Source organism: Mucilaginibacter sp. dw_454, assembly GCF_018449775.1.
Taxonomy (GTDB): Bacteria; Bacteroidota; Bacteroidia; order Sphingobacteriales; family Sphingobacteriaceae; genus Mucilaginibacter.
On the sequence record NZ_JAAVVB010000002.1, the window covers coordinates 344,963 to 402,633 of the forward strand.

The window sequence follows — 57,671 nt, forward strand, 5'->3', positions numbered from 1 at the left end:
ATGTAGAAATGCCTTCAAAAGCGTACAAGGTTAACCCAAGTGATGATTTGATGGCTGATATTTTTAATTTGACGAATGCGCAGCCGGTGCTGAATTGATTTAATTTACTTGTCATCTCGAGCTATAGCGAGAGATCTATACACACGCTAAGTAGCTCGGAATAGCTCGTGTATAGATTTCTCCCTTTGGTCGAAATGACAAAATAGGTGAGTGTTTTAGCCACTTCATCACCAAAGTGTATAAATGGCCTATTGTTAGTAATTTCTTTGTCAGAATGTCAGGTAAGCAGTTGTGGCAAGCCTTTTGAATAGTCTATATTTGTAACACAAATTTTTAATTTAAAAAATCATGGCTTTAGAAATAACAGACGCAAACTTTGAGGAGCTTGTGCTAAAATCAGATAAACCGGTATTAGTTGACTTTTGGGCAGAATGGTGTGGCCCTTGTCGTATGGTTGGTCCGGTAGTTGAAGAAATATCGAAAGAATACGCAGATACAGCAGTTGTAGGTAAAGTTAACGTTGATAACAACCCGGGTATCTCTGTAAAATATGGTATCCGCAACATCCCCGCCTTATTGTACTTCAAAAACGGCGAGATCGTTGATAAACAAATTGGCGCCGTTCCAAAATCTGTATTAGCAGGTAAATTAGATAAGCAATTAGCTTAATCTTTATATATTAAAGTATAAAAAAGCGTTACAAGTATTGTGACGCTTTTTTTATGCAATTTAGGCGGGTATAACTACATTAGTTTATTATGTCTCAGTTAAACGACGATCAGCAAATACGGCAGTTAGCCAATCTTGAACTCCTGGCCCGCCAGGTGGTTGAAGGTTTTATAACCGGCCTGCACCAAAGCCCGTTTCACGGTTTTTCGGTGGAGTTTGCAGAACATCGGCTGTACAACAACGGCGAGTCGGTAAAAAACATCGACTGGAAACTGATGGCCCGCACCGATAAGCTGTTTGTAAAGCAGTTTGAAGAGGAGACTAACCTGCGCTGTTATTTATTGCTGGATACCTCATCATCTATGAATTTCCCTGAAAAAGGGACCGATAAACTACAGTTTTCTATTAATGCTATCGCGTCGCTGATGTACCTGTTCAAAAAACAGCGCGATGCTTTTTCCTTGGGTCTTTTTTCAGATCAGCTGGATTGGCTTAGTCCCGTAAAATCGACTTCAGCACATTTATTTTACTTGTATGCCGAGCTACAGAAATTATACAATAATCCAAAGAAAAACACTACGACAAATATTACCAAAGTACTGCACCAGGTGGCCGACCAGGTTCACAAACGCTCGCTCGTGATTATTTTTAGCGACATGTTGGAGAATAACCTCGATTCAGAAAAAATGAATGACTTGTTTGCCGCTATTCAGCACCTAAAATACAATAAGCACGAGGTGGTGATCTTTAACGTTACCGACAAACCCAAGGAGCACGATTTTAATTTTGATAATCGCCCGCATCATTTTATAGATATAGAGAGTGGCGAAGAGGTTAAGGTTCATCCAGGCAAAATCCGCGAAGCTTATCAATCTGCCCTGCATAACTATAAGCATCAATTAGAGCTGAAGTGCGCGCAATACCATATTGACCTGGTAGATGCCGCTATAAGTGATGGTTATTATAATATCCTTAAATCATATTTGATCAAGCGAAACAGCATGGTATAAAACCATTTATGCCTGAGCCTGATAAATAAACCTGTTTTTCGCGCTAAAAAAGCAAATTAGCCAAATCAATTTGAGCATGCGTGTGTTAAAACATTGAACCCACTTAATACAATTTATGAAGTTATCTGTTGAACGAAAGCCGGTAAGAGTTAATCCAGATCCCAAACGTGTTATTGCAAGATTCTTTTTCAACGGTAATGACCGCGCCAAAGAAGTCCTTGAGCGCGTTATCAGCATCAGCGAAGAAGAGGCGTTCAGCATCATATCGCCGTTGTTACAGGAGTACTCTAAACGGCACCGTAATATTACCCGCGTACTCAATCGCCACTGCAGCAAACTAAAGCCTTTCTTTTCAGAATTGAATATAGATTACGATACACTTACTGTTTATCGCAAACTATTGATAGGCTCTTATTTCACGCACGAGTATTCTATCGAGTCGGCGGCATTTTTTAACCCGTCGATAGTACAGGACCCGGATCAAACCGAGCTAACCGAAGGCGAACGCCGCGTGATCATGAGCTTCAGGGCAGTGGGCGAGGGGCACATTTCTTCAATTACCTTCCGCCGCGCGCTCATCGACAAAAATAATAATATCACCGTTTTACCGGCCGGTAATTATATTGACGAAGCCGAAATTGTGCGTAACGCGGTGTATAATAAGAAGTTGTTTTTTGACAAAGCAGCCATCACGCAGATCAATATTGATGTGCTGCATGAGCTGGAATCAAAATTAGATCATCACTTTGAATACTCTAACCTGCGCCGCATCATTCTTGATTCGCAGAAGCTGCAGGAAAGTGATATGAAGAAACTGGAGTACGATAAAGTACTTTGGCTGGCCGATTCTTACTACGAGATCGTTTTCTCGCTGGATACTGATATATCTGACCGGGTGATCTTCCCGATATCAGAATATGAGCGCAAAGGTATTGAGGACGCGCGTTTTGTGGAGTTTATAAATGAGGATGGCAGCTGCGTTTATTACGCCACCTATACCGCTTACGATGGTGCATTGATTATGCCAAAACTATTGCAGACCAACGATTTTTATAACTTCAAGATCATGCCATTATACGGCGACGGTGCGCAGAATAAAAACCTGGCGCTCTTCCCTCGCAAAGTTAACGGCAAATATGTTATGATATCGCGTATTGATGGTTGCAACAACTACATCATGTACTCGGACAAGATCAATATCTGGGAGAAACCAATCTTGCTGCAAAAACCCAAATTTAGCTGGGAATTTGTACAAATAGGTAACTGCGGCTCACCAATTGAAACCAAACATGGCTGGATAGTGATTACACATGGTGTGGGCCCAATGCGTCGTTATGTGTTAGGCGCAAGCTTGCTGAAGCTAGATGACCCGGAAGTGGAAATCGGTCGCCTAAAAGAGCCTATCCTGATCCCAAACAGCGACGAGCGCGAAGGTTATGTACCAAACGTAATTTATTCATGTGGATCAATCATCAACAATAATAAACTGATCATTCCTTACGGATTGTCTGATTACTCGACCTCGTTTGCCGAGATTGATCTTGATGAGCTGATTGCCAAATTTAAAGAGGATGGTGCTGTAGTGATCGAAGACCGAAAAGAGATGAAGAAAGTAAACAAAGAAAAAGCCGCTAAAGAAAAAGCGGATGCTCTGCTAAATAATAAAGCCATTTACTAAGCAAAAAGCCGAAGCATTTATTTTGCTTCGGCTTTTTTGTTTGTTGTGAGTTTCTAAAGTGGGTGTCATCCTGAGCCCGTCGAAGGATGAGCGTTGGGCCTTACCCGCTATGCTTCGACGGGCTCAGCATGACAACGCTTCTTGGTTTATTTTTCCAATATCTGTTGATACAATCTAAAATAATCACCAGCCATTTTCTCTGTCGAAAATTGTGAAGACGCCCAATCGAGGCAAGTTTTGCGATTAATGTTTTTTAATTCGTCTACTACTTCAACCGCTTCATCAACGGTGTTGACCAGAAAGCCTGTTTCGTTATCTTTGATCAATTCCGGCATAGAGCCTTTATTAAAAGCGATAACCGGCGTACCGCAAAGCATCGATTCGGCTACACTTAAACCAAATGGCTCGGCGAAGTTGATAGGATGTAAAAGGGCGATGGCATTGCCCAAAAGCGCATTGCGTTTTTCTGGCCCGGCGCTACCAACGTAGGCTATATCCTCATCAAGCTGCGGTTCTATTTTCTCTTTAAAATAATTCTCGTCCTGGATAATACCTGCAATTAGCAGTTTACGCTTGCTTTTCCTGGCTATTTCAATCGCTTCGGCAGTGCCTTTGTCAGGATGGATGCGGCCGAAGTACAAAAGGTAATCTTGCGGCCTATCGTTAAATTCAAAGTCAGCAGTATTTAGGCCATTGTATACAGTGGCCAGGTAGTTTAGATCCGGGCTACGGTCGCTATTGCTTATCGATACATAATTATTGATATCGTTATATTTCTTATAAACCGGGATGATCTGCTTGGATGAAAAACCATGTATGGTAGTAATCATCGGCGTCTTGATTAACCGCGAATAAGTAAGCGGTAAAAAGTCGAAATTGTTATGAATGATATCGAACTGGCCGGCCTTTTCCATCAGGTTACTAATGTGCAGGCATTCCAGTACCTTGGCGTCGCGCCCGCGATCTTCCTCATAACCTTTTTCGCAGATCGATTCCAGTTTGCCGGCAGTAATAGAATCGCCGGTAGCGAACAGTGTAACCTCAACGCCTAGCTTAATCAGTCCTTCAGCAATATTTGACGATACCTGCTCCCACGGCCCGTAATGCCTGGGCGGTGTGCGCCAGGCAACAGGTGATAAAACAGCAGCCTTCATTATTTTGCGCCCACTAATTTTTGCGGAAAACGGTTGTATTCGTATTCCAGCTCAAATGCTTCTAACACAGTCAAGTGCGATATCAGGTAGGCCAGTGTACTTTCGGCGCCCTGGTTACGGTTAATGCCGGTTGGCAGTAAGCCATCGCAGCCACCTTTGGTTTCGTGATCATATAATGGGGCACGCAGGCTGTTTTCGCCCAGGAACCATTTATAGCACAAGAACATTTTTTCGATATGCTCCGGTTTTCTGAAAATTTGATAAGCCTGGAAGTGCATCAGCACCATCGCCATCGTTTCAATAGCCTGCTGGTCATACAGCGGGAATTTGCCACCGCGGGTATACCAACCTTCATTACCAACCGGCGTTAAATAGCCGGCTGATAAGGTAAGATTATCCAAAAAGTTCATGGTTTTTAAAGCCACTTCCTTAACACGCTCGTTGCCGGTTATTTGTGATGAGTGCAATAAAGCCAATGGCAGGATAGCGTTGTCGTAAGTCATGGTTTCTTCAAACCAATGCCAGTCGTCGGCGTGATTTGCATCGTAGGCGTCTATCAGCGGTGTAGTTAGCCTGATCATCTCGTTGGTCATGCCCTCATCAGTTGGATGCACTTCCAGGTACAAAGCTATACCGATAATAGTGTTGGCCATACCTCTTAAGTGTACCAATCGTTTGAAGTGAGGGAACGAAGCCTGAAAAATTTCGGTAGCAAACTCTTTGTATGAATTGCTGGAAGCTTTTGCTATCAAATAACCTAAACTCCAAACCGTACGGCCGAATGAATCCTCAGAACCAACGTCGTCCAGATACTGGCGACTAAAGCTCATAAAGTTGCGGAAGTTACCGTCGTCGGTTTGCATGTAGTGAATGTAACTCAGGTAAATTGGCAGCAATTCAAATGCTTCGCGACTGCCGCTACGTTTATGAGCCATTAAGGCCATGATCAACGCACGGGCATTGTCATCTAAACAATAGCCTTCTTTCAGATTAGGGATACCGTATTTAGCATGTTGTACAATACCAGTGTCATCAGTTAAACGCAGCACGTGTGCCAGGCTGAACTTAGGCATGATTTCCGGATCGACGATGCTGTTTTTCAGGATCTTATCTCTAAAATCGTGCTCGTAGCTGGCCTCCTGCGCAACTCTGATAAACTCTGCACCAACAACCGGCCACCGTAAATGTAATCCATATTCGTATGCATTTTGGCGCATTTCATTGATAACTCTTTCCTGATCTAACAGCTCGATAACTATATCGGCTAAAGCGTCAGAATTTTTGAAATCGAAAAGTCGACCACGGTTATGGTCCAGTAATTCTTGTGCATGCCAATATGGGGTTGATACCACTGCGGCACCCGAACCAACTGCATAAGATAAAGTTCCGCTGGTAATCTGGGCCTCGTTCAGATATGGCGTAACATAGATCTCGCAGGCAGATAGATATTGAATCAATTCTTCCTCGACTACAAACTTATTGATAAACGCCAGGTTTTGCGCTACGCCCAATTGGTTAGCTAAAGTTTTTAAGTGATCGCGATATTCCTCGCCCGAGTTTTTGATAACGCCCGGGTGGGTATTACCCAATACCACATACATAACATCCGGATGGTCTTTAACAATCCGCGGCAACGCACGTACTACGGTTTCTAAACCTTTGTTACGGCTTATCAAACCGAAGGTCAATAATACGCGACGATTTTTAAACGGCGTTAAGTTTTTAACCGGGTTGTCTTCCGGTGCTTCCACGTCAGGTACGCCATGCTCAATGATCTGTATTTTGTCGGCAGGTATATCATATATGTTGATCAAGAATTCTACCGCACGCTGGCTCATTACAATGATCTTGGATGATTGCTCAGCTATCTCGCGAATAATAACGCGTTGTACGTAACTCGGATCTTTTAAAATAGTATGTAATATAGAGATCAATGGTTTTTCTAAACGATTGATCAATGGCAGAATGTAGATGCCGCTTTCGCCACCATAAATACCAAACTCATGCTCCAATATTACTGCATCGGCCGTACTGGTATTGATATAATTTGCTGCGCGGATATAGTCTTTTTGGTGATTTTGACGGATGATATATTTAACTTCTTCAGGATATTCGTATTGATGTACATCTTCAGAATCATTCAGTGCAACTACAAAATCGCCTTTTAGCAAGCCGCTGCGCTCCGGAAAATTTGAGCCAATGGCCCGCATCAGGTTTTGATTAAAAGTAGCAATTCCGCATTCTCGGGGTGGGTAGGTTGATATATAAGCTATTTTCATGTTTTTTGGTAGTATTGTAGATCTGGTCATGGGTCAGTATGTTTTTCCTGCGAAATATTTCTATAGTGACTAAAAAAGAGTGCACTTGTGCCGTTAAAAACGGCTTTTTATTAGTTTAAATGCACTTTTCGGTAGTATGCCCTATATTTGCATAAACCATACCAAGAATTGTGGAAAACAGCTGTAATTATAGCTGGCAGGAAAATTTAACGCAGGCTTAACAATAGAAGCTAACAGCGTCAATAATTACACCACAAGCTTTTTTAATCTCATCGGTAGTGATGATGAGGGGAGGAGCAATACGCATGGCGTTGTCGCAATGCAAAAACCAGTCGGTAATAACCCCATTGGCAATGCATCGGTCAATAATTTTTTTGTTGATGTCGAAGTTTTCGAGTTCAACGGCCAGCATCAGGCCTTTGCCTCTTACTTCTTTTATGGCTGGATGAACAAGCAAGCTGCGCATCAACGCTTCTTTTTCGGCTACGGTATCTATCAGCTTTTCATCCAACAAAACCTCTAAAGCTGTCAGGCCCGCAGCGCAACAAACCGGGTGACCGCCAAACGTAGTGATATGGCCCAGAATAGGATTTTCCTTTAAAGCGCTCATAATTTTGTTGGACGACACGAAAGCACCTACCGGCATACCGCCGCCCAGCGCTTTAGCCAATAATAATATATCAGGAACAATATCAAAATGCTCAAAAGCGAAGAGCTTACCCGTACGGCCCATAGCGGCCTGAATCTCGTCCAGGATCAGTAAGGTGCCGGTTTCGTCGCAGCGTTTGCGCAGGGCTTGCATATAGGCGTAATCAGGTACGCGGATACCGGCCTCGCCTTGTACTGTTTCGATGATTACACAAGCGGTTTGGTCGGTGATTAAACTTAAATCATCAATGTTATTGAATTGGATAAAGCCAACGCCGGGCAACAAAGGGCGATACGCTTGTTTAAAATCCTCATTACCCATTACACTTAAAGCGCCGTGGGTGCTGCCATGATAAGAGTTTTTACAAGCGATAATTTGTTGGCGACCGGTGTAACGTTTGGCCAGTTTTAATGCTCCCTCAACTGCTTCGGCGCCTGAATTTACAAAGTATACCGATTGCAGGTTACCGGGTAATATAGACGTCAATTTCTCGGCAAAGCGCACTTGTGGGGTTTGCACATATTCGCCATAAACCATCAGGTGCATGTATTTGTCTACCTGGTCTTTGATTGCCCGGATAACTTTTGGATTACTGTGCCCCAGGTTACTTACACCGATACCAGAGATCAGGTCGATATAGCCTTTACCGGCCGAGTCATACAAATGCACACCTTCGGCCCGCTCAAATTCAAGCAGCAGCGGGAAATCGGTCGTTTGCGCGTTGTTGGCTAAAAATAACTGGCGAAGGGTTAACATATCGCCCAAAAATACGAAATGAAAGTAGCTTGGTTTGATAAATAAACAGAAATGTCATATCGAGCATAGCGAGATATCTATACGCGAGTTCGATCGACGCTTAGCGTGTGTATAGATCTCTCACTCGTACCTCGTTTCGAGATGACATTTTTATTAAAAGACAGGTGTATTAAAGACGGCGGTTGCCGAATTATCTCGGTTTATTAGGATTTTGTTCGTGTAACTTACGTACCAGTTCATCGTTAAACTCGCGCTCGGCTTTTAAAAGCTGGCCCACCTTCTCCGGTGGCAGTACTTTCATAAACTCTTCGTTGTAATGTTTGCGGATCTCTACGAGTTGACTATCGTAATCCAAATCTTTTTTTACTTGTTCGGCACCATTAGCCTGCGAGTCGGTAGTGTTCAAACGTTTTAAGCGTCTAACCTCAATCAGGTCATTTTGATATTGGCGATATAGCGGCCAAAACCTGGTAGCCTGATCGCGCGTTAAATTTAATTGCTGACTGATGAATGACTCTTTAACTACCTGTATGCGGCGCATACCCGGATTGGCCGGCCGGGCTGCTCTGAAGAGTTGGTTTTGCTGACGCATTTCCGCGTGTATGCCTTGCGAATAACCTGTATAGCTAACGACTGAAAGTAATAATATAACAAAAATGTGCTTACACAAGATATTCATTGCTTATTATTATTGGTCGGTATAATCTTGTAAGGCAGCTTTCAGATCATCTGTATTAACAGATAGATCTTCGGTAGCCACGGTATGTTGCGTATCAGAACCATCCATGTTTTGTTCAAGATAGTTTTGAATATCGCTTACCGGAATAGTTGACAACTCTTTATGTAAAAAAGAACGATCGTGAATAGCTTCTGGCGATTCTACTTTTAAAAATACGCCACCGCCCACCATTAAAACTAAGCAAGCAGCAGTAGCATATTTAAACGCGTTTGTTGATAGCATGCGGATAACCGCGCCTTTGCGTTTTACAACGTCTTTGTTAACTGTTTGATTTAAGATCTCTTTATTTAAACGATTGAAATACCCTTCCGGAACAGTGAATGTATCTGTTGTACCAGCCATTACTTCTTCCACTGCAATACGGCTTTGAATGCTGTTGCTCAGGTTCTCAAAATAACCTTCGGGAATGGTAAGGCCACTATCAGCCATCATCAATTCAGCTACGGTTAGCTGGGCCTGGATATTATCGTTTAAGGTTTCAAAGTAACCTTCAGGAACGGTTAAGCCTTCATCTGAGTTCAATAACGCTTCTTCAACAGCTATGCGGCTTTGAATATTGCTGCTTAACTCATTAAAATAATCTTCAGGAACGGTTAAGCCGGTATTTTCAAGATTCAATAGCTCCTCAACCACAATACGGCTTTGGATGTTATCTGCTAAATTTTCGAAGTAATTTTGGGGCACGGTGAAGTGATCAGGCGAAATAGTGTTTTTCATTTCGTCCAGCTTAATTGCCATATTGATACGATCTGAAAGCTCATTAAAATAGCCCTCAGGTACCTTAAACGGATTTGTTGTGCTTATCCGTTTAAGCTGCTCATAGTCATTTAGCCACTCTTTATTTTCCATATCCCTTGCCATGATTACCTATAGATGAAATTTTGATGAAAAGGTTTAATCATGTTTTTAAATTAATCTGCTGCAAGTAAAATGTTTTCTATTTTTTTTACCGCCAAATGGAACGATGCCTTTAACGCACCCACACTGGTGCCCAAAACCTGCGACATTTCTTCGTATTTCATGTCCTCGTAGTATTTCATGTTGAACACCAAACGCTGTTTTTCGGGCAGGGTTAATATGGCCTGCTGCAATTTTTTTTGTGCTGCATCGCCATTAAAGTAGCTGGAATCGGCCAGGGTATCAGCCAAATTATAAGCTTCGTCCTCTATAGAAATATTGTTCCGTTGTTTCTTTTTATTCAGGAAGGTAATACATTCGTTGCTGGCAATGCGGTACATCCAGGTATACAATTGCGAGTCGCTGCGGAAACCTGCCAGGTTTTTCCAAACCTTAATAAAAACGTCCTGCACCAGGTCGTCGGCATCATCATGGTCAATCACCATACGGCGAATGTGCCAGTAAATTTTTTGCTGATATTTATTCAGAAGCAGGTTAAATGCTTCGTTCCGGGTGCGCTCATCCTGGAACTTACTGAGTATTTCTGCATCTTCAACCTGTGTAGGCATGGCTCTGTGAAATTATTTTTACTATAAATAGTTATTTAAAGTTTTTGTTTTAGATGACTATTTGCGCTAAAATAGGTAATTATTTTTTGATGGCAATGTATATCGGCGATTACTCACCCTGACATCGCTTCGCTTGTCGACCCTCTCTTCGACTTCGTCGGAAAGAGGGTTGTTGGATCAAGGCTGAATTCAACCCTCTTTCCCGCTTGCGGAAGAGAGGGTGGTCCAGCGCAGCTTAGACCGGGTGAGTCCTTACGCTATGCTACTAAAATTTAGGCCAACAAATCCAACACCTGCTGTGATGAAGCCTTGGTATCTACCTTATCAATTACATTTTTGATCACACCATCGGCGTCAATAATAAAAGTAGTGCGTACGGTACCCATATACTTTTTGCCGTACATATTTTTCTCGCCCCAAACGCCATAGGCTTCAACAATGCTGTGGTCGGTATCGGCTATCAGCGGGAACGGAAGGTTATGTTTGGTTACAAATTTTTTGTGCGATTTTTCATCGTCGGTGCTTACACCAACAACTTCATAACCCTTGCCAATTAGCGATTGATAATTATCTCTGAAATCGCAGGCCTCGGCAGTACAACCCGGCGTATCATCCTTCGGATAAAAATATAGGATAACCGTTTTGCCTTTAAAATCTGATAAAGAAACGGTGTTGCCGTTTTGATCTTTAGCTGTAAAATCGGGGGCTTTGCTGCCTGCTGTAGGTGTTGCCATTATCTTGTAAATTGTGCTGTGTATTGGGTAAAGTTGTTTTTAGCGTCGCCAACAACAAGTTCAAAATTGTGCTTGCCGCGACTGACGCTGTCATCAAAGGTATAACTTAACACCTTAGTTTTATAATCCCAGGCCATCAAAACCCATTTGCCATCAATCTTGCCATTATAGGTTTTTACGCCGGTTAAATTGTCGCCTATGCGGAAAAATATGCCGTGCGCTTTAGCCATGGTTGCGCCATTATGAATATTAAGCGGAATAACGTAGGGCGGTGTAACATCCACTGTAACATAAAAATCGCCGAAGGAACGGGCTTTGCCTTTAACGTACCCATTTTCATAAATGCAGCTATCGCACAGGCCGCCACTGCCGGTTATTACGGCTTTGCCGGCCAGGTCGCCCAGCGGTAAGTCCGGCTTTATCCAGATGTCGTAACGGTCGTGTATGGGTGTTAGTTTATTATGGATGCGATGAGTGATAGAGTAGGCTCCCGGTTTTTTGGCCAGGCTATCATAAGTAAATTCGACATTGTCATATAAATTACCCGGATCAACAATAACCTTTAATCTGGAAGTAGTAAACACGTTCACCCTGTCATAATAAAACAAGTTCGACGGTGGTTTGGCCGCCGCTACAGGTGGCGCAGGTTTTGAATGGACTTTTAAATTAATGGTTGATGTATTGCCCGCTACGTCTTTCACCACGTATTGCACATCATGTACCTGGTCGTCATTAAAATTTACAATACCGCGGTTGATAGACTGCGGATAAAGCGAGATATGACTACCCGGTGGTACAAAGCATTTTTGCATGAACCTATGCTCGCGCAAAAAGGATGGATAATCAATATAGCCATTAATGGCATGTGTCTGGTCAAAAGCAAAACGCTCGGCAGCAAAGGTGTAAACCGTTTTGCCATCAATATTTAATTGGATGGAATAAGCCCCGTTTCTATTGGATGAAGCATTGTTCATATCGGTAGTTGAAATGCCGAAAGCCGTATTGCCGCTAACCTCTATAACTTGTGGTCGTATTAAGTGGTAATTACCCATCGCGCCGGCTACTGCCATAAATTGATGCGGCGTGTATTCGCTAAACGGACGGTTGCCCATCGAATAAACACCAACGGCAGTAATAGTCGGTGGGATATGATCCGGGATAGTAATACCAAACAATTGCGGATTAACAGTTTCTTCTGTCTTAGTCTCCCTGATTTCAAAATGCGAATGCGGCCCCGCTACAGCGCCCGACTGCCCTGAAATGGCAATCACATCGCCTTTATGAACAGTGATTTGATTAGGCTGCAGGTTAAAATCGACCTCAAATAATTGGTTTTGATATTGATAATCATGCACGGCCTTTGCTATTTCAGGGGCGAAAGTTAGATTGTGCATGTAAACGGTAGTATAACCGTTGGGGTGATTAATATAAACGATATTACCCCCTCCGCCAAACTGTACCCGTACCCGCGAGATATATCCATCTGCGGCGGCATGTACCGGGTAGCCCGTACGCTGATTGGTACGGAAATCAATACCGGCATGGAAGTGCATGGGTCTTAGCTCGGCGAAACCACCGGCGGCAGCGGGCGGTAAATCCAACGGATACCGAAAGTAATCCTGCGGGTAATCGCGGCTTTGTATGGGTTTTTGTGCGTAAACAAACTGAAAGCTCAATAAGAACAGTAGGGGGTAGCAATATTTATTCATTAAAAGATATACAGCCGAAACGAGCCAGGAGTTTTATAAAAATTGAGTTAATGTTAAGTACCTAACGCCCAATGACTATTATTTAATATAGAAGTCAATCAGTTTTTCGCCCTCTAAGAAACCTTCCAGGTGATCGCCTATGTTTACTTTGCCTACACCGACCGGAGTGCCTGTAAAGATCAGGTCGCCTTTTTTTAGGGTGAAGTATTGAGAAACAAAAGCAATAATATATTCAAAAGAGAATAGCAAGTTGCTGGTATTACCCGTTTGTTTGCGCTGCCCGTTAATATCCAGATGAAAGTTTAAATCATACAGATTGGCGAATTGAGCTTTGGGCACAAAGTTGCTTACCGGGGCCGAGCTGTCGAAAGCTTTAGCCAACTCCCAGGGCAGGCCTTTTTCTTTATGGCGCGATTGGATATCGCGGGCGGTAAAGTCTACGCCAAGACCAATCTCCTCATAATAACCGGCTGCAAATTTTTCGCTGATGTGTTTGCCTTCTTTATTGATCTTGAGCACAATCTCCAGCTCATGGTGCACGTCCTCAGAAAACTCAGGATGATAAAAAGGCTTGTTATCTTTCAGTAAAGCAGTATCGGGTTTTAAAAATATAACCGGAATAGTTGGCACCGGGTTATTTAACTCATGAGCGTGCTCGGCGTAGTTGCGGCCAATGGCAATGATTTTCATAGGTTTTAATGAGTGAATGAGTGTTTTAGCGAATGAGTGAATGCACTTATTCGATAGTCGGCTAATTTAATAAAAATGGATGAATGGATGTGTGGATAGACAGATGAGTAGTATAGCGATAAAATTGATTATTAAAAAACATTCACTCAATCACTCATTAACTACAAAAGCGAGATCCGCTTAATTACAGACTCTGTACCGGCAATTACGCGGATAAAGTAAAAGCCGCGGTTAAGCTTATTGCTAATCTGGCGGTTAAGTACCTGCTCGCCGGGTTCAACCCTTTGCGAAAACAGCGTGAGGACGTCATTACCCAAAACATCTACCATTTTAATGGTGACGTTTGAGTTGCGCGATACCACATATTTTAAATTGATCTGGTCTGTTATAGGATTTGGAAACACCTCGACGTTGCTTAACAATTTATCGGAAAGTAAAACCACATGCGCGTTTGAGGTAGTATTGGGTTTTACAGGCGGTACAGATAAGGAAAGATTAAGCGGGCTCTTCCTGGGCTTCCGTTTTATCAAAGAGTAGCTAATGGTGTCGCGCAATGGTTTAACAGGGGTAGCAAGAGCACAATTCACGGATATCGCCAGCGCAATTAGTAACATCCACGAATAAAAAGAGGTAAAATTTCTCCTCATGCCTTACAATTAGTTATGGCTACAAAAGTATAAATAAAGTTTTCATCAATTTCGATATTCTCAGCGTGATGCTGTTTTTTAACAAAATTTAACAATGCCTCATACATGTGTAACAATTAATTTCTTTATACGTTTCAACAATTTTTAAGTTGTAACTCAAATAATTTAATACTTTTGTGCGTTTACAATCAAGATAGTGTCGCATCATAAAGATCTACAAAAACTGACGGCCGCTGGCCTCCTCATCAGTTTAGGAATTATCTACGGAGATATCGGTACCTCTCCGCTATATGTTTTCAAAGCCATCGTTGGTAGCCAACACATTTCAGACATCCTGGTTTTAGGCGGTGTGTCCTGTATTTTCTGGACGCTGACCATGCAAACCACCTTAAAATATGTTGTAATAACGTTACGTGCAGACAACAAAGGCGAGGGGGGGATTTTCTCTCTTTTCTCTTTAGTTAGGCGCAAGGCTCATTGGCTCATCGTCCCTGCCGTAGTAGGCGGTTGTGCTTTATTAGCCGACGGTATTATTACGCCCCCCATCACTATATCATCAGCTATTGAAGGCTTGGTGCCGCAGTTCCCTCATTTGCATACAGTGCCGGTGGTTATTGCCATCATAGGCGGGTTGTTTTTGATTCAGCAATTCGGTTCATCAACCGTAGGTAAGGCTTTTGGCCCTATCATGTTCATTTGGTTTACCATGATGGGTGTGCTGGGTATCAGTTATATTGTACAAGATCCTACCATTATCAGGGCGCTAAACCCTTATTACGCTTTTGAGCTATTGACAAATCATAGTTACCATGCATTTGTTATCCTGGGTGCGGTTTTCCTGTGTACTACAGGTGCCGAAGCGTTATACTCTGACTTAGGTCACTGCGGTCGTAAAAACATCCAGATAAGCTGGATCTATGTTAAAACCTGCTTAATATTAAACTACCTGGGCCAGGCTGTGTGGCTACTAAAACACAACGGACAGGTAATGGATTTAAACCTGCTAAATCCTTTTTACAAGATCATGCCAGAGTGGTTCCTGATATTTGGTATTGGTATAGCAACTGTGGCTGCTATTATTGCCAGCCAGGCTTTGATATCAGGCTCATTTACCCTGATAGCAGAAGCTGTACGTTTAAACTTATGGCCCAAAGTTAAAATCCATTACCCAAGCGAGCAAAAAGGCCAGCTATACGTATCAAGCGTTAACTGGTTGTTATGCGCCGGTTGTATTGGTGTGGTATTACTGTTTAAACATTCAGACAGAATGGAGGCAGCTTACGGTTTGAGTATTACGGTAGCCATGTTAATGACGACCATTTTGGTGTCCCGATTCCTCCGTCGTAAAAAAGTGCCGACTTACATGGTGAATACCTTCCTGGGTTTATACCTGTTAATTGAAGGTACTTTCCTGTATGGTAACCTGAATAAGTTTGTCGATGGCGGCTGGTTTACTTTGTCTATAGGCGCTTTCTTATTCTCTGTAATGTGGACCTGGCATACTGCCCGTAAAATCAGAAACCGCTACGTTAAATTTGTTGAGATTGACGATTACTACAATATCATTAAAGAATTAAGCGACGACGAAACTGTTCCAAAATACGCCTCGCAACTGGTTTATTTAACCAGCGCTAACTTTAACTCTGAAGTTGAATCAAAGATCATTTATTCCATCCTGCAAAAGCAACCTAAACGTGCCGACGTTTACTGGCTGGTACATGTTGACGTGGTTGACGAGCCTTACAAAAAAGAATATGAGGTTGATGTGTTGGTGCCTAATAAACTGATCCGTATTGACTTTAAACTGGGCTTCCGTATTGAGCAACAAATTAATTTGTTATTCAGGCGTGTTGTTGAAGACCTGGTGAAAAACGGCGAGGTTGATATCACCAGCCGATATGAATCGCTTAACAAACACAAAATTGTGGGCGACTTCCGTTTCGTGGTGATCGAGAAAGTGCTTTCGCGCTCGCATAACCTATCGTTCTATGAAAAGGCTATTATGGCGTTTTATACTTATCTCAAAAAGATTAGCTTGTCAGAAGAGCGGGGTTTTGGTTTGGATCTGAGCTTTGTAACCATAGAGAAAGTTCCGCTGATGCTGGCTGCACCTGAAAGCGTTGAAATTAGCCGCGTTATTTAATTTTTCTAAAAACCACATGTTAAGATAATATTACTTCAATATTAATACAGAATGTCAAGCTAATTTGGCCATTTGTATTAGTATGTCTATGAAGTATCTAATAGTTTCTTTCTTATTTATTATTTCTATGCGTGCCAATGCCCAACAGGGTGCTGATACTGCCAGGAAAAACCTCGGTGACACCATTAAAAAGGATCTTTTAACTGCGCCAGACACAGTTAAGAAATTGCACACCAAACCATGGGCGCTGGTTGCTCCTGCTATTGCTATAACCTATGGTGCTTTAACTTTTGGTGTCCATCCGTTACGCCGGATAGACTATTTCATTCAATCTGAGACAAACAAAACAGGAGCAAATTTCCATTCTAAGGCCGAAAGTTATTTTCAATTTGCGCCTGTGGTGATGGTTTACGGTCTGAATTTAGTTGGGGTAAGTGGTAAAAATACCTTTGTTGATCGTACGGCTTTACTAGGCCTGTCTGCGGGTATATTAGGGGTGACCGCTTTCGGCACTAAACATTTTACACATAGGTTAAGGCCAAATGGAAGCGACTATTTTTCATTTCCGTCTGGCCATACCGCCACGGCATTTATGGGCGCCGAGTTTTTAGCCCAGGAATATTCAAATAAGTCGCCTGTATACACCGTTATCGGCTATTCGTTTGCGGTCACCACAGGAGTTTTTAGGATGTATAATCGCGATCATTGGTTCAGTGACGTAGTTGCCGGTGCAGGCGTGGGTATTATCTCTACCAAGCTTTCTTATCTGGTTTATCCTTATATCCGTAATGCATTGACTCATACCGATAAAAAAGGTAAAAGCGTTATGGTGATGCCGACTTATCAGGATGGCATTCCCGGGATGTCCTTTGCTATGCAGCTATAAATTATTTATAACGCAACTTGTAAACCAATATCGTCCCGGCAAAAATAAAGGTGACAAAGTTAGCGGCGGCAACCGGTGCGCTATGATACATAATACCATACATTAGCCACAAAAATGTCCCAACGGTAAACACCACGTACATAGACAAGGATATCCCGGTGGTATTTTTGGTGCGAATGGTTTTCACCGCCTGCGGTAAAAACGATATGGTGGTACAAAATGCGGCGGCGAAGCCTATTAAATCAATGTAAGTCATTGTGTTGCTATAGGATACACAAATATACAAATAGATAGTGTATTATTTACACTATGATATTTTTAATTAATCTCTTTACCCAAACGGCTATTTTTGTAGCTGTAAGTAAAATAGATCACCAAGCCTATTACAAGCCATATCAAAAAGCGCAACCAGTTGGTGTAGCCAAGTTGAGTCATCAGGTAAAAGCAGCTCATCAGACCTAAAACAGGTATTAGCGACAGATTTTTGATGAACGACAGCACCGTCAACACCGCAGCCAGGATAATGAATAAAAACATCGGGAAGTTTTCATGAGCGTTCTCACCAGAAAACAGTTCCATTATGGGCTTCCAGAAAACTACCATCCCTACTACAAATAATACCGGTACAATAAATTTACTGTTGACATAGGGTAAATGAAAGCGGCCTTTATGTGCGGCCTCTCTCGGTAATAATAACACGCCACCGCACACCAGTACAAAAGCAAACAAGGTCCCAATACTGGTTAAGTCGGTAACCTCGGTGAGGTTCATAAATAATGCAGGTATAGCTACCACAAAGCCGGTAACAATGGTTGCGAATGACGGGGTATGATATTTGGGGTGGATGCGCGAAAATGCTTTGGGTAATAAACCGTCGCGGCTCATGCTCATCCAGATCCGTGGCTGACCCAATTGAAAAATCAACAAAACACTTGCCGTAGCTATTACCGCACTGATAGAAATTACATAACTGATTTTGCTTAAACCTACTTTACCAAACACAAAAGCCAACGGATCTGCAACCTGAAGATCTTTATAATTAACCATTCCGGTAAGCACAAGGGCCACCAAAATGTATAATACAGTACAAATAATGAGCGAGTAGATCATGCCGCGCGGTAGGTCGCGCTGCGGGTTTTCACATTCTTCGGCAGTGGTTGATATCGCATCAAAACCGATATAGGCAAAGAAAACTCCCGAAACACCTTTCATCACCCCGCTAAAGCCGTTAGGCATAAACGGGTGCCAGTTGGCCGGTGTAACATAAAAGAAGCCGATCAATATAACCGCAATAATAACGGCGATCTTTAAATACACCATAGCGTTGGTAGCGCGCTTAGTTTCGCGAATACCGATATAAACCAGGTAGGTAATGATAATAACAATAAGCAAAGCCGGCATGTTGGCTATCAGCTTAAAATCTCCAAAACCTGGTGCCGTGGCCCAGGCGGTGGCGCCGGCTTTCATAGCATCGGTAATCTGGCCCAGATTATGACTTGCCGTAAGCTGTAGTACCTGCCCGTGCGCTTTAAACGCCGAGTAATAGTCCATGGTCAGATAATCGGGCACATGGATATGAAAACCTTCCAGCAAATTCAGGAAATAGCCGCTCCATGATATAGCTACCGCGATATTGCCAATGGCATATTCCATCAACAAATCCCAGCCGATGATCCAGGCAATGAGCTCGCCAAAAGAAGCGTAGGCATAAGTATAAGCGCTGCCGGCAACGGGTATGCGCGAGGCAAACTCGGCATAACAAAGCGCAGAAAATCCACAGGTAACGGCGGTAATAATAAATAAGAAGCTAACGGCAGGCCCTCCGTAAAAAGAAGCCTCGCCGATGGTCGAAAAGATCCCGGCGCCTACTACTGCAGCGATACCCATCAGGGTTAAGTCGCGCACATTCAGCTCTTTTTTAAGATGTGAGCCTGAATGTTCGCCGTCGCCAAACCCGGATGCAACGTCGGCTAATATTTTACTGATTGATTTTTTACGAAATATACTCTTTGACATTCTTATTAATTTGCTTCAAACCTACCAAACATAACTATTTTTTTGTTAGGATATGCTTACTTTGCACCCATGAATATCGGAATAAAGGACGTTTTATACAAAGTAAGATTCTTTTTTATACCCTACCTGATACTGATAGCTCTTTGCCTTGTCATTAAGCTAACGCATACCCGCGAAGAGATCTATTTCGCCGTAAACGCCCGCAACTGGACATGGGCCGATGCTATAGCCCAGTGCATCACAGATATTGGCGATGGTTGGACTACCATTACCATTTCACTGATCTTGCTACTATTTAGTTACCGGAAGGCATTTGTATTGGCCGGAAGTTATGCGCTTGCCTCGGGCGTTGCGGCGCAGGGTTTAAAGTTTTTATTTGATGCTCCCCGCCCCAAACTGTATTTCCATGATCAGCTAAGCCGAATCCATTTTGTTAAAGGGATTGACCAGTTAAGTTATCATAGTTTTCCGTCGGGACATACCATAACTGCCTTCTCTACAACTATTATCATTGCCTACTGGGCGAATAATAAGTTTTGGGGATTTCCACTACTATTGCTTGCCATGCTGGTTGGCTATTCACGCATGTACCTGAGTCAGCATTTTTTTGAGGACGTTACTGCCGGTTCTGTGATTGGCGTTCTGGTAACTGTGATATGGTTGTGGTGGACCGAGAACCGACAGTTTTTGAAGTCGCCGAAATGGGATAAGGGATTGTTAAAAAGATAATAATCATGTCATTGCGATTGTAGCGTGGCAACCGCGAACTATTGCATCCTTTTTATTGCTTCGTCGTTCCTCCTCGCAATTGACAAAAAGAGGTCTCGCTGGTAGCGAGACCTTTTAATCTTATTCAAACTCTAAATTCTTCTGTCGCTGGCGATACCAGACAATACTTGCTACAATGAGCACCATAATACCTATAATCACAATTATCCAGGTTACTGAAAATCCTTTAGCGTTAGACAAGTATTGATTATGACGATCTAACGTAGGCGCCAACTTGATGGAATTGACAAACGATTTATACTCACCGGTGATCATTCCGCTGCGAGCGTTGGGATATACATACTCGAAAACGTAAGTAGCTGCATTAGTATACAGCAATACGATGTTTCGAAGTTGGATATCGCCCTGGCCATTATCCGTTTGCAGGGTAAAGGTTTTTGCCTTTAGCTTACCGATGGTAGTATCTCTTACAAACTGTGCACTGGCATCCTGGGTTTCAGATTGGATGGTTTGTACGTTTTGTTTCATGACGTTATCCAGGTCGCGTTCATGTTGAAGTGGTGTAGCTTTGGCATTAGGCGTACGCATTACTACCACATAACCCAACTCAGAGTTTGATGAATATATCTGCTGACCCAAGGTATCGGTTTTTTGATAAGCTACGGGTAATGACACGGTAACTGCGTTATCAATAGCTACCGGTTTTAATGCCTGCCCAAAGCCGGCCACGGCAGATAATATCAATGATGCGGAAATTAAAAATAACTTTTTCATACACCTTATAGCCCTAAAACCGTACCAAAATGGCGTTTTCGGCCGGTTTATGACACTGGCATAGACATTCAGGCGTGGCTTTTTACAACCACGCCTTAGCTAATGTATTAAATGATATTTAGCTGATAAACAGCGGTATGACATTAGAGCTTATCAATCTCACCCTTGATAAAATCGGCTAGTTCTTTGACATAGCCGGCACTGAAATCGAACTTAATGCCTGCCGTTTCATAGATCTCTTTGATGGTTTTGGTGTAACCTAATTTTAGGGCACTCAGGTATTGCTCCAGGGCTTTCTCCGGGTTTTCCTTATAGTTTTTGTATACGGCGATGGCGCCTAATTGTGCAAAACCGTATTCGATATAGTAGAACGGAATCTCAAAGATATGCAGCTGTTTTTGCCACAAGTTGGCTTCGGCTTCTTCCAGTCCGCTCCAGTCGGCAAAGCCGGCGCCGAATGGTTCATAGATCTTTAACCATGCCTCGGCACGTTCAGATGCCAAGTGATCCGGGTTGGTATAGATCCAATGCTGAAACTGATCAATCACGGCTACCCATGGCAGCGTTTTCAATACGTCAACCAGTTGATCGCGTTTGGCGCGTTTTAGGTCCTCTTCGTTATCAAAGAACACATCCCAGTTATCCATCGAGATCAGCTCCATTGACATTGAAGCCAGCTCAGCCACTTCTGATGGGCAATGCTTGAAATCGTTCAGTTCCAGGTCGGCAGTCAGGAAGGTATGTACCGCATGGCCACCTTCGTGCACCATGGTGGTTAGGTCGCGGAAGGTATTAGCCGAGTTCATGAAGATGAACGGCGCACCGGTTTCTGATAGTGGATAGTTATAACCACCAGGCGCTTTGCCTTTGCGGCTCTCTACATCAAACAGGTTATTGTCCTTCATGATCTCTAAACGCTCACCCAGGTAGCTATTAATGTTGCGGAAGCATTGGATCGACTTCTCGATCAGCTCTTCGCCGTTGTTAAATGGTTTCAAAGCCGGTTTGCCTGAAGTGTTAACATCCATATCCCATGGGCGCAGGGTGGCCAGGTCAAGCTTTTGCTGGCGTTGGTGAGCATGCTCGCGCAGGATGGGAACGATTTCTAACTCAATGGCCTCATGGAAGGCATAGCAGTCCTGTGGTGTATAATCAAAACGTCCCAGTGCCTGGAACATGTAGTCGCGGTAGTTCTCGAAGCCGGCGTTAAGGGCTACTTTATGGCGCAGTACGCGCAGGTGGTCAAACAGGTCATTCAGCTTTTCCTTCTCCTGCAGGCGGCGCGCGGTGATCTTCTCCCATACTTCCTGGCGCTTGGTGCGGTCGGTATCTTTTAAGAATACGGCTGCTTGCTCCAGCGTATACTCCTTATCGCCCATATGTACGGATAGCGAACCACTGATAGACTGGTACTTCTGCTGCTCCACCTGGATCTCGGTTTGCAGCGGTATGTTCTCCTCGCGGAACAACTCCAACGACTTCTTGATGCCGCGCAGGTATACAAAGTACTTGTCCTTATTCAATTGGTCCAGGTATGGGCTGGCTACCAGCTTTTCATTAAGCTCATTGCTGTAAGGCGCGGTTTTAGGTTCGATATCAGTAGCGAAGTATTGGAAATCGGCCAGCAGTTGCTCGTTGTTGGTATCGCAGGTCATGCGGATATAGCGCCAGGCAAAGTCCTCCTCTAAAGCGGCTTCCAACTCGCTGCGGTCATGCAGCCAGCGCTCCAACTCGTCAACCGAATGGATAGGGCGCTCTACCAGGTCTTTGTAAATAGGTTCCAGCGTCTCCCATTTTATGTCCAGGTTGGCCGGAATGTATGTTCTTGTTTTCTTGTGGATCATGATGTGTTGATGTGCAAATATGTAGCTATGCAAATGTGCGAATTAGTAGGCAGGAGTGAAAGCAGGGAGCGTGTTTTGTTTCACGTGTGTATGTAACAGATGAAACAAGTGAAACAGTATTTTTAAATAACTAATTGTTAATCAACTTTTTAATAAAATTTAGTGAAACAGAATGAAACAGTAAAAATGACTTTTAAGTATTTTTTTGTTTCACCAGATAATTTTAAGTTTATCAATTTTAAGCTTAATCACATATTCTTTTGGAGATAATATAATCCATCTTTTAAATAAGAATGTCCATTTTTTACCGGCGATTTACTTTACAGGTTTGATCTCAAATTTGCGTATATCTACAATAAAATTTTAAAAGCGGTTTAAATCGCTAATTTTCATTTATACAGCTACCTGAAAGCATTTAAAACCAATTTAATTAGATGAATAAACTTATAGCTTTTTTGACGATATTTTTTATTTCCTCGAATATCAACGCGCAAACAACAATCTCTTTAAATGGAAATGATAAGGGCAGAGCCTTTGAAGGTATCGGCGCGGTGAGTGCCGGAGCCTCTACCCGTAACCTGGTTGACTACCCGGAAAAGCAACGCGCTGAGGTGCTAGACTTTCTATTCAAGCCGAAATTTGGCGCCGGTTTTCAGCATCTTAAAGTCGAGATAGGCAGTGGCGAAAATTCTACCTGTGGCAGCGAACCCTCGCATGCTATTACCCAGGCAGAATTGGCCGACCCTAAACCCCGCGGTTATGAATTTTGGTTAATGGCCGAAGCGCGTAAACGCAACCCGCAAATAATACTGGACTGCCTTCCATGGGGCTATCCAAGTTGGGTTGGCAATCGCTTTTCGCAAGCGTCGGCCGACTGGTTTGTTTCTTTCCTGCAAACAGCAAAAAAATACTATGGGCTTGACATTAACTGGATCTCTGCCGCCCAAAACGAAAACGGAACAGATTTGAATTGGGTTGCCAACAATTTGCGCCCGAGTTTAGACGCTCACGGTTTTTCAAAAGTTAAACTCCAGGCTCCTGACGATGACAGCGAGTTTTGGCAGATCTTCGATAAACTGGAAACTAACCCTAAGCTTAATAAGCTGATTGACGCAGTTGGTTACCACTATGTAGATGGACGCGAGCCCTGGACAATTGACCAAAAGACCGGTCACAACGCAACCGAAAAAGCCAAGCAGTCGGGTAAGCCATTATGGGCAAGTGAGGAATGGAGCCAGTCCGGAAAAGAGTGGGGCGGCAAAGGTGCGCTTTACCTGGCGCGTGTAATGAACAAGCTTTATACCCGCGATCGTATCACTAAATTTGAGATTTGGTGCCCGGTTGATGGTATTTATGATCAAATTATTTGGGGCGATACCGGCGCCTTACAAGCCGACTCGCCCTGGAGTGGTCATTATACCATATGGTCGTCTGTATGGGCAATTGCGCATACTACCCAATTTGCAGAACCCGGCTGGGTATATATGGATAGCGCTTGCGGCCAGTTTGATGCTACCACCTGGCGCGGCAGCTATGTTTCGTTACGTAATCCCAACACCGGTGATTGGTCGGTTGTGATGGTTTCCGGCGATAAAAGAAAAGTGAAATTCAATGTTGGCGCAGGACTTAAAAACGGGCCTGTTTATTTATGGAAATCTACCGAAAAAGAGCAATTCATCAAACAAAAACCCTTACGCATAAATAAAGGTACCGTAGAAATTGAATTAGAACCGGATGCCATTTACACCTTAACCAGCACCACCGGGCAAACAAAAGGTTCATTCGGTATCCCGCCGCCAGGCAAGCCCTTTCCGCTGCCGTATACAGAAGATTTTGCCAGCTATAGCCAAGGCCAAACACCACGCTATTTCTCTGATCAGAAAGGCACGTTCGAAACTTACCAGTACCCCAACGGCGGCATGTGCCTGGCACAGGTTGTGCCGGATCAGGGCATTTTGTGGTATAGTAACTGGTTATTGAAACCGCACTCGTTGTTTGGAGACGCTAATTGGAAAAATTATAGCATTGATGGCGATGTTTTATTGGACGGCGGCGACGTTGAAATTGGGGGACGCTACGCGGAAAGGGATAAGCTTGGCTACCGCTGGATATTAACCCGTGATGGACGCTGGCAGCTAAATTGGCAATATACCACATTAGCCTCCGGGCAAATTGAGCAATTCAATCCCGCAGCCTGGCACCACCTGCGCCTGGAAATGAAAGGCGACCAGGTTATTGGTTTTGTGGATGGCAAGAAATTGACAACCACCACAACGCAATCAGGATTAAAAGGTATGGCTTTTATTGCCAGTACCTATAATCATAATCTGTTCGATAATATTCATGTGGAGCCGTTGGTTGGTAAATAGTAATTAATTTGTCATTGCGAGCGAGGAACGAGCGTGGCAATCGCACGCTGCAAAGTCCGCGATTGCCACGCTACGCTCGCAATGACAGAAAATTATGCTGTCCGAAGTCTGTGACTTCGGACCACTATGCCGGTAGTCTTCAGACTACCGTGGTGTTTGCGAGTAGTTACAAACTACTCGCATAACCGTCTGAAGTTATAAACTTCGGACAGCGTATTTTTTGTTTCACCATGTTTCTTAAATCCTTCACTCACCACCACGTCATCCTGAGCGTAGCGTGAGGATCTCTTGTACGACAGACAAAGGATAAGCGATCCGGAGATTGTCACGCTCGTTCCTCGCTCACAATGACGAGGTGGAGATTTATCAATTCTCTATCCTTTATACAAAGTCTCCGACATATGCTTGATCCCCTCTTCATAACTTGTCGGTTTAAAATTAAAGGCCTTTTCAAACTTGCTGCTGTCCAGGTTATAATCATGATCAAACTGGTAATACATCTCAACGGCACTCCTGGTCAATTTGTCAAACAGTCCGAATAAAATCATCATCAATTTATTAATGCGCATGTATTTTGGTTTTACGCCGTAGATTTTGGCTGCAATTTCCATAAATTCTTTACCGGTTATGGCCGGCGCAGTAGGCAGGTGCCAGATCTGGTTGTCGCTGTCAGGGTTTTGGCCCAACAGGAACATGGCTTTGCCCATGTCGGGGATATAGCTGTAATTGTGTTTGCAATCAGGATTGCCAACCCATTGTGCGGTTTGTTTCCTGGCATATTTGGCCAGCACCATCATATCGGCAACGCTGTTGGTGGTGTCGGTACCATAAAAGTCGGCGGCGCGGGCTATGCTGGCTTTCAGGTTGCCGGCTTTAACTTCGGCCATCAGCATATCGGCAATACCGGCGCGAATCTCGCCTTTTACGCTGCTGGGCTTGTAAGGCGTGCTCTCTTTCATCGGGCCGTCAACCAGTCCGTACATATAAACGTTATCAAAAAATATTAAACGGGCCTTGTTTTCTTTTGCTACCGCGATGACATTGTGCATCAGTATGGGCCATTGCTCACGCCAAACATTCGCATCATAAACCAAACCTGCGCAGAGGTAAATAACGGTTGAACCCTTAGCCGCAGCCGACAGCTCCGGATAATTCAACAGGTCGGCTTTTTGCCAGCTCAGTTTATCGCCTTTAAATTTTGTTTCGCGACGACTTACCAAACGGATGGTTTCGCCATGATTTAATAATTCGGTGGTTAGTGCGTTTGCTACCGGTCCGCCGGCTCCTAGTATAGTATGCATGATCTTTCTTGTTTTAGTATGATACAAATGTAGATCAGCCTTGAGAGCCAAAACGTTATCTTAAGATAAGAAATTAGAGGTTAGCGTTCGACAGCCTCCTGGCGCAATGTTATTAAGTTAAGAGGATAAAAAAATAAAGTATGTCATTTCGAACCGAGGTACGAGGGAGAAATCTATACAAGACAGGTCGGCGACACTTCTATGTATAGATCTCTCCCGTTGGTCGAGATGACAAAATTGTTTAATTTGAAGACAATGCTTCTGGAAAGGTTCAGAGATCAGGCGGATTTACTTGGCGCCATTAATCTTCTGCGGATGCGGGAAAGCGATACCGGGGTTATCCCCAGGAAGTTGGCAATGTAGTGCTGCGGCATTCTTTGCAGGATCTCGCGACCGGTGCTGAGCAGATCCAAATACCTTTCTTCAGGGGTTTGGGTGATGAAGGCAGCTACGCGGTCCTCATAGCAGCATAAATAATATTCGGCGGCTAAACGACCGAAGCGCTCCATTTTATAAGCCAGCAGTGGGTTGTTCAGCATGGCGTCCATGTCCTTTTTGCTGATGTTGATGAGGCGGGTATCCTCCAATGCCTGGATATAATTTAAAGCAGGCATACCGGTGAGGTAGCTTTTATAAGAGCTAACAAACTCATTCTCAAAACTGAAATATCCTGTTATATCAACCCCATCCTTAATATGGAAGTAGCGTACCGAGCCGGTAACAACAAAGGCTATTTTGTCGCAAACTTTACCTTCGACAGCGAAATATTGTTTCTTCTTGAGTGTGCTATAGGTTAAATGTTGGGTGAAAACAATCCACTCAGCCTCATTAAACGTTACAAACTTTTCGAGCGATTTTCTGAATGTAATTAGTGCGGTCGAGCTGTCCATACGCTAAATTTAAAGTCTTATCCCCATAAATAAACCATGTGGTAGCAAAACTCTATCCAATAAGAACAAAGTCGCAAATACCACACTGGCAATACCGTTGGTGGTCATGAAAGCAAAGTTTACCCGGCTTAAATCGTTTGGTTTTACCAGCAGGTGCTGATAGGTCAGCATCACACAGAAAAACAAAATGCCGATATAGTAAAGCAAACCAACGGTGGTGAAGAACACGGGCAATACGATAAACGTAGCCGACAGCAAATGCAGAAAAGTAGATAATCTTAAAGCATTCACCTTACCCAGATAAGCCGGGATAGAATGCAGGTTTTCGGCGCGATCAAAATCCTCGTCCTGCAAAGCATAAATAATATCAAAGCCACTTACCCAACATAATACAGCCAGCGAGAAGAAGATCGGCAACAAATCAAAATGACCGGTAACTACCAAATAAGCACCGATAGGCGCAAGGGACAAACCTAACCCTAAAACTAAATGGCAAAGCGCGGTAAAGCGTTTAGTCGCGCTGTAACCCAACACCACCAGCAAAGCCACCGGCGACAGGTAAAAGCAGAGTGGATTAATAAACCAGGTAGTAGCTATAAACAAAGCGCAGTTAGCTAAAGTAAACGTCAAAGCCGATGCCGCGCTAATGCGCCCCGCCGGGATGTCGCGCACTTTGGTACGTGGATTTTTGGCGTCAATGTCGCGGTCCAGGTAGCGGTTAAAGGCCATAGCACTGTTACGCGCAAAAACCATACACAACACCATCATCAGCAGCTTTTGCCACTCGAAGGTGTAGCTGGTGGTGGTCACCGCCAAAAAGAAGCCAATGAAGGCAAATGGCATAGCGAAAATGGTATGCGAGAAGGTTACTAGTGATAGATATTTTTTCATTTGTTTGTATATTCAATTCCTGTTGTCATTGCGAGCGTAGCGTGGCAATCGCGAACATTGCAACCTTGCGATTGCTTCGTCGTTCCTCCTCGCAATGACAGTTGTGTTTTTTACTTATTCAAACGTCTTATAATCCGGTACTTCAAATCCTTGGTTTATCTCACTCACAAAGCCTAATATCTCGTCGTGCCCGGTATGCAGCTCAGACGAGGTAATGAAAATCCTTGGCACCTCATCAAAACTTTCTAAAAGCGCTTTTTTAAATTTAGCTACGTTTTGGTCGGTTTTAATGCTGGATTGTTTGTCTGCCTTGGTAAATACCAGTACAAAAGCCAGCCCCTTTTCGCCCAGCCAGTTGCAAAACTCCAGGTCGATTTTTTGCGGCTCCAGCCTGCTGTCAATCAACACCATCACGCATTGCAGGCTTTCACGCTTATTCAGATAGGTTTGAATAAATTTGTTCCAATCCTCTTTTTTGCTTTTAGATACCCTTGCGTAACCATAGCCCGGTAAATCAACAATGTACCAGTTATCATTGATCAAAAAATGATTAATGAGCTGCGTTTTACCCGGTGTTTGCGAGGTTTTAGCCAGTCCTTTTTTGCTCACCAGCATATTGATCAACGAGGACTTGCCCACGTTGGACCGCCCGATAAAAGCATATTCAGGCTTTACCGGTGGCGGTAGCTTGCTGATCTGGGTGTTGCTGCAAATAAACTCGGCCGTTTTAATTATCATTTGGCAAAGGTAGTGATTAGTGATTAGAGATTGGTGATTAGAGGTTAGGAGCTTGTAACGCGCCATCATCTAATTGTCAACATTATCTATGATATTTACTACCTCGACAAATATAGTTATATTTGATGTTTAAACATGTAATTTTAATTTAATCGATAACAGGAAATGTCCGAATATAAAATACCCGCACAAACCCGCATTGGCCACGTACATTTAAAAGTGAGCGATCTGCAGAAATCTCTTGATTTTTACTGCGGATTGCTGGGCTTTGAAAAAATGCAAATGTATGGCGACCAGGCCGCGTTTATTTCGGCCGGTGGTTATCATCATCATATTGGCTTAAACACCTGGCAAAGCAAGGGCGCTCCGCCGGCACCTGAGTATGCACCTGGTTTGTTTCATACTGCTATCCTGTATCCCGAACGTAAAGATCTGGCAGCTATTTTACAGCGATTAATCGAAGCCAAATATCCCATCAGCGGTGCGTCAGACCATGGCGTGTCTGAAGCTATTTATTTAGACGATCCGGACAAGAACGGTGTAGAACTATACTGGGATCGCCCGCGCGAAGAATGGCCACGCGAGGCAAACGGCGATATCAAAATGTTTACCGGCAGGTTGGATATTGAAGGTTTATTAGCGCTTAATTCAGCAGTTTAAAAAGAGGTTTTTCTAAAAAATGAAATAAAATGTAAAATATATGTAGTCAACTACGTATATTTGTACATATATGAAAAAGGCACTCACCATCAAACCAATTTATAATGACTTTTGCAGACAGATAATTGATATTATCTTGCCTATCCAGCAAATTGAGTTTAACGTACCGGTAACGCTCGAAGCGCAACCCGATCTGTTGGATATAGAAACCAACTATCATCAAACCGGCGGTAACTTTTGGGGGGCTTTTGTGGGCGAAGAGTTAGTTGGTACCATTGCTTTAATAAGCATAGGGCAAAATGGCGGCGCTATCCGTAAGATGTTTGTAAAAAAAGAATATCGGGGTAAAGAGTTGGGCGCCGCGCAGCAACTGCTTGAGGTGCTTTTGCAATATTGCCGGGACAAACACATTGCCGACGTTTACCTGGGTACGGTAGACCTGTTAAAAGCTGCTCACCGGTTTTATGAGCGTAACGGTTTTGTGCTGACGGATATTAACGACTTCCCGGCATATTTCCCCCGTATGATGGCCGACAATATGTTTTATCATTTACATTTGGATAAATAGAAATAAACATGGGTGTAATCGACGAATCGGGTGTATTGGCCCTGGCCACAAGGCTGCAGCGATTGAGTGAACAAATGCGTAAAGATGGCCTGTTGATATACAAAGCACATGGTATTGACTTTGAGCCAAAGTGGTTCCCCATTATATATACGTTACATTTTAAGCCTGTTTTAAGCGTGGTTGAGTTGGCCAATGAGATTGGCTACGCACACCCATCTACCATAACTTTATTAAAAGAGCTTGAAAAGCTGAAAATCATCAAATCAGGAAAAGATAAAGCTGATGAGAGAAAGCGTTTGGTACAGCTAACCGAAAAAGGGAAAGCGCTTATAGAACAGATGAAACCTGTTTGGCAAATTATAACAGCCGCCGCCACCCAGTTAATAGATACAAAAACCAACCTCATGAAAGCCATAGAAGAGGTAGAGCAACAAATGGAGCTGCAAGGGATGTACCAGCGCGCCCTAAGCCTGATGGCAGCTAATAATATTAAGAACCAACCTGATAAATAAAATAGATATGCCCTTAACTTTAAGAGCCATAGAAGCTGGCGATAACCATAATCTCGCAGCGATCATCCGCGCCTCGCTTGAAGAATTTAATGTGCCTAAACAGGGCACGGTTTACTCTGACCCAACAACCGATGCTTTGTTTGAACTATTCAGCGCTTCACCCGGCAGTTGCTATTTCATTGCCGAAGAGGATGGTGTGTTATTAGGCGGCTGCGGCGTTTATCCAACCGACGGCCTGCCCACAGGCTATGCCGAACTGGTAAAACTTTATTTAACGGCCGAAAGTCGCGGCAAGGGCATCGGTAAGATCCTGATGGATAAATGCTTTGAGGCTGCCGCCGATTTGGGTTATACGCATTTGTATTTGGAATCTTTCCCGCAATTGTCTAAAGCGGTTAGTTTGTATCACAAGGCTGGTTTTGAATCGCTGGATCATGCATTGGGTAACTCGGGGCATTTTGCCTGTACAATTTGGATGACTAAGGAATTAAAAAGTCAAAAGTAAAAATTCAAAAGAGGGTTGTTCTTGTAAGTCGGCTTTGCAAGCTGTGGACTCACCCCGACGTCGCTGCGCTTGTCGACCCTCTCTTCGCCTTCGGCGGAAAGAGGGTGAACTTATCATTTGTCATTGCGCGGCCGGAACGACGAAGCAATCGCACGCGTTTAAGCTTTTCTTCTTGCGATTGCCACGCTACGCTCGCAATGACAAATTTCTTTTACCCTCTTTCCCGCTTGCGGAAGAGAGGGTGGTCCAGCGAAGCGTAGACCGGGTGAGTCATTCGCTGATCGTCAAAAAACTAATCACTAAACTCCAACCTCTAATCACTAATCCCTATCTTTGCCGCCAATACTATGAGCAAAACCGTAATTCCGTATAGTCAGGAGCAGGGCACCAAAAAAGAGCAGGTGGCCGATATGTTTAATAACATCTCTAAAACCTATGATTTTTTGAATCATTTTATGTCTTTGGGGATCGATATCATCTGGCGCAAAAAAGCCATCAATGAGTTAAAGAAAGATCAGCCCAAATTGATCCTGGATGTAGCCACCGGTACCGGCGATTTTGCTTTCGAGGCTCTGTCTATCCTCAATCCAGATAAAATTGTAGGGGTTGATATTTCGCAGGGCATGCTGGATATCGCGAAGCAAAAAATAGCTAAACGTAACCTGGACTCTAAGTTCGAGGTTAAACTGGGTGACTCAGAAAAGTTACCTTTTGAGGCCGATGAGTTTGATGCCGTAACTGTTGCCTATGGTGTGCGTAATTTCGAGAATTTAGAAATGGGCATGGTTGATATTAACCGTGTTTTAAAGCCGGGTGGTAAAGCTGTGGTGCTGGAGTTTTCAAAACCTAAGGCATTCCCCATAAAACAATTGTATAAGTTTTACTTTAATTACATAACCCCGGGCATTGGCAAGCTTTTCTCTAAAGATTCAAGAGCTTATTCTTATTTGCCCGAGTCGGTAGCTGCTTTTCCTGATGGTGAAGATTTCATAGCCGTGATGGATAAGGTTGGCTTTAAGCATACCAAATGCAGGCCTTTAGCGTTTGGTATTTGTTCAATTTATACAGGCGTTAAATGATTAAAACCCGATACCTGCTCATCGTAATTTTACTTTTTTGTGGGAGCGGTGTGTTTGCGCAGTCGGTACCTAAGTGGGGTGGTGGTGCAGATCAGAACGACTGGAGCTTTGGTTTTAGTTTCACCTACGTTAGCAGCTATTACAAGATTGATAAAATGCCCAATTGGCGCAAACCTTACATTGATAAGGAGGGCGTTAAGGTGACCGATTCGTTGAACAGCCTCGGCTCGCCAAGTTCTCAGGGCTTTGCGGTAGGCTTTTTATACCGATATACTTTAACCGACCATATCGAGGTAAGAACCACGCCTTCATTGGTTTTTGCCGATAGAATTGCCAGCTACACTTACCAGGACCCCTCATTAAATACCACCAAAACGGTACAATCTACCTCGGTTGATTTGCCTTTGGGGGTCAAAATCAAGTCTGACCGTATTGGCGATTTCCGGGCCTATATGTTAGGAGGTATCAAATATACCCAGGCTATCGGCACCAAAACAAATGCCGATGCTGCCTTGGCGCCGATAGATAAATTGCTTAAAAACGTCAGCGGTTTTGGCTCTTACGATGTTGGTTTAGGTTGCGATATCTATTTTGAGTTTTTCAAATTATCGCCAGAAATAAAACTTTCCAACTCGTTTGGTAATGTACTGCTGCATGAAGATCACCCTTATTCGGCACCTATAAACAAATTGTCGTTACACACGTTGATGTTTAGCCTTTATTTTGAATAGGTGCCCCTTTTTATTGGACGATAAAGTGTTAAAAACCGAGGGAAAAAACCTAATTTCGCGGTGAATTTATAGTATACCATGGCTAAAATAGCATTGATTACCGGAGCTACCGCCGGCATTGGCGAGGCTTGTGCAGAACTGTTTGCACGCGAAAACTATAACTTGATCCTGACTGGCCGCCGCGCCGACAGATTGGAGAAACTGGCCGCAAAACTTAACAAAAAGTATAATACTGAAGTGGCCGTTTGCGCATTTGATGTACGCGACCGCGAACAGGTAACTACCAACTTTGAAAGCCTGCCTGCTAAATGGAAAAAGGTTGATGTGCTGATTAACAACGCCGGTTTGAGCCAGGGCCTTGATCCTATACAAAAAGGAAATCTGGATGACTGGGATACTATGATAGACACTAACATTAAAGGTTTGTTGTATGTAAGCCGGGTGGTGTCTAACTGGATGATTGATAACGGTAAGGGCCATATCGTTAATTTAGGTTCGATAGCCGGTAAGGAGGTTTATCCTAATGGTAATGTATATTGTGCAACCAAACACGCTGTTGATGCGCTGAGCAAAGGCATGCGGATTGATCTGGTGCAACATGGTATTAAGGTAACCGCCATCCATCCGGGTGCGGTGGAGACTGAATTTTCAGAGGTACGTTTTCATGGCGACAAAGAGCGCGCTAAAAAAGTATACGAAGGTTTTGAGCCGCTGGTAGCGAAAGATATTGCCGAGACGATCTGGTTTGTGGTATCGCGACCAAAACATGTCAACATTAATGATCTGTTGATTATGCCAACCGCGCAGGCCACGGCTTCTAATATCTTTAGAAAGTAATTTAATGTGCAGATATGCGGATGTGCAGATTTGCAGATGATAAATTAATAAATTCGCAAATTCCGATATCGAACATCCGACATCCGAAATAAAAATTTTCATTCATTCAATAATCGCAATTAAAGAGATGTCATTAATCACACAAATAGATCAGGATATAAAATTAGCCATGCTGGCTAAACAAAGCGAGCGTTTACAAGGCTTGCGCGCCATTAAAGCAGCTTTATTGTTGGCTAAAACCGAGAAAGGCGCTGCCGAAGAAATAAGCAATGAGGCCGAGATCAAGGTTTTACAGCGCCTGGTTAAGCAACGTAAAGAGTCGGCAGATATTTATAAAACACAGGGTCGCGATGATTTGTACCAGGTAGAAATGGATGAGATTGCTACTATCGAACCTTACTTGCCGCAGCAAATGAGCCGCTTTGAGATTGAAGGCTTTATCCAGGAGTTGATTGGCCGCATTGGAGCTACAGGTATGGCAGATATGGGCCGCGTAATGGGTATGGCCAATAAAGAACTGGCCGGTCAGGCCGATGGTAAGACCATATCAGAAGTAGTAAAACAATTGTTAGCATAAATTATTTGTTTTATTTATTGCAGGTAAATGGCAATAAGCTATTTTTATACCGAATAACAGAGCTAATGGCTCTATAAAATTAACTTTATACAATTATCTATATGAGTTTCGTGCTTAAAGAGGAACATGGTTTTAGTTACATCGATGAGGGCGAAGGCCAGGTGCTGCTGCTGCTGCACGGGTTAATGGGCGGCTTAAGCAATTGGGAAGAGGTGATCGAAGAATTCAGGCACAAATACCGGGTAATATTGCCTATGCTGCCTGTTTATGATTTGCCGGTAATAACAACAGGAGTAAAAACGTTATCTAAATACTTACATAAGTTTATCAAGTATAAAAAGCTGGAGAACGTTATTTTGCTGGGTAACTCGCTAGGCGGGCATGTAGCGTTAATATATTCGCTGGCACATCCTGAAAAATTGCGCGCTATGGTTTTAAGCGGCAGCTCGGGTTTATATGAAAATGCTTTTGGAGGGTCCTTCCCGCGAAGGGAAAGTATAGATTTTGTAAAAGAAAAAGTTGAATATACTTTTTACGACCCCAAAATTGCAACTCCCGAATTAGTTGACGAAGTTTATAAATTGGTTAACGATCGTCACTCGGTGATCAGGTTGTTAGCTATGGCGAAATCGGCTATACGCCATAACATGAAAAAAGATCTGCATAAAATACATATGCCGGTTTCATTGATATGGGGCAAGAACGATAAAGTAACGCCGCCGGAAGTAGCAGACGAGTTCCATGAGGCACTGCCCGACTCGGAATTGCATTGGATAGACAAATGCGGCCACGCTGCCATGATGGAGCATCCGCAGGAGTTTAACCGTTTGTTAAAAGGATTTTTAGAGAAAATAAAAGCATAACGCATGTACGCAAGCGAATTGATAATTGATTCTATACCACCGGTACACACCTCTGATACCATTCAGCGGGTGCTTGACCGTATGGTTGAGTTTCGCGTTCGCCATTTGCCTATTGTTAATGAAGAGCAGTTTTTGGGTTTACTGGCAGAAAGCGATATCCTGCCTGAGGCGGATGCCCAAACTCAGGTTGGCGCTTTAGGATTATCTTTAATAAACCCATACGTGCGCGAAGATCAGCATGTGTACGATGTAATTCGTCTGTTTTATGAGCAGCAGCTAAGCGTTGTGCCGGTGCTGGACATTAAAAAGAACTATTTGGGGTTGATACCTATTAATAGGATGAATGAATACTTTGCCACAATTACTGCGGTGTCGCAGCCAGGCGGTATTATTATTCTGGATATCAATAATAAAAACAATTCGCTGGCGCATATGTCGCAAATTGTCGAGTCGGACAATGCGCAAATCTTAAGTTCATACGTACGTACCTTCCCGGATTCAACCAGAATGGAAGTTACACTTAAGGTAAACAAAACCGACATTTCAAATATTGTAGCTACGTTTTTACGTTACGAGTACGATGTAAAAGCTACGTTTAACAACAGTGAGCACGAAGATGGATCGATGGACAGATATGCTGCACTGATGAATTATCTTAATTTATAGTTTAGTCCATAGTCGATGGACCATAGACCATAGTTTTTAAATACTATCGACCATTGACCATGGTCTATGGGCTCAAAGAATCCCCAATGAAAATAGCAGTATACGGACGACCGTTTAATGACCAGGCAGTAATGCCTTTTATACAACAGGTTTTTGACAGCCTTTCGCTGCATTCGGTAGAGATCTACGTTCATCACCAGCTAAATAATTACCTGGTTGATAAAATAAATACCGGCACCTATAACATTCTAAACGAAGGCGACAATATTAAAGGTGTTATTGACGCTTTTATTACGCTGGGCGGCGATGGTACTTTGCTGGACATGGTAAGTGTTATCCGCGATTCATGTGTACCTGTTATCGGTATCAATTTTGGCCGTTTGGGTTTCCTGGCCAGCGTAAATAAAACCGACATTGCGGCTGCTATACACGCTGTTGTTAATCATCAATATACTTTAGATGGCCGTGGTTTGTTAAGTGTAGAGTCTGAAATGAATATTTTGGGGATGGATAATTTCGCACTAAACGATATTACTATTCACAAGCGCGATGATTCGGCTATGATAACCACCAGCATGTTTTTAGACGGCGAGTTCCTGAACTCTTACTGGGGCGATGGGATTATCATAGCCACTGCAACAGGCTCAACAGCGTATTCATTAAGCTGTGGCGGGCCAATTATATTCCCGGAATCAAACAGCATTGTAGTTACCCCCGTATCACCGCATAATTTAAACGTGCGCCCTATCGTATTGCCAGAGTCGAGTGTGCTGTCGTTTGAGGTTGATTCGCGCGGCGCTAACTATATTTTGTCCTGCGATTCGAAGACCGAAGTTATAGACAAACCCATGCGCTTCAAGGTGCAAAAAGCAAGTTTTGAGCTTAATCTCATCCGCTTAAATAATGAAAGCTACTTATCAACGTTAAGAAACAAATTGTTGTGGGGCCTTGATGCCCGCAATTACTAAATTTGTTGAATGTATAAATCGTTACTTATAGTCTTATTTACTGCTATTTCACTTAACCTGCATGCGCAAGCGTGGGAGGTAGGCGGCTTTGGCGGTGGTGCAGGTTATATGGGCGATCTGAATCAAAAAAATCCGCTTAAAGTTTCGGGGGTTGCTGCCGGTGTTTTTGCCTGGTATAATTTTAACGGCTATATATCGCTGGGCATCGGCGCTAATTATGGTGTCATCAGCGCGGCAGACAGCCTTTCGTCAAACCTTCAAAATCGTATCCGTAATTTAAGTTTTACTACCAGGTTGCTGGAAACCAGTTTTACTGCCGAGTTTAACTTTATGGAATTTGTGCCTTCGGTATCAAAAAATCTGTATACGCCTTATATTTTGTTCGGCATAGCTTATACAAACTACAACCCGCAGGCTAATTACATGGGCGAAACTTATAATCTGCGCGATTATCAAACCGAAGGGGTAGCTTATAAAAATACTACCATAGCTGTACCTTTTGGTGTGGGTATTAAATATAACATTGCGGGCAGGCTAACCCTGGCGGGTAGCCTGGGCTACCGCACGGCTTATACAGACTATCTGGACGATGTGAGTGGTGTTTATCCTAATAAAGCAAAATTGAATAATCCGGTGTCTGTAGCGTTGTCAGATCGGTCTGCTACGCAAATTGGTACAGCAGGTACGCAGCGCGGCGACTTGCGCCCGCACGATACGTACTTTTTTACCGGCTTCTCTATCTCTTACACCTTTATCACGCAGAAATGCTATTATGAATAAGCCACTATTGCGCTATTGTTAGTTTAGTATTGTTGCCGGCTAAGCTTTTAATTATCAATAGCAAGCTAAAAAGCAGTCTGTTTTTTGTGCAAACTTTCTTTTTAACTGCATACTAAAAAAGTACAAAGTAAGTTTTACCTTTGTCACCTGAAAAATTGGGCATTATTTAATAAGAGCATCAAAAAAAGGCGTAATTATAGTTAAGGTATTTATTCTGAAATGCTTTAACAACACGCCAAAGCTTTTATTAAACCGGCAAAGGAAATGAGTTATAAGGACCAGATTGATTTGTTTAAGTTACCAGAGCACATTGCTATCATTATGGATGGTAATGGCAGATGGGCTAAAGGCAAAGGCAAATTAAGAATATTCGGCCATCATAATGGTGTGCTTTCTGTAAGGGATGTAGTTGAGGGTGGTGTTGATTTGGGACTTAAATATCTAACCCTATACACCTTTTCGTCAGAAAACTGGAACCGCCCCAAGCTGGAAGTTATGGCCATTATGGAGTTAATGGTAAGCACCATCCACAAAGAAATCAGAAACTTTATGGAAAAGAACGTTAGGCTTAATGCTATAGGCGATCTTGATATGCTACCAAAAAAATGTTACGACGAATTGCAGAATGCTATTAAAACTACAGCCGGTAATACGGGTTTGACGATGACATTGGCTTTGAGTTATAGCTCGCGCCGCGAAATAGTATCAGCAGCTAAAAATATAGCTCAACAAGTAAAATCTGGCGAAATTGATATTGACGATATAAATGAAGAACTTTTTGGACATAACTTGTATACAAGCGATATGCCCGACCCGGAGTTGTTAATAAGAACCAGCGGAGAGTACCGCATAAGTAACTACCTGCTTTGGCAGATTGCTTATGCAGAATTGTATTTTACACCCAAATTATGGCCCGACTTTAGGAAGGAAGATTTGTTTGAAGCTATCATGGATTACCAGAAACGCGAACGTCGTTTTGGGATGACAAGTGAGCAAGTCAACTAAATTTTTTCTTTTAACAAATTTTAACAACTGTATAAATTATTTTTAGCCCACTAAAATATACGAATGAATAAATTTCTTTTTGCTATTCTCTTCTCCATTATAGGCACCGTTGCATTGGCGCAGAACAGACCGGCTCAACAGTTTTACAGAACGCAAACGTCTGATACATTGAGTTACTTAAACCCCAAAGAATATATAGTGGGTGGGGTTGAAATTGTTGGCGCGGTACACCTGGATAAAGACGTGCTTGCACAAATTGCTAAGGTTAACAAGGGCGATAAAATATTATTACCCGGCGATGCAAGTGCTACCATCATTAAAAATCTGTACAAAGAAAATTTATTTGATGATGTGCAACTGTTTGTAACCAAAATGAATATGGATACAGTTTACCTGCAAATTGCGGTAAAAGAATTGCCACGTTTATCAAGCCTGCGTTTACTGGGCATTCATAAAGGCGAGATTGAAGACATCAACAAGAAATTAGATGATAAGGGTAAAATAGTAAACACTAACTTATTAAGCCGCACTACAGCAGTAATTAAACGTTACTTTAATGAAAAAGGCTTTTTAAATACTACCGTAACTATTAAACAAAGGCTTGACCCTGGGGATGCGAACAGTTTGATACTGGACGTGGTGATTGATAAGGGTAAAAAGGTAATGATCAACTCGGTTACGTTTGAAGGTAATAAAGCGTTTTCTGAAGGCACATTGCGCGGTTATTTGTCAAAAACCCGTAGCCGTAAGTGGTACAACTTGTTTGGGTCTAAAAAATTCAAAGACGATAAATACATTGAGGATAAGCAAAACCTGGTAGAAAAAATGCAGGGTGAAGGTTATCGCGATGCGGTATTGATAAGCGATACTGTTACCAAGCACGATGCGCAAACTGTTGATGTAAAGCTTAAAGTATACGAAGGCCCTAAATATTACTTCGGTAACATTAAATGGTCTGGTAACGCTAAATATGACGTAAGAACTTTAAGTGGGATACTACGCATTAAAAAAGGTGATGTATTTAGTGAGGAATTGCTAAACAAACGCCTGAGTGGCGGTGGCCCTGAAGGTGATGACGTATCTTCTTTATATTTAAATGACGGTTACTTAACTTTTAACTCAGACCCGGTACAAACCAAAGTTGCTCATGATACAGTGGATCTGGATATCCGTATTTATGAGGGTCCGCAATACACTATAAACCGCGTAACTGTAAAAGGTAATGATGTTACCAATGATAAAGTAATATTACGCGAGCTGATAACGGTTCCGGGGCAAAAATTCAATAAAGCTTATTTAATTGAAAGTACCCGTGTTATTGGCCAGTTAGGAAACTTTGACGACCAGAAAACAGAGCCAAGACCGGTTAACATTAACCCCGCCGATGGTACAGTTGACTTGATCTACAACGTGGTTGAAAAGCCATCAGACCAGGTTGAGCTTTCCGGTGGTTTTGGTGGCGGGCAGTTTGTAGGTACCTTAGGCTTAACCTTCAACAACTTCTCTATCAAAAATATTTTCAACTTAAAAGAATACAAACCACTGCCTAAAGGCGATGGCGAGAAGCTGAGCTTACGCGGTCAATCAAGCGGTCGTAGCTACCAAAACTACTCGTTTACGTTCTCTGAGCCATGGTTAGGCGGTAAAAAGCCAATATTCTTCTCATTTACTGCGTATACCCAGTTAAGTTCTACCGGTCAGTACTATGCCAAAACCGACCCTAACTATAACAATCTGCGTATTAATGGTGTAGGTGTAACTTTGGGTAAACGTTTAAAATGGCCTGATAACAAGTTTCAGTTAAACTACTCTTTAAACTTTGACCATTATAATCTGGATAACTACCCTGGGTATTTGTTCACTAACGGTACATCATACAACATTAAATTAACGCAAGAGCTTTCGCGCAACTCGTTAGAAGGTAACCCGATATTCCCTACAGGTGGTTCAAATATCAAGTTCACACTACAGGGAACGCCTCCATACTCGTTGTTTAACGACATCAACTACAAGTTGCCACCAACGCAAGAGCAATTGTATCACTTTGTAGAGTATTACAAGGTTAAGTTTGATGCGCAATGGTTTATACACCTTGCCGGCAAGTTTACTTTGATGACCCAAACCCGTTTTGGCTTCCTGGGCGAGTATAACTCGGTGGTACCGGGTTCACCGTTCGAGCGCTTTAAGCTGGGTGGCGATGGTATGCAGAGCTACCAGTTTTTACAAGGTAGTGATATCATAGGCCTACGTGGTTATGAAAACTTCTCTATCGTACCGGTTGGAACAAATTATACTGAAAGTACTAACCCTGGTGCCGCTATCTATGATAAATTAACTTTCGAATTGCGTCACCCGGTAATTACCAGTTCATCAGCCACTATATTTATGCTGGCCTTTGCAGAGGGTGGTAACGTGTGGGATCATTTCTCGCAATTTAATCCGTACAATGTCAGAAGATCAGTAGGTGTTGGAGCTAGAATATTTTTACCTATTTTTGGATTACTTGGTTTGGATTATGGTTATGGCTTCGATGCAATACCAGGTATACCGTCTGCTAATAAAGGACAATTTAGTTTCTCTATAGCACAAAGCTTACAAGGCGGCTTTAACTAAATAGAACAAAAATTCAATGAAGAAGGTAATTTTAGTACTGGCTTTTACGTTTCTAGGTTTCACAGCGGCATTGGCACAAAGATTTGCTTATGTTGATTCTGACTATATTCTGAAACACATGCCCGACTATGTATCGGCACAAAAACAATTAGGAGCATTGTCAGATCAATGGCAAAAAGAGGTTGATGGCCGTTTTCAGGAGCTTGACCGCTTATATAAATCATACCAGGCCGACCAGGTTTTATTGTCGGCTGATATGAAAAAGCGTCGTGAAGATGAGGTTGTTGCCAAAGAAAAAGCAGCTAAAGATTTTCAGCGTCAAAAGTTTGGTCCGGATGGCGAGTTAGAGACTAAGAGCGCCGCAGTAATGAAACCCATTCAGGACAGGGTGGCTAAAGCGGTGCAAGCCGTAGCAGAGGCAGACAACCTGGATATGATTTTTGACAAAAACAGCGAGGTGATCATGTTATATGCAAGCCCTCGTTATGATAAAAGCGCCGAAGTTATAACCCGTTTAGGATTAAAGCCGGGGGTATTTGCTAAATAAAAATTTTATATATATAATCGCGAATTATTAAAATTAACCACACAGAACAAAACAAAATGAAAAAAGTATTTAAAGTTGCTTTAGTAGCAGTTTGCATGTTATTCATAGGCAACTTTGCCAAAGCACAAACTAAGATCGGATATATCTCTTATAACGATTTGATTCCGGCTATGCCAGAATACAAAACCGTAAATACTCAGATTGAGGCTTTCAAAAAAACCTTTGTTGACCAGTTGCAATTATTAAGCAATGAGCTACAAACTAAAGGCGCAGATTACCAGGCTAAACAAGCTACCATGACTGATGCTGTTAAAGCTGCTAAACAATCTGAATTAGCTGATTTACAAAAACGCGCTCAAGATTATCAAAATACCGCTCAGCAATCAGTTGAGCAAAAAGGTAACGATTTGATGAAGCCATTATTGGATAAAGCACGTGCCGCAGTTACCGAAGTAGCTAAAGAAAAAGGTTTAACTTACGTATTTGACTCATCAACTACTCAATTGTTGGTATCGCCTCCATCAGATGATATTATGGCTGCAGTAAAAGTTAAATTAGGTATCAGTAGCACGCCTACTTCTACTACCACTAAATAATTTTAACGTAATAAGATTTACAAAAGCGCCTCTATCCGGGGCGCTTTTTTTATTTTTGATTATATAAACAAGCACATGCCAGTTAATCAACCCATAGGTATTTTTGATTCGGGGATAGGCGGTCTAACCGTTTTCCGTTCCATAGCAGAGCAACTGCCGGGGTATGATTATATTTATTTGGGCGATAACAGCCGCGCGCCATATGGCAACCGGTCGTTTAACACCATCCATCAGTATACCTGGGAATGTGTGCAGTGGTTATTTAAGCAAGGGTGCCCGCTTATTATACTGGCCTGTAATACGGCATCGGCAAAGGCGCTGCGTACTATCCAGCAAAAGGATATGCAGGGCCTTGATCCATCTAAAAGGGTGCTGGGTGTTATCCGCCCAACTGCTGAGGTGATTGGCGATTACTCGACCAGCAAAGAAATTGGTGTGCTGGGTACCACGGGCACGGTACAATCAGAGTCGTACCTTATCGAAATACAAAAATTCTTCCCTGATCTTAAAGTTTACCAGCAAGCTTGCCCGCTTTGGGTACCGCTGGTAGAGAGTGGCGAGTATGAGAAAGCCGGATCTGATTATTTTATTCAGGAATATCTGGATCAGCTGATGGAGCAATCCGACAAAATCGATACAATATTGCTGGCCTGCACCCATTATCCTTTATTGCAAGATAAAATTAAAGCGCACCTGCCTGCCGGTATTAATGTGATAGCCCAAGGCGATATTGTTGCCAAAAGCTTGGTTGACTACTTGCAACGTCACCCCGAGCTGGAAGAGAAGCTAACTAAAACCGGCAAACGCGAATTTTATACCACCACAGATGATACCGCCGAGTTTGATCACCATGCTTCGCGGTTCTTTTCGGCGCCGGTTAAATCGTCATTTGTATCGGTTACAGAGTTTAGCTGCAAGTAAGCGCCTGTAATTCGTTTTTCCTTTTTTGGTTAAACACTACCAGTTTGGTAGGTTTTAACAATCTAATCAATTCAATCACCTCAAAATTTATTAAGTTTGCAGCTAAAGCAAACGGGTTGAACTTTTATACTACATATTTCCTAATTGCAATAGGCTTATTTGTCTTTGTGGCTGTGTTTACTCTTTTCGGCGTTTATGCCGAGCGTAAACTTTCGGCTTTTATTCAAGATAGACTTGGCCCTACAGAGGTGGGAAAATACGGAATGTTTCAAACCCTGGCCGATATCATGAAACTCATCCAAAAGGAGTTGATCATCCCGGCCGCTGCCGATAAAGTCCTGTTTTTAATGGCGCCGCTTATCATATTTGTGGCGGTTTACCTTGGCTTCGCGGCATTGCCATGGGCTCCGGAATTGGTGCCTGCTAAAATCAATATCGGGCTTTATTACATCCTGGCGATTATCTCCATCGAAACATTAGGCATTCTGATGGCCGGATGGGGATCAAACAATAAATATTCTATACTGGGCGCTATGCGTTCGGCGGCACAAATTATCTCTTATGAGATACCTGCAGGTTTCGCGCTGATATCGGTAGTGATGATTGCGCAGACAATGGATCTCCAACTGATCTCGGCGCAGCAAGGCATTTTATCGCCCGAGAAAACAAAATTCCTGGGTTTCCTGGATGTGTCGAATACCGGCGGAATTTTATCATGGAATATCTTCCGCGCTCCGCATCTGATCATTGCATTTGTAATTTATTTTATAGCGTCATTAGCCGAAAGTAACCGCGCGCCGTTTGATATACCCGAGGCTGAATCAGAATTAGTGGCAGGGTTTCATACCGAGTTTACAGGATTGCAATTTGCTTTGGTATTTTTGGCCGAGTATGCCATGATGTTTTTAGTATCGATGGTTGGTGTAATTCTATTTTTGGGTGCCTGGAACACGCCGCTGCCAAATATTGGTTCGGTTGCATTGGCTACCTGGACAACCGGGACTGCCTGGGGCATTTTTTGGATAGTGCTCAAAACTTTTGGTTTAATAGCTGTACAAATGTGGATCAGGTGGACTTTACCACGTTTACGTGTCGATCAGCTTATGAACTTGTGCTGGAAGGTGCTTACACCATTAGCATTTTTATGTATGCTGATATCAGGCATATGGCGATTGTGGTTGATGTAGGGGGAAGAGGTTAGAGATTAGTTATTTAGAGATTAGAAAGATAATCGGTGCAATCAAAACGCATCGATGTAATCAAAAAGAATAAATTGAAGAACAAAGCACTAAACGGAGTTACCACGGCATGGAAAGGGCTTTCCCTTACTTTGAAGCACGTGTTTTCGGATAACTCGAAAAGGCAGGTAATTTCTATTAGTGATAATAACTACTTCAAGCAACTGGAAGGCACTACCAATACCATCCAGTATCCGCACCAAAAACTGCCGGTGCCCGAGGTTGGCCGTTACCAACTGGATGTGGAGATGGATGACTGCATTGTGTGCGATCTATGCGCCAAAATTTGCCCGGTTGATTGCATTACTATCGACTCCATAAAAGCCACCGAAGCCATAGGCCAAACATCCGACGGGACAACCAAACGTATTTACGCGGCTAAGTTTGATATAGACATGGCTAAGTGTATGTATTGTGGTTTGTGTACCATTGTTTGCCCTACCGAGTGCATAGTAATGACCAACCAGTACGACAAAAGTGTTTTCGAACTGAAGAATCTGAATTACGAGTTTGCCGACATGGCGCCCGAGGTTGCTGATGAAAAACGTCGTTTGCTGGAGAATCAACTGGCCGAGCGCCAGGCCGCTAAACTAGCTGCCCTAAATAAAAAGGAGGGCGACGCATGAGCTTAGTGCAGGTGATGTTTTACGTACTGGCTGCCGTAGTGGTTGGCTCTGCATTTTTTGTGGCGAGTACTAAAAACCTGGTGCGATCTATTTTTATGTTTTTTATTACGTTGCTGGGTTTAGCTGGTTTATACGTTTTATGTCTGGCAGATTTTGTGGCCGTTACCCAGATTGTAATTTATGTGGGCGGCGTGTTGGTGCTGATACTGTTTGCCTTTATGTTGTCGGGCAAAGAAAACCTGGAATTGCTCCAAAAGCAAGATAATAAATTTATAAGCCTGGGTAAACTTCCGGCTTTATTATTGGCCGGCCTATTTTTCATAGTGATGGTAAACGTGCTGGGTAAAGCCGACGTTGATAACCTGCAATGGGTACAGATGACGAAGAATTTTATGCCGTTCCCTAAAGCTAACGACTCTACCGTGGAGAACATAGGCGTAAATTTGATGACATTTTACTTGTTGCCGTTTGAGAGTATATCTATTTTGCTGATGATGGCATTAATAGGAGCGGCCCATCTGGCCAGAAAGGAGCGCGGAACGATATGATTAGCCTGAACGACTTTTTGATGGTGAGCATTGCGTTATTTTGCATCGGCCTGTACATGATCATTACCAAGCGTAACGCCATCCAGATTTTAATAGGTATTGAGCTGATGCTGAATGCTGCGATATTGAACCTGGTAGCCTTTGGTAAATACGATAAGATCTTGAATGGCGGCGATGTATTCGCACTATTTGCTATTGTTTTGGCTGCCGCGACAACTGCCGTCGCGTTAGCTATTATATTAAACGTTTATAAAAAATACCGAACTATTGACCCGGATAAGATCAATAGTTTGAAAGACTAATATTTGAAAACACCATTACCATACCAGGAGCTATCCACTATTTACTTTGCTTTGGCAGCGGTACTGCTGCCGTTGTTTGCCTGCCTGGTAAATTGCTGTTTGCCGGGTAAACGTAATAAAGCTTCAGGCGCTATTTCTACACTGGCTATGTTGGTGGCAGCGGCGCTGTCGGTGATTGTATTTAGCAAAACCTGGAACGCGCCGCAGGTGCATATTCAGCAATTGTGGTTTACTATTGGTAGTACACCGTTATACGCGGGCATACTCCTTAATAACCTGTCGGCCATATTGCTGCTATTGGTGTGCCTGATTGCATTGCCGGTACACATTTATTCTACCGCCTACATGAAGCACGACGAGAACTACGATCGCTACTTCATTTACCTGAGTTTGTTTTGTTTTAGCATGCTGGCGCTGGTAGTGGTTGACAGCATGGTGTTGCTCTATGGCTTTTGGGAGCTGGTAGGTTTCTCATCTTATCTACTCATCGGTTTTTGGTTTACCCGTGAGAAGGCCGCGCAAGCCAATAAGAAAGCTTTTTTAATGAACAGGATAGGCGATATCGGTTTACTCACCGCTATCATGACCCTGTTTGCTCAATATCATACTTTTGATATTGTTCAGCTTTTTGGGGATGGCGGCTTGATTAGTCAATCAACTGTGCAAAATGGCGTTTGGATTGGTCCCACCGGCAGTATGCCTGCCGTTTGGCAATACATTGCGTTCACCGGTATATTGTTAGGTGTCGCGGCTAAATCGGCACAATTTCCGCTGCATACCTGGTTGCCCGATGCCATGGAAGGGCCAACATCGGTATCCGCATTGATCCACGCCGCAACCATGGTGGCCGCAGGCGTGTTTTTATTGGGTCGCGTTTACCCCATGTTTACTACTTTCGAATTGGATATCCTGGCCATTGTAGGATGTTTTACGGCGTTTATGGCAGCTACCATTGCCCTTACGCAAAATGACTTGAAACGTATCCTGGCTTACTCTACCATATCGCAATTAGGTTTTATGGTGATGGCAATGGGTATTGGCGCTTATGCTTCATCGCTGTTTCATTTGGTTACACATGCATTTTTCAAATGTGCGCTGTTCCTGGTGGCCGGTGTGGTTATCCACGAGATGCAGCACATTAAAGAAGAAAACAAGCTGGATATCGATCCGCAAAATATTTTATACATGGGTGGCCTGCGCAAAAAGCTGCCGCTCACATTTTTAGTAGCCGTTGTTGCAGCATTGGCGCTGATTGGTTTACCATTCACTTCCGGTTTTTTATCGAAAGATGGTATCTTGGTGCAAGCGGTAGATTGGTCGGATAATAAAGCTCCGTTATTCAGATTGATCCCGATAGGGGCTATTCTGACCACCTGGCTAACCGGCTTTTATGTAGCCAGGCTCATTGCCAAAGTTTTTTTTGGCCAATTCAGGCTGGAGCAATTTCATCCGCACGTTCAATATCATATTAGTGATGGTGGGTGGCAATACCGGGTGCCGTTAATTTTGTTGGGCGTGGCATCTCTTTTTCCGATATTCTCTTTAAATCCGTTACTCTATGAGCGTGCCTGGATCTTCAGTGGTTTCGGCTCTATCCATTTGGAACGGGTAAACATCTACCATACCATTATCCCCGTAGGGGTAAATATATTGAGCCTGTTTTTGATTTATTGGGCCTGGTCTGTTTATACCGGGCGCAAAATATTGATCTTTAAACAAACCGGTTTTTTCTTCCACCTGTCATACCACGAGTGGTATATTGATCAATTTTATAACCGGGTTATCGTAAAAGCGGTATTGTGCATCAGTAAAGCACTATCCTGGGTTGACCGCGTGGTGATTGATGGCTTTATCAATAGTTTAGCAAATACATTAGTCGGCTTAGGAAAAGCTGCATCGTGGTTTGATTATCATGTTATAGACGGAATATCGCGCGTACTTAGTGGTATTGTGCAGATAACCGGTAATTTTGTGCGCCATTTTCAAAGCGGTCGTGTACAGTATTATTTGTTTAGTATGCTGGCGGTAGTGCTGGCGCTTATTATTTACTTATCTTTTTGATATCATTGCTCATAGAATGAACCAATTAACGCTACTTATATTTATACCGCTATTGTTTGGCCTGGTGATAGCCGTGTTGCCATCGCGTATGCGCAATAGCTTTAAATATATTACACTGCTGGCCACGTTGGTGCAGTTTTGTATGAGTATAGGTTTGTATCTTAATTTTAAAGCAGGTGCAAACTTTGCCGGTGTGGCTAACGAGAGCCAGTTTCAATTTGTGCAAAAACTGCCCTGGATAAACCTGGATCTTGGCCCCCTGGGCCACATGCAAATGGATTATTTTGTTGGGATCGACGGCTTATCTATTACTTTATTGATGATGTCGTCGCTGGTAATGGTTATTGCAGCATTAGCTTCCTGGGAGATCAAAAGTAACCTCAAAGGTTTTTTTGTGCTATTCCTGATCCTGGATATGGCCGTGATGGGCGTGTTCTGCTCACTGGACTTTTTCCTGTTCTATATTTTTTATGAGTTGATGTTGCTGCCATTGTATTTCCTGATTGGTATGTGGGGTGGAGCCAGGCGAGAGTATGCAGCTATTAAATTCTTCCTGTATACTTTATTTGGATCGGTATTTATGTTGCTGGTAATGATAGGTTTGTACCTGTCGGTTCAAGATCCCGTTACAGGTTCGCATACCTTCAATATGGTGTATATGATGAACCCGGCTAACTACGGTCATTATAGCATTTTTTCAACCGTCAATCATTATACCCTGTTGGGTATGCCTGCACGAACCGTGGGTTTTATAGTACTGTTTATTGCTTTTGCTATCAAGGTGCCGGTAGTACCACTACATACCTGGCTGCCCGACGCACACGTGGAGGCGCCTACGCCGGTGTCAATTATACTGGCGGCTATACTTTTGAAAATTGGCGGCTACGGGATAATCAGGATCTGCATTAGCATATTCCCGGAGGTTGCCACCCACGGCGCTTTCTGGTTGGGGCTGCTTGGTGTGATCTCCATTATTTACGGAGCGCTAAACGCCCTTGCACAGCGCGACTTGAAAAAGGTTATCGCATACTCATCGGTGTCGCAAATGGGCTTTGTCCTGTTGGGTATCGCCTCGCAAACCGCCGAAGGTTTAAGCGGCGCGGTAATCCAGATGGTGAGCCACGGCTTTCTATCGACCATGTTGTTCTTCATTGTAGGTGTGATTTACAATAGGGTACATGATCGTGATATCTACAATTTCCGCGGACTGGGTTCAATTATGCCTAAGTATACGGTTTTCGTGATGATCGCTTTCTTTGCATCATTGGGTTTACCGGGTTTCTCTGCTTTTATAGCTGAAGCTTTTTCGCTGGCCGGTTCATTTAAATCGCCAACCGTAAATGGGCTGTTGCCTTATTGGTTATCAGTATGTGGTGCCATAGGTATATTATTGAGCGCCTGCTATTTCTTGTGGACATTGCAACGGATGTTTTTCGGCTCCGTATCCTTAAAAGGCGGCGAAGTCTGGAAAATAGCTTTGACAGATTTGAACGCCCGCGAAATCATCACTTTATTACCGCTGGCTATTGTGGTATTGTCCTTAGGGATAATGCCATCGCTGGTGTTTAATAAGATCAACGATTCGGTGCTTGCCCTGGTGCAACTTTTACACGTTACCAAATAATATGTTTTCACAAGATATTGGCATACAGTTAACCGAAATTTTGCGCGATATGAAATTCATCTCGCCTGAAATATTTCTGTCGTTGTTATTTCTTGTGGTTATTATAACCGATCTGCTCTTCGGCAGAAATTCTGAAAAGTTATGCCGTATAGTTGCTTGTGTTGGGATGTTGTTCGTCATCTCAAAAGACCTGGCGCAACTTCCCCTGGTAGTAAACCAAAGCCCACGGCTCTTTAGCGGTATGCTGATGGAAACGGTTCTTTCCATCAAATTCAGGATAATCATTGATGCTGCCGCATTCATCCTGTTGTTATATTTTGGCTGGGATAGGCAGCTCAAATCGCACCCAAAGAAATTATCAGATCTGTACTCCATAACCATTGCCGCAGTTTTCGGCCTGCATTTAATGACGATGGCGGTAAACCTACTGTCTATTTACCTGGCCGTTGAGCTGGTTTCCATAGCATCTTATCTATTGGTAGCCTATCGCTCTGAAAACGCGTTCAGCGCAGAAGCCGGGCTGAAATATGTTTTATTTGGCGCTGCGTCATCCGCAGTGATGTTGTACGGGATGTCGTTATTGTATGGTTTTACCGGCACTTTAGGTTTGTTTAATCACTTATTCATGAACAATTTGATTGCCGCAAATCAACCTGCAGCGGCGTTTGCAATTGTATTGATTTTGGTGGGTATAGGTTTCAAACTTTCATTTGTGCCCATTCATTTTTGGGTGCCCGATGTTTACGAAGGCGCATCAACACCTGTTACAGCTTTTCTTTCCACTTTGCCCAAGATCGCAGGTTTTGCTTTATTGGTCAATTTCCTGACACCATTTATTATATCGCGGTACTGGCAGAGCTTTGATTTTGGCTTATGCCTTTCTGTTATAGGCGTTGTTACCATGATAGCGGGTAATTTTGCTGCCGTTATGCAAAAAAATGTAAAGCGCATGCTGGCCTATTCGAGTATAGGACATACCGGGTTTGCGTTAATGGCTGTGGTTACTTTTAATGAGCAAGGCATCAAAGCGTTAGATTACTACCTGGCCGTTTATGTACTCGCCAATATTGGTGCGCTAATGCTGGTATCTTATTTTACAAATATCACGGGGTCTGAAGATGTTAATAGCTACAAAGGTTTAGGGCTGCGTTACCCGGCTGCTTCAATTTGTTTTGTAATTATCCTCATTTCATTAACGGGCTTGCCGGTAAGCGCAGGTTTTGCCGGAAAACTGCTGGTTTTTTCTGCTGTTTATAGTACTTATGACACCAATCATAACATCTGGCTCCTTATTTTAACCATAACCGGCGCAGTTACTACCGTAGTATCGTTATTTTATTATATCAAAATTCCTCTTAATCTGTTTCTAAAACGTGCGGAGACCGAAGAGCCTCTTCCGCAACTACCTTACCTGTTGGTTGCTTCAATTATCATATCAGTTGTGTTGGTTTTATTCGGGATTTTTCCTGATTGGTTAAACAGCTTTTTATAAAAACAGATCAACTTGTCATCTTTTTAATAAAAATTTGACATTTTTTTCATTTTATTATGATTTTAATCATAATTTCAGGCGTTTTTTCAAATTATTGTATAATATTTCTATGAAGCGCTATTTTCCGTTTTTACTCATCGTTGGTATTTTAGCTTTAACCTTTATTTTCCCGTCTGTCGAATTTAAAAATACCGGCAAAAGCCATTTTAACACAGGCGATATAGCCTGGATGTTGATGTCGACCGCATTGGTTTTAATCATGACGCCGGGTTTAGCTTTCTTTTATGGTGGAATGGTCAATAAAAAAAATGTGATCTCCACCATGTTGCAAAGCGTGATCTGTATGGTGATCATCACCGTAATGTGGGGCATCTTTGGTTTTAGTTTGGCCTTCGGCGATAGCTTTCATGGCATCATAGGCAATCCGGCCACCTACTTCATGATGAAGGGCATGTTAAGCGATGCCACCTGGCCTTCGGCACCAACCATTCCGCTGTTATTGTTTGCCATGTATCAATTAAAGTTCGCTATCATCACACCTGCTTTAATTACCGGCGCTTTCGCAGAGCGAATTCGCTTTAACTCCTATATTATTTTTTTGGTACTGTTTAGCATCTTTATATTCTCGCCGCTGGCGCATGCCACCTGGCACCCGGATGGCATATTGGCTAAATTAGGTGTACTTGATTTCGCAGGTGGCACGGTGGTCCACATGTCGGCAGGATGGGCCGCGTTGGCATCAGCATTATATCTAAAGAAAAGAAACGAAGTAAGCCATTCGCCTGCCCGTATAACTTATGTTTTAATAGGGACGGGACTATTATGGTTCGGCTGGTTTGGTTTTAATGCAGGTTCGGCTTTTGGCGCCAATCATCTGGCGGTAATAGCTTTAGCAACGAGCACCACCGCATCGGCTGCTGCCGGCTTAACCTGGATATTTTTCGATATGCTTCGCGGCAAAAAACCATCGGCTATGGGTACCTGTATCGGTGCCGTAGTAGGTTTGGTAGCTATAACGCCTGCTGCAGGTTATGTTTCTATTCCGCATTCACTGGCTATTGGTATTATATCGGCGGTTATCAGTAACCTGGTGGTTGAGTGGCGAACCGGCACTTCGATAGATGATACATTAGACGTTTTCCCTTGCCATGGTGTGGGCGGTATGGTGGGTATGCTGCTTACCGGCGTATTTGCTAACCGGAACGTTAACCCGGCAAATACAACGGGCAATGGTTTGTTCTTTGGCGAGCATCACCTGTTTTTGATCCAACTGCTTGCGCTGGTTTTGGTATCGATATTTGCTTTCTTCGGCTCGTTGTTATTGTTAAAGATCACTGATATGATCTCGCCATTACGCGTGTCGGCAGAGGAGGAGGTTATCGGTTTGGATATCAGCCAGCATGGCGAAAAGTTATAATCAACACAAAATCAACTAAACAATCTATAGACCATAATTAGAAAGGCGACTTCCCGGTCGCCTTTTTTTATTGGAGAATGCGGTAATACTATGTTTATATCTTGTTAATATTTAATACGATTTAATGACAATTGGTGTGGATGTACTTTAGTTTAAAGTTATAACTTTGTGGCTCCATAATCAATCATGAGCGATCAGATTAAACATGAATGCGGTGTGGCATTTATCCGCCTTTTAAAGCCACTGTCTTATTATCAGAAAAAATACGGTACAGCACTGTACGGCTTAAACAAGCTTTATCTTTTAATGGAAAAACAACATAACCGGGGCCAGGATGGTGCCGGGGTTGCTACCATTAAATTGGATGTTGCTCCGGGTAAGCGATACATTAGCAGGCACCGATCGATGGCATCAAATGCTGTTGCTGATATATTTGAGTATATCCAGAAAAAGTTTGCAGACATACAAAAGGAATCGCCAGAAAAAATGGCTGATACCGAATGGCTCAAAGAACACGTAAGCTTTACCGGCGAAGTGTTATTGGGCCATTTACGTTATGGCACCCACGGCAAAAACAGTATTGAAAGCTGCCACCCGTTTCTGCGTCAAAACAACTGGATGACCCGTAACCTGGTTATTGCCGGTAATTTTAACATGACGAATGTTGATGAACTGCTGCAACAACTGTATGACCTTGGTCAGCATCCAAAAGAAAAAGCCGATACCGTAACTGTACTGGAAAAAATGGGCCACTTTATTGATACCGAAGTGCAGGGCCTGTTTGACCAATACAAACGCGAAGGGTTAGACGATAACGCCGAAATAAGCAAGCTGATAGCCAAGGATATGGATGTGGCCAAGATCCTGCGCAAATCTGCCCGTAATTGGGACGGCGGTTATACCATTGCCGGTATGCTTGGCCACGGCGACGCATTTGTAATGCGCGACCCGGTAGGCATACGCCCGGCATATTACTATTATAACGATGAGATCGTCGTAGCTGCATCAGAACGCCCTGCTATCCAAACCGCTTTCAATATCCCTATTGAGGAAATTAAAGAAATTCGCCCCGGTCATGCCCTGATTGTTAAAAAGAATGGCAAGGTTACTGAAGATATGTTCAGTGAACCAAAGGAGAAGAAAGCATGTTCTTTTGAACGGATCTATTTCTCCAGAGGTAGCGACGCATCTATCTATCGCGAGCGTAAACAATTGGGCCGCTTACTTTGCCCGCAGATTCTGGATGCTGTAGATCACGACGTGAAAAATACCGTATTCTCTTACATACCTAACACTGCAGAAGTTGCTTTTTACGGCATGGTAGAAGGCGTACACAAATACATCAAAAAATATCAGCGCGATCGTCTATTAAATCGTGAGGATAAGATTAGTGAAGAAGAATTGACGGAAGTGCTTTGCATGGCGCCACGTGTTGAGAAGATAGCTATCAAAGACGTTAAACTGCGCACCTTTATTACCCAGGACGCAGATCGTTCTGAAATGGTAGCCCATGTTTATGACACTACTTATGGTTTGATCAAAAATGGCACAGATACCCTGGTTGTTCTGGATGATTCTATTGTACGGGGTACAACGCTTAAGCAAAGTATCTTAAAGATATTAGACCGCTTAGGCCCTAAAAAAATAGTAGTGGTATCATCAGCACCACAGATCCGTTATCCGGATTGTTATGGTATTGATATGTCGCGTATGGGCGAGTTTGTTGCGTTTGAAGCTGCTATCAGTTTATTGAAAGAACAAGGTAAAGAAGCTATTATTGCTGACGTTTACAAGCAATGCAAACTCAGTGATACATTGCCAAAAGAAGAGGCGATCAATCATGTGAAAGCTATTTATGAGCCATTTACAGATCAGGAAATTTCTGATCGCATAGCACAGATTATCACACCAAAAGAAATTAAGTGCGAAGTACAGGTTATATACCAAACGCTGGATAACTTACATAAAGCCTGCCCTGACCATACCGGCGACTGGTATTTCTCTGGCGATTTCCCTACTCCGGGTGGTAACAAAGTGGTAAACCGCGCATTTGTTAACTGGATGGAAGGTAAGAATCAAAGAGCTTATATGTAGCCCAAACACCCATGAAGGGGAGTCAAATATTAAAGCTAAAAAGCCATTATCAATGTTGATAATGGCTTTTCTTTTTAGCGCCAATCACAGTACGTTAACGCACATTTGTTGTATCAAAAACGAACAATTGCTGTATGTCTTATTTTTATATTTGTTTGATAATGAGATTTTTATCTTGGTGGCATCTTAATGGTCAGGTAGAACATGTAAACTTTTAATTTATAGGGTCATGTTTAAAAACTATTTAAAAGTATCGCTTCGTTTTTTATTAAAGAATCGATTTTTTAGTTTAATCAATATCGTAGGTTTAGCTATCGGTACTTTATGTTGTATGTATATATTGTTGTACGTGCAGGAACAGTATAGTTATGACCATCATCATAAAGATGCCAAAAATATTTACCGTATTACTACGTCCACCACCTTTGCCGGCGATTCAAAAAATATGGCTACCGCATCGCCGCCCATAGCATCAGCAATGAAAAGTGATTTCCCGGAGGTAATACAGTATACCCGCGTCATTCGCACTTTAGGTATAAAAGAACACTTAATCAGCTACCAGGAAAAGTCATTCTACGAAGAAGGGGCCTTTATGGTCGATTCTACTTTTTTTGATGTATTTACCTATCATTTTGTAAAAGGATCGCCATCAAACGCATTGACAGAGGTTAATTCCATCATATTATTAAAACCAGTTGCAGATAAGCTTTTTGGCAAAGTAGATCCTATTGGTAAAGTAATTACTATGGATGATGCCGACGGGAAAAATAATTTCAGGGTAACAGGTGTGGTTGATGAAAGCGCAGGCAAATCGCAATTATCGGCAAATATGTTTATCCGCATTAACAGAAATGGATATGGTGGCAACATGCTGACTAACAACTCCTGGGCAGGTAATAATTTCGCACAATCATTCGTCAAACTGCGTGCCGGAGCGAGCGCTAGCGCGCTGGAGAAAAAGTTACCGGCATTTTTAGATAAGTATGGTAAGGAGCAGTTGAAAAGCACGGGAATGACCAAAGTATTACACTTGCAGCCGCTATTAACTATTCATACCACGACTGGATATGAGGCGGAGGAAGGAAAAATTACAAGCTCTTCCTTTTTATATGTGTTAATTTTAATAGCTGTATTGATTCAGGTTATTGCCTGCATCAATTTTATGAATCTATCAACTGCAAGGGCGTCAAAGAGAGCCAAAGAGGTTGGTGTAAGAAAAGTTATAGGCGCCGGAAAATACGACTTGATAACCCAGTTTTTAGGTGAGTCTTTTTTGCTTGCTTTTATTAGTGTGGTAATAGCCCTGCCATTATTATGGCTGGTATTGCCTTATTTAAATCAAATTACACAGGCAAATATCCAACTGACGCTTTTAAGTAACCCAACGTTGTGGTTAATGCTTCTGGCGCTAGTATTGATTACCGGTTTGGTCGCTGGTAGCTATCCGGCATTTTATATGTCGGCTTTTATGGCTATTAAAGTTATCAAAGGGAACTTTAATAACCAGGTTTCGGCGTCAGGCTTACGGCGTTCATTGGTGGTGTTTCAATTTGTTATATCTATTATCCTTATAACGGGAATAATCATTATTTACAGCCAGTTAAATTATATTAAAAACCGTGACCTGGGTTTTAATAAAGACCAACAAATTATCCTGACCTTTCATACCAATGAAACTCAGAAGAGAATGGACGCTTTAGCTATCGATCTTCAGCAACTGTCGGAAGTAAGATCCATATCAAGAACCAGCAACACGTTTGGCGCCAACGAATATTTTGATTGGGAGGTATATTTACCAGGTACTAACCCGGCGGAAGGCATCGATCAGCAAAATTTATATACCGACGAAAATTTTGTCAAGACGATGGGTGTCAAAATAATAGGCGGGAGAGATTTTATGAAAAATGATTCGGGCAAAGTGCTAATCAACGAAACTTTAGCTAAGCGCCTGGCAATTAACCCGGTTAAAGCTTTGGGTACCAAACTACTTGCCCAGGATGATAGAAAATATGAAATAGCCGGTGTTGTAAAAGACTTTAATTATAAATCCTTACATGACAACCTGAGCGCTTTTATGATCATCTACGCCCCGAAGGCCAATGAGGTGAATAGTTTGATTATTAACACTAACAGCAAAAATTACGAGTCGTTTTTAGCAAACGTGCAAAGGATATGGCATAAAAACTTGCCTCAAACCCCGTTTGACTATACTTTTATGACTGACAAAATGCAAAAGGCTTATGAAACAGATATTGTTTTATCGCACATTATCAATTCGTTTACGCTAATAGCAATCTTAATATCGTGCCTTGGCCTGTTTGGATTAGCTGCCTTTAGTGCAGAGCAGCGTAACAAAGAAATTGGTATCAGAAAGGTATTAGGTGCGAGTGTATCGGGTATTGTACACCTGTTATCAAAAGACTTTTTAAAATTGGTTATCATTTCTTTTGTGATTGCATCACCTATCACTTGGTGGGCAATGAATAAATGGTTGCAGGCATTTGTTTATCGCGTTAATATCAGTTGGTGGATGTTTGCTATGTCTGGAGTTATAGCCATCATAATAGCATTATTTACCGTTAGTTTCCAGGCTTTTAAGGCAGCAATCGCAAATCCGGTTAAGAGTTTAAAGTCAGAGTAGATTAGACCCCAAATTGCCTCAATGATGATCTAAATGCTTCCAGTTTAGCTGGCACCATTCGCCCGCTTTAAAAGTTTTGAAGTAGGGGTGGGGATATTTTACCAGGCTGGGTTCGCCGTTATCAAGCGCGGTTTTTATAATGTCTAAAAAGTCTTCTTTTGCTTCATCGAAGTTACAGTCGTGATATATCCGCAATTTGTAAAAACTTGGTATGTGGCGGTCAAATTGATCAACCTTTAATAAGCGCCTCTTGGCAATGTTCCCCAATAAAATGCCGATCTGGTGCCGGTAGCACCTGGTCTTACCAAAAGCTATATTCATGCTGTTGGTACAATGCGTCATCATCTGCGCTGCATCCATCTTGCCCCACAACGGTTTCATGTGTGGTTGTAGTTGATTGATGCGAGCAACTAATTCGGCATTATCGTTGACATTGAAA

The 57,671-nt window shown here is 42.8% G+C and carries 54 protein-coding genes (1 of these 54 cut by a window edge); 35 read left to right on the forward strand and 19 right to left on the reverse strand.

Translation table 11 applies throughout. The annotated features are described in order from the left end of the window. The 4 genes from dnaE to HB679_RS08705 all read left to right on the forward strand — a co-directional run. Positions 1-98: the end of a DNA polymerase III subunit alpha gene (gene dnaE / locus HB679_RS08690; RefSeq protein WP_214071572.1), read on the forward strand. It extends 3,487 nt beyond the left edge of the window; only the last 98 of its 3,585 coding nucleotides appear in the window; its start codon lies off the left edge, out of view; it ends in the stop codon at positions 96-98. 250 nt (positions 99-348) lie between these two features. Continuing rightward, on the forward strand, positions 349-669 hold the full coding sequence (gene trxA, locus HB679_RS08695; RefSeq protein WP_214071573.1) for a thioredoxin: 321 nt from the start codon (positions 349-351) through the stop codon (positions 667-669). 89 nt (positions 670-758) lie between these two features. Then, positions 759-1,679 carry a DUF58 domain-containing protein gene (locus HB679_RS08700; protein ID WP_214071574.1) on the forward strand — a complete coding sequence of 307 codons (921 nt, stop codon included), beginning with the start codon at positions 759-761 and terminating at the stop codon, positions 1,677-1,679. Positions 1,680-1,794: 115 nt separating this feature from the next. Further along, positions 1,795-3,357: a glycoside hydrolase family 130 protein gene (locus tag HB679_RS08705; protein ID WP_214071575.1), complete on the forward strand. Its 1,563-nt coding sequence runs from the start codon at positions 1,795-1,797 to the stop codon at positions 3,355-3,357. 146 nt (positions 3,358-3,503) lie between these two features. Here the strand turns inward: HB679_RS08705 and HB679_RS08710 are convergent, their stop codons facing one another. The 10 genes from HB679_RS08710 to HB679_RS08755 form a co-directional block, all read right to left on the reverse strand. Next, positions 3,504-4,511, reverse strand: a complete 1,008-nt coding sequence (locus HB679_RS08710) for a glycosyltransferase family 4 protein (protein ID WP_214071576.1) — start codon at positions 4,509-4,511, stop codon at positions 3,504-3,506. Beyond that, the gene (locus tag HB679_RS08715) at positions 4,511-6,790 is read right to left on the reverse strand and encodes a glycosyltransferase family 4 protein (protein WP_214071577.1); all 2,280 of its coding nucleotides are present in this window, start codon (positions 6,788-6,790) and stop codon (positions 4,511-4,513) included. Before HB679_RS08715 ends, HB679_RS08710 begins: the two co-directional genes overlap by 1 nt. 217 nt (positions 6,791-7,007) lie before the next feature. Continuing rightward, on the reverse strand, positions 7,008-8,195 hold the full coding sequence (locus tag HB679_RS08720) for an aspartate aminotransferase family protein (RefSeq protein WP_214071578.1): 1,188 nt from the start codon (positions 8,193-8,195) through the stop codon (positions 7,008-7,010). Positions 8,196-8,385: 190 nt separating this feature from the next. Next, the gene (locus tag HB679_RS08725) at positions 8,386-8,874 is read right to left on the reverse strand and encodes a hypothetical protein (protein ID WP_214071579.1); all 489 of its coding nucleotides are present in this window, start codon (positions 8,872-8,874) and stop codon (positions 8,386-8,388) included. A 9-nt stretch (positions 8,875-8,883) separates the two neighbouring features. Then, positions 8,884-9,783: a hypothetical protein gene (locus HB679_RS08730; RefSeq protein WP_214071580.1), complete on the reverse strand. Its 900-nt coding sequence runs from the start codon at positions 9,781-9,783 to the stop codon at positions 8,884-8,886. A 62-nt stretch (positions 9,784-9,845) separates the two neighbouring features. Continuing rightward, entirely contained in the window at positions 9,846-10,400 is a 555-nt protein-coding gene (locus HB679_RS08735; RefSeq protein WP_214071581.1) for a sigma-70 family RNA polymerase sigma factor, read from the reverse strand. A gap of 272 nt (positions 10,401-10,672) precedes the next feature. Then, positions 10,673-11,134 (reverse strand): thioredoxin-dependent thiol peroxidase, encoded by a 462-nt coding sequence (bcp, locus tag HB679_RS08740; protein WP_214071582.1) that lies wholly within the window; start codon positions 11,132-11,134, stop codon positions 10,673-10,675. Continuing rightward, on the reverse strand, positions 11,134-12,843 hold the full coding sequence (locus tag HB679_RS08745) for a M23 family metallopeptidase (RefSeq protein WP_214071583.1): 1,710 nt from the start codon (positions 12,841-12,843) through the stop codon (positions 11,134-11,136). Before HB679_RS08745 ends, bcp begins: the two co-directional genes overlap by 1 nt. A gap of 78 nt (positions 12,844-12,921) precedes the next feature. Then, positions 12,922-13,533, reverse strand: a complete 612-nt coding sequence (locus HB679_RS08750) for a fumarylacetoacetate hydrolase family protein (protein WP_214071584.1) — start codon at positions 13,531-13,533, stop codon at positions 12,922-12,924. Positions 13,534-13,694: 161 nt separating this feature from the next. Next, positions 13,695-14,180 carry a T9SS type A sorting domain-containing protein gene (locus HB679_RS08755; protein ID WP_214071585.1) on the reverse strand — a complete coding sequence of 162 codons (486 nt, stop codon included), beginning with the start codon at positions 14,178-14,180 and terminating at the stop codon, positions 13,695-13,697. Between the two features lie 196 nt (positions 14,181-14,376). Here HB679_RS08755 and HB679_RS08760 point away from each other — a divergent pair, with 196 nt between their 5' ends. Beyond that, entirely contained in the window at positions 14,377-16,323 is a 1,947-nt protein-coding gene (locus HB679_RS08760; protein WP_214071586.1) for a KUP/HAK/KT family potassium transporter, read from the forward strand. Positions 16,324-16,411: 88 nt separating this feature from the next. After that, positions 16,412-17,209, forward strand: coding sequence for a phosphatase PAP2 family protein (locus HB679_RS08765; RefSeq protein ID WP_255547564.1), 798 nt, complete (start codon positions 16,412-16,414; stop codon positions 17,207-17,209). Between the two features lies 1 nt (position 17,210). Here HB679_RS08765 and HB679_RS08770 read toward each other — a convergent pair whose 3' ends face one another. Together HB679_RS08770 and HB679_RS08775 are read right to left on the reverse strand one after the other, a co-directional pair. Then, the gene (locus HB679_RS08770; RefSeq protein WP_214071587.1) at positions 17,211-17,465 is read right to left on the reverse strand and encodes a SemiSWEET transporter; all 255 of its coding nucleotides are present in this window, start codon (positions 17,463-17,465) and stop codon (positions 17,211-17,213) included. A gap of 62 nt (positions 17,466-17,527) precedes the next feature. Next, on the reverse strand, positions 17,528-19,225 hold the full coding sequence (locus HB679_RS08775) for an amino acid permease (RefSeq protein WP_214071588.1): 1,698 nt from the start codon (positions 19,223-19,225) through the stop codon (positions 17,528-17,530). A gap of 69 nt (positions 19,226-19,294) precedes the next feature. On the opposite strand from HB679_RS08775, the gene HB679_RS08780 reads away from it, so the two are divergent. Continuing rightward, positions 19,295-19,954 (forward strand): phosphatase PAP2 family protein, encoded by a 660-nt coding sequence (locus tag HB679_RS08780; RefSeq protein ID WP_214071589.1) that lies wholly within the window; start codon positions 19,295-19,297, stop codon positions 19,952-19,954. Positions 19,955-20,074: 120 nt separating this feature from the next. Here the strand turns inward: HB679_RS08780 and HB679_RS08785 are convergent, their stop codons facing one another. Beyond that, on the reverse strand, positions 20,075-20,728 hold the full coding sequence (locus tag HB679_RS08785; protein ID WP_214071590.1) for a hypothetical protein: 654 nt from the start codon (positions 20,726-20,728) through the stop codon (positions 20,075-20,077). Between the two features lie 143 nt (positions 20,729-20,871). Then, a complete protein-coding gene (locus tag HB679_RS08790; RefSeq protein WP_214071591.1) occupies positions 20,872-22,572 on the reverse strand; it encodes a M3 family oligoendopeptidase in 1,701 nt (566 codons plus the stop codon). Between the two features lie 434 nt (positions 22,573-23,006). On the opposite strand from HB679_RS08790, the gene HB679_RS08795 reads away from it, so the two are divergent. Continuing rightward, positions 23,007-24,941 (forward strand): hypothetical protein, encoded by a 1,935-nt coding sequence (locus tag HB679_RS08795; protein ID WP_214071592.1) that lies wholly within the window; start codon positions 23,007-23,009, stop codon positions 24,939-24,941. Positions 24,942-25,315: 374 nt separating this feature from the next. On the opposite strand, the gene HB679_RS08800 is transcribed toward HB679_RS08795, so the two are convergent. The 4 genes from HB679_RS08800 to yihA form a co-directional block, all read right to left on the reverse strand. After that, positions 25,316-26,242, reverse strand: a complete 927-nt coding sequence (locus HB679_RS08800; protein WP_214071593.1) for an NAD-dependent epimerase/dehydratase family protein — start codon at positions 26,240-26,242, stop codon at positions 25,316-25,318. A 278-nt stretch (positions 26,243-26,520) separates the two neighbouring features. Then, complete coding sequence (locus HB679_RS08805; protein WP_214071594.1) at positions 26,521-27,132, reverse strand: Crp/Fnr family transcriptional regulator; 612 nt, start codon at positions 27,130-27,132, stop codon at positions 26,521-26,523. A 9-nt stretch (positions 27,133-27,141) separates the two neighbouring features. Then, the gene (locus HB679_RS08810) at positions 27,142-28,023 is read right to left on the reverse strand and encodes a UbiA-like polyprenyltransferase (protein WP_214071595.1); all 882 of its coding nucleotides are present in this window, start codon (positions 28,021-28,023) and stop codon (positions 27,142-27,144) included. A 114-nt stretch (positions 28,024-28,137) separates the two neighbouring features. Continuing rightward, positions 28,138-28,761: a ribosome biogenesis GTP-binding protein YihA/YsxC gene (gene yihA, locus HB679_RS08815; RefSeq protein WP_214071596.1), complete on the reverse strand. Its 624-nt coding sequence runs from the start codon at positions 28,759-28,761 to the stop codon at positions 28,138-28,140. A 165-nt stretch (positions 28,762-28,926) separates the two neighbouring features. Here yihA and HB679_RS08820 point away from each other — a divergent pair, with 165 nt between their 5' ends. The 27 genes from HB679_RS08820 (at position 28,927) to HB679_RS08950 (ending at position 57,232) form a co-directional block, all read left to right on the forward strand. Next, positions 28,927-29,421 carry a VOC family protein gene (locus HB679_RS08820; protein WP_214071597.1) on the forward strand — a complete coding sequence of 165 codons (495 nt, stop codon included), beginning with the start codon at positions 28,927-28,929 and terminating at the stop codon, positions 29,419-29,421. A 70-nt stretch (positions 29,422-29,491) separates the two neighbouring features. Next, positions 29,492-29,989 (forward strand): GNAT family N-acetyltransferase, encoded by a 498-nt coding sequence (locus HB679_RS08825; protein WP_214071598.1) that lies wholly within the window; start codon positions 29,492-29,494, stop codon positions 29,987-29,989. A gap of 8 nt (positions 29,990-29,997) precedes the next feature. Beyond that, on the forward strand, positions 29,998-30,501 hold the full coding sequence (locus HB679_RS08830) for a MarR family transcriptional regulator (protein ID WP_214071599.1): 504 nt from the start codon (positions 29,998-30,000) through the stop codon (positions 30,499-30,501). 7 nt (positions 30,502-30,508) lie between these two features. Further along, the gene (locus HB679_RS08835; protein ID WP_214071600.1) at positions 30,509-31,006 is read left to right on the forward strand and encodes a GNAT family N-acetyltransferase; all 498 of its coding nucleotides are present in this window, start codon (positions 30,509-30,511) and stop codon (positions 31,004-31,006) included. 347 nt (positions 31,007-31,353) lie between these two features. Then, entirely contained in the window at positions 31,354-32,085 is a 732-nt protein-coding gene (gene ubiE / locus HB679_RS08840) for a bifunctional demethylmenaquinone methyltransferase/2-methoxy-6-polyprenyl-1,4-benzoquinol methylase UbiE (RefSeq protein WP_214071601.1), read from the forward strand. After that, positions 32,082-32,816: an outer membrane beta-barrel protein gene (locus HB679_RS08845; protein WP_214071602.1), complete on the forward strand. Its 735-nt coding sequence runs from the start codon at positions 32,082-32,084 to the stop codon at positions 32,814-32,816. Before ubiE ends, HB679_RS08845 begins: the two co-directional genes overlap by 4 nt. Positions 32,817-32,894: 78 nt before the next feature. Beyond that, on the forward strand, positions 32,895-33,653 hold the full coding sequence (locus HB679_RS08850) for an SDR family oxidoreductase (RefSeq protein WP_214071603.1): 759 nt from the start codon (positions 32,895-32,897) through the stop codon (positions 33,651-33,653). Between the two features lie 127 nt (positions 33,654-33,780). Next, entirely contained in the window at positions 33,781-34,230 is a 450-nt protein-coding gene (locus HB679_RS08855; protein WP_214071604.1) for a GatB/YqeY domain-containing protein, read from the forward strand. Positions 34,231-34,331: 101 nt separating this feature from the next. Next, positions 34,332-35,093 carry an alpha/beta hydrolase gene (locus HB679_RS08860; RefSeq protein ID WP_214071605.1) on the forward strand — a complete coding sequence of 254 codons (762 nt, stop codon included), beginning with the start codon at positions 34,332-34,334 and terminating at the stop codon, positions 35,091-35,093. Between the two features lie 3 nt (positions 35,094-35,096). Beyond that, complete coding sequence (locus HB679_RS08865) at positions 35,097-35,759, forward strand: CBS domain-containing protein (protein WP_214071606.1); 663 nt, start codon at positions 35,097-35,099, stop codon at positions 35,757-35,759. An 86-nt stretch (positions 35,760-35,845) separates the two neighbouring features. Next, positions 35,846-36,727 carry an NAD kinase gene (locus HB679_RS08870; RefSeq protein WP_214071607.1) on the forward strand — a complete coding sequence of 294 codons (882 nt, stop codon included), beginning with the start codon at positions 35,846-35,848 and terminating at the stop codon, positions 36,725-36,727. A 9-nt stretch (positions 36,728-36,736) separates the two neighbouring features. After that, positions 36,737-37,507 carry a DUF6089 family protein gene (locus tag HB679_RS08875; protein ID WP_214071608.1) on the forward strand — a complete coding sequence of 257 codons (771 nt, stop codon included), beginning with the start codon at positions 36,737-36,739 and terminating at the stop codon, positions 37,505-37,507. Positions 37,508-37,771: 264 nt separating this feature from the next. Further along, positions 37,772-38,512 carry an isoprenyl transferase gene (locus HB679_RS08880; protein ID WP_214071609.1) on the forward strand — a complete coding sequence of 247 codons (741 nt, stop codon included), beginning with the start codon at positions 37,772-37,774 and terminating at the stop codon, positions 38,510-38,512. A gap of 63 nt (positions 38,513-38,575) precedes the next feature. Then, complete coding sequence (bamA, locus tag HB679_RS08885; protein WP_214071610.1) at positions 38,576-41,125, forward strand: outer membrane protein assembly factor BamA; 2,550 nt, start codon at positions 38,576-38,578, stop codon at positions 41,123-41,125. Positions 41,126-41,141: 16 nt separating this feature from the next. Further along, positions 41,142-41,672, forward strand: a complete 531-nt coding sequence (locus tag HB679_RS08890; RefSeq protein WP_214071611.1) for an OmpH family outer membrane protein — start codon at positions 41,142-41,144, stop codon at positions 41,670-41,672. A 56-nt stretch (positions 41,673-41,728) separates the two neighbouring features. Further along, entirely contained in the window at positions 41,729-42,268 is a 540-nt protein-coding gene (locus HB679_RS08895; protein WP_214071612.1) for an OmpH family outer membrane protein, read from the forward strand. 75 nt (positions 42,269-42,343) lie between these two features. Then, positions 42,344-43,189, forward strand: a complete 846-nt coding sequence (gene murI, locus HB679_RS08900) for a glutamate racemase (RefSeq protein WP_214071613.1) — start codon at positions 42,344-42,346, stop codon at positions 43,187-43,189. 116 nt (positions 43,190-43,305) lie between these two features. Continuing rightward, on the forward strand, positions 43,306-44,376 hold the full coding sequence (gene nuoH / locus HB679_RS08905; RefSeq protein WP_214071912.1) for an NADH-quinone oxidoreductase subunit NuoH: 1,071 nt from the start codon (positions 43,306-43,308) through the stop codon (positions 44,374-44,376). 86 nt (positions 44,377-44,462) lie between these two features. Beyond that, on the forward strand, positions 44,463-45,053 hold the full coding sequence (locus HB679_RS08910; protein WP_214071614.1) for an NADH-quinone oxidoreductase subunit I: 591 nt from the start codon (positions 44,463-44,465) through the stop codon (positions 45,051-45,053). Then, complete coding sequence (locus HB679_RS08915; RefSeq protein ID WP_214071615.1) at positions 45,050-45,601, forward strand: NADH-quinone oxidoreductase subunit J; 552 nt, start codon at positions 45,050-45,052, stop codon at positions 45,599-45,601. Before HB679_RS08910 ends, HB679_RS08915 begins: the two co-directional genes overlap by 4 nt. Next, complete coding sequence (nuoK, locus tag HB679_RS08920; RefSeq protein WP_214071616.1) at positions 45,598-45,903, forward strand: NADH-quinone oxidoreductase subunit NuoK; 306 nt, start codon at positions 45,598-45,600, stop codon at positions 45,901-45,903. Before HB679_RS08915 ends, nuoK begins: the two co-directional genes overlap by 4 nt. Positions 45,904-45,906: 3 nt before the next feature. Then, positions 45,907-47,964, forward strand: coding sequence for an NADH-quinone oxidoreductase subunit L (locus tag HB679_RS08925; protein WP_218625298.1), 2,058 nt, complete (start codon positions 45,907-45,909; stop codon positions 47,962-47,964). 16 nt (positions 47,965-47,980) lie between these two features. Further along, a complete protein-coding gene (locus HB679_RS08930; RefSeq protein WP_214071617.1) occupies positions 47,981-49,588 on the forward strand; it encodes an NADH-quinone oxidoreductase subunit M in 1,608 nt (535 codons plus the stop codon). A gap of 1 nt (position 49,589) precedes the next feature. Further along, entirely contained in the window at positions 49,590-51,080 is a 1,491-nt protein-coding gene (locus HB679_RS08935) for an NADH-quinone oxidoreductase subunit N (RefSeq protein WP_214071618.1), read from the forward strand. A gap of 109 nt (positions 51,081-51,189) precedes the next feature. Further along, positions 51,190-52,497 carry an ammonium transporter gene (locus HB679_RS08940; protein WP_214071619.1) on the forward strand — a complete coding sequence of 436 codons (1,308 nt, stop codon included), beginning with the start codon at positions 51,190-51,192 and terminating at the stop codon, positions 52,495-52,497. A gap of 186 nt (positions 52,498-52,683) precedes the next feature. Next, on the forward strand, positions 52,684-54,591 hold the full coding sequence (locus HB679_RS08945; protein ID WP_214071620.1) for a class II glutamine amidotransferase: 1,908 nt from the start codon (positions 52,684-52,686) through the stop codon (positions 54,589-54,591). Between the two features lie 229 nt (positions 54,592-54,820). Then, positions 54,821-57,232, forward strand: a complete 2,412-nt coding sequence (locus HB679_RS08950) for an ABC transporter permease (RefSeq protein WP_214071621.1) — start codon at positions 54,821-54,823, stop codon at positions 57,230-57,232. An 18-nt stretch (positions 57,233-57,250) separates the two neighbouring features. Here the strand turns inward: HB679_RS08950 and HB679_RS08955 are convergent, their stop codons facing one another. Next, the gene (locus tag HB679_RS08955) at positions 57,251-57,613 is read right to left on the reverse strand and encodes a hypothetical protein (protein WP_214071622.1); all 363 of its coding nucleotides are present in this window, start codon (positions 57,611-57,613) and stop codon (positions 57,251-57,253) included. Positions 57,614-57,671: the final 58 nt, after the last annotated feature.

Bases quoted from the DNA above. Each gene is read 5' to 3' on its own strand.
- HB679_RS08895 (WP_214071612.1), top strand. From the start codon at position 41,729: ATGAAAAAAGTATTTAAAGTTGCTTTAGTAGCAGTTTGCATGTTATTC.
- bamA (WP_214071610.1), top strand. From the start codon at position 38,576: ATGAATAAATTTCTTTTTGCTATTCTCTTCTCCATTATAGGCACCGTT.
- HB679_RS08750 (WP_214071584.1), bottom strand. From the start codon at position 13,533: ATGAAAATCATTGCCATTGGCCGCAACTACGCCGAGCACGCTCATGAG.
- HB679_RS08800 (WP_214071593.1), bottom strand. From the start codon at position 26,242: ATGCATACTATACTAGGAGCCGGCGGACCGGTAGCAAACGCACTAACC.
- HB679_RS08880 (WP_214071609.1), top strand. From the start codon at position 37,772: ATGAGTTATAAGGACCAGATTGATTTGTTTAAGTTACCAGAGCACATT.
- HB679_RS08915 (WP_214071615.1), top strand. From the start codon at position 45,050: ATGAGCTTAGTGCAGGTGATGTTTTACGTACTGGCTGCCGTAGTGGTT.
- yihA (WP_214071596.1), bottom strand. From the start codon at position 28,761: ATGATAATTAAAACGGCCGAGTTTATTTGCAGCAACACCCAGATCAGC.
- HB679_RS08935 (WP_214071618.1), top strand. From the start codon at position 49,590: ATGTTTTCACAAGATATTGGCATACAGTTAACCGAAATTTTGCGCGAT.
- HB679_RS08705 (WP_214071575.1), top strand. From the start codon at position 1,795: ATGAAGTTATCTGTTGAACGAAAGCCGGTAAGAGTTAATCCAGATCCC.
- HB679_RS08775 (WP_214071588.1), bottom strand. From the start codon at position 19,225: ATGTCAAAGAGTATATTTCGTAAAAAATCAATCAGTAAAATATTAGCC.
- HB679_RS08830 (WP_214071599.1), top strand. From the start codon at position 29,998: ATGGGTGTAATCGACGAATCGGGTGTATTGGCCCTGGCCACAAGGCTG.
- HB679_RS08950 (WP_214071621.1), top strand. From the start codon at position 54,821: ATGTTTAAAAACTATTTAAAAGTATCGCTTCGTTTTTTATTAAAGAAT.
- HB679_RS08765 (WP_255547564.1), top strand. From the start codon at position 16,412: ATGAAGTATCTAATAGTTTCTTTCTTATTTATTATTTCTATGCGTGCC.
- HB679_RS08735 (WP_214071581.1), bottom strand. From the start codon at position 10,400: ATGCCTACACAGGTTGAAGATGCAGAAATACTCAGTAAGTTCCAGGAT.
- HB679_RS08945 (WP_214071620.1), top strand. From the start codon at position 52,684: ATGAGCGATCAGATTAAACATGAATGCGGTGTGGCATTTATCCGCCTT.
- HB679_RS08710 (WP_214071576.1), bottom strand. From the start codon at position 4,511: ATGAAGGCTGCTGTTTTATCACCTGTTGCCTGGCGCACACCGCCCAGG.
- HB679_RS08870 (WP_214071607.1), top strand. From the start codon at position 35,846: ATGAAAATAGCAGTATACGGACGACCGTTTAATGACCAGGCAGTAATG.
- HB679_RS08715 (WP_214071577.1), bottom strand. From the start codon at position 6,790: ATGAAAATAGCTTATATATCAACCTACCCACCCCGAGAATGCGGAATT.
- HB679_RS08860 (WP_214071605.1), top strand. From the start codon at position 34,332: ATGAGTTTCGTGCTTAAAGAGGAACATGGTTTTAGTTACATCGATGAG.
- HB679_RS08790 (WP_214071591.1), bottom strand. From the start codon at position 22,572: ATGATCCACAAGAAAACAAGAACATACATTCCGGCCAACCTGGACATA.
- HB679_RS08795 (WP_214071592.1), top strand. From the start codon at position 23,007: ATGAATAAACTTATAGCTTTTTTGACGATATTTTTTATTTCCTCGAAT.
- HB679_RS08875 (WP_214071608.1), top strand. From the start codon at position 36,737: ATGTATAAATCGTTACTTATAGTCTTATTTACTGCTATTTCACTTAAC.
- HB679_RS08785 (WP_214071590.1), bottom strand. From the start codon at position 20,728: ATGAAAAAGTTATTTTTAATTTCCGCATCATTGATATTATCTGCCGTG.
- HB679_RS08820 (WP_214071597.1), top strand. From the start codon at position 28,927: ATGTCCGAATATAAAATACCCGCACAAACCCGCATTGGCCACGTACAT.
- HB679_RS08720 (WP_214071578.1), bottom strand. From the start codon at position 8,195: ATGTTAACCCTTCGCCAGTTATTTTTAGCCAACAACGCGCAAACGACC.
- ubiE (WP_214071601.1), top strand. From the start codon at position 31,354: ATGAGCAAAACCGTAATTCCGTATAGTCAGGAGCAGGGCACCAAAAAA.
- HB679_RS08730 (WP_214071580.1), bottom strand. From the start codon at position 9,783: ATGGAAAATAAAGAGTGGCTAAATGACTATGAGCAGCTTAAACGGATA.
- HB679_RS08755 (WP_214071585.1), bottom strand. From the start codon at position 14,180: ATGAGGAGAAATTTTACCTCTTTTTATTCGTGGATGTTACTAATTGCG.
- HB679_RS08955 (WP_214071622.1), bottom strand. From the start codon at position 57,613: ATGAAACCGTTGTGGGGCAAGATGGATGCAGCGCAGATGATGACGCAT.
- trxA (WP_214071573.1), top strand. From the start codon at position 349: ATGGCTTTAGAAATAACAGACGCAAACTTTGAGGAGCTTGTGCTAAAA.
- HB679_RS08780 (WP_214071589.1), top strand. From the start codon at position 19,295: ATGAATATCGGAATAAAGGACGTTTTATACAAAGTAAGATTCTTTTTT.
- HB679_RS08825 (WP_214071598.1), top strand. From the start codon at position 29,492: ATGAAAAAGGCACTCACCATCAAACCAATTTATAATGACTTTTGCAGA.
- murI (WP_214071613.1), top strand. From the start codon at position 42,344: ATGCCAGTTAATCAACCCATAGGTATTTTTGATTCGGGGATAGGCGGT.
- HB679_RS08845 (WP_214071602.1), top strand. From the start codon at position 32,082: ATGATTAAAACCCGATACCTGCTCATCGTAATTTTACTTTTTTGTGGG.
- HB679_RS08850 (WP_214071603.1), top strand. From the start codon at position 32,895: ATGGCTAAAATAGCATTGATTACCGGAGCTACCGCCGGCATTGGCGAG.
- HB679_RS08890 (WP_214071611.1), top strand. From the start codon at position 41,142: ATGAAGAAGGTAATTTTAGTACTGGCTTTTACGTTTCTAGGTTTCACA.
- HB679_RS08810 (WP_214071595.1), bottom strand. From the start codon at position 28,023: ATGAAAAAATATCTATCACTAGTAACCTTCTCGCATACCATTTTCGCT.
- HB679_RS08770 (WP_214071587.1), bottom strand. From the start codon at position 17,465: ATGACTTACATTGATTTAATAGGCTTCGCCGCCGCATTTTGTACCACC.
- HB679_RS08700 (WP_214071574.1), top strand. From the start codon at position 759: ATGTCTCAGTTAAACGACGATCAGCAAATACGGCAGTTAGCCAATCTT.
- bcp (WP_214071582.1), bottom strand. From the start codon at position 11,134: ATGGCAACACCTACAGCAGGCAGCAAAGCCCCCGATTTTACAGCTAAA.
- HB679_RS08725 (WP_214071579.1), bottom strand. From the start codon at position 8,874: ATGAATATCTTGTGTAAGCACATTTTTGTTATATTATTACTTTCAGTC.
- HB679_RS08930 (WP_214071617.1), top strand. From the start codon at position 47,981: ATGAACCAATTAACGCTACTTATATTTATACCGCTATTGTTTGGCCTG.
- nuoK (WP_214071616.1), top strand. From the start codon at position 45,598: ATGATTAGCCTGAACGACTTTTTGATGGTGAGCATTGCGTTATTTTGC.
- HB679_RS08805 (WP_214071594.1), bottom strand. From the start codon at position 27,132: ATGGACAGCTCGACCGCACTAATTACATTCAGAAAATCGCTCGAAAAG.
- HB679_RS08855 (WP_214071604.1), top strand. From the start codon at position 33,781: ATGTCATTAATCACACAAATAGATCAGGATATAAAATTAGCCATGCTG.
- HB679_RS08745 (WP_214071583.1), bottom strand. From the start codon at position 12,843: ATGAATAAATATTGCTACCCCCTACTGTTCTTATTGAGCTTTCAGTTT.
- HB679_RS08865 (WP_214071606.1), top strand. From the start codon at position 35,097: ATGTACGCAAGCGAATTGATAATTGATTCTATACCACCGGTACACACC.
- HB679_RS08940 (WP_214071619.1), top strand. From the start codon at position 51,190: ATGAAGCGCTATTTTCCGTTTTTACTCATCGTTGGTATTTTAGCTTTA.
- HB679_RS08835 (WP_214071600.1), top strand. From the start codon at position 30,509: ATGCCCTTAACTTTAAGAGCCATAGAAGCTGGCGATAACCATAATCTC.